This window comes from Rhodoferax sp. BAB1 (assembly GCF_013334205.1).
Taxonomy (GTDB): domain Bacteria; phylum Pseudomonadota; class Gammaproteobacteria; order Burkholderiales; family Burkholderiaceae_C; genus Hylemonella.
In genome coordinates this window covers 742,517-799,405 of the sequence record NZ_CP054424.1, presented here as the reverse complement: position 1 = coordinate 799,405, position 56,889 = coordinate 742,517, and the positions used below count along the sequence as shown (strand labels likewise).

Below are 56,889 nucleotides of genomic sequence, written 5' to 3'. Positions count from 1 at the left end.
TAGACCTCCCAGCTACCGCCCTCCAGCTTCTTGCCTAGGTAGACAAAAGGCAGGGGTGGTGGTGCCGTCGGCACAGGAACGGGCAGCACCACCGGCTGGAGCTTGGGTGCGGGGGGAGTCCAGCTGCGCTGGCTGAACAGATCCCGCACCGGCGCACGCTCCCCGGACTTCACCAATTGATCCCGCGGCACCAACACCTGCACACCAGGCACGAGGGCTGACACGGCCGCCCCGGCCACCGGCAGCCCCGCAGGCACAGCCCTCGGCGCAGGCTGCACACGCGGCGCCACCACATCAACCGCGCCATCGGCAGGCGTCTTGTCTCCAAACACCGCCAGCAGAAACGCCCCCACGAGCAGGGGCCCCAGTATCCACCAGCGCTTGTTCTGCCCTTGGGCGGCCATCAGATGCTCCCCCGCCCGGACTTGGCCGGATTGGTCCAGATCGACAGGCGCAGGCGTATCTCCCCCTGCCGCTGCCCCACGGACTCGCGTTTGAGCAGCATCTGGTCCACGCTCACGCCGGGAAACTCCAGCAACACGGCCTCCACGAACTGCCGCACCTGCGGATACGCCGCCCGCAAAGGCAGCGTCAGCTGCAGACGCCGCAAGCCACCCAGACCCTCGCCCGTGGCCTGGAAATCCGTCTCCGTCAGCGTCAGGCCCTTGCTCTGTGCAATGCGTCCCAGGCGCCGCAGCACCTCGCTGACCTCCTGCTCGGAGAGCGCCACACGGTCCAGCGCCGCCACCAGCACCGCATCCTCTTGCCCGGTCCGCTCCGCCGTGCTGAGCGCCAGCACCAACTGTCCCGACTGCAAACGCTGCAACTCCGCACGGGCCTGCGCCAGCTGTTGCGCACCGCCCGGCAGCAGCACCAGCCAGAGGGCCAGGGCCGCCACCAGCAAAACCAGCACGCCCGGCCAGATCAAACCATGGCGCCACAGCAGGATCTCCAGCCACAGGCGCCCAAGCCCCCTCTTCAGCCAGCCCCGCGTCATCGCGCGCCCTCCTGCAAGGCCGGAACCAGCGTCGCCTGCCGCGTGGGCAGCAACATCAGCTCGAAGGTCAAGCGCATGGGCCGGTTCGCATCCTGGCCATTGGTCTCATGCTTGTTGTAGGTCAGACGTCCCAGCACGCCCTGGCCCTGCAAGGCTGCGGCATATTGCAGCAGGGTGTCGAGCGACTTGGCTTCCGCCTGCAAGCGCACCGTGCCACGCTGCCCGTCCGGCTCCACGCTGACCAGGGCCACCTGCGGCGGCGTCGAGCGCTCCAGCTGCTCGAACAGCTCCTGCCAGGGTATGTTGAGCTGACGGGCCACGGCCCGCAGTCCCTGCCGCTGGTCCGTGCTCAAGGCCTGCCCCGCCACCAAGCCGCCATCACGCCGTGTCGTGGCGGATGCGCGCGGCGCCAACGGCTTCGCTGGCGTGGCGCGCAAGGCCTGCACCTCGGTTTGCACAGTCGCCAGCTCTTGCATCTGCTGCCAGCTGTTCCACGCGCCCCCAGCCAAGGCCAGCAGCGCCACGCTACCCAGGGCCAGGGCCACCGCGCGCATGCGCGGCCTGCTCTGCCGACCCCACAGCGTCCAGCGCGGCGCGAACTCCCAGTTGAAAGCCATGTCAACGGACTCAGGCCGCATGCCAGGCTCCTTCCACCGATTGCCGTGCGCACCAGGCCGCGTGTACCGCCTCCGGTGCGTCCAGCGGCGCAGCCGGCATGCCCGCCTTGCGCCAGGCCACAGGCTTCAGGCCGGCGTTTTCCGTGGCGCGCTCTCCGCCCTCGCACAGGGCCAGCCAATGCAGCTCCTCGGGGCCGCTGCCTGCGCGCAGCATTTCGCGCCGCCCTTCCTGCACAGCCTGGGTCTGCAGCGCTTCCAGAGTGCTCTCGTCCGGCCAACGCACGCTGCGTAAAGATGCCATACGCCCGCCCTCGCGGTGCTGCACGTAGAGGCGCTGCGCCACGGCCACAGCCAGCCAGCCGTTCTGCGGCCAGACCGCCTGCCCCTGCTGCTGCGCCAACAGCAAAGGCGTATGCAACGCAATCTCGCCCCAGCGCTCCCGCATCGCCTTCCAGACCGGCTCCCAGACCGCCGGCACGGCCGTACACAGAAACGCACCCTCAGGCTGCCAGTCGCCCGTCACCATCCAGCCGCCCGGGGTCGGCCCCCAGAGCTGCTGGGCCCGGGCTGCCGCCACCGCATGCAACTCGACCAGAGAGGCCGTCTGCGCCGGCACGCTCTGCACCCAGTGCTGGGCCAGGCTGGGCGCCAGGCACACCTGCACGGGCTGCCCTGTGCCCTCGATTTCCGGCGCCAGCTTCAACACCCAGTCCCGCAAGGCGGCCGGCCCGTCCGCTCCCTCGGGCCAGGCCCAGGTCTGCCAGTTGGACGATGCAGTCCCCGGCACGCACCAGGCCACACCCTGCGCGGACACGCCCAGCACCAGGGGCAGCGTCGACGCTGCTGACTTACTGCGCCAGCGTGACACGTCGCACCTCCTCCAGAGTGGTGGCGCCCGCCCGTACCAGGTCCAGCGCCGCCTCCAGCAGCGTGCGTGTGCCGCGCTGGCGCGCGGCTTCCTTGATCTGGCGCACCGGCAGGCGCTGGATGATCATCTCGCGCAGCTCATCGTCCAGCAGCAGAAACTCTGCAATCGCACGCCGCCCGCGGAAACCCGTGCCGCGGCAGTCGCCGCAGCCCGCGCCTTTCATGAACTTCGCATCCGTCCACTGCCCGGCATCCAGGCCCAGCTTCTCGAACTCCTGAGCCTCGGGCAGGTAGGGCTGGCGGCAATGCGTGCAGTTCACCCGTACCAGGCGCTGAGCCCAGATGCCGTTGAGTGCCGACACCAGGGTGTAGGGGTCCAGGCCCATGTGCGTGAAGCGCCCGAACACGTCGAACACATTGTTCGCGTGCACCGTGGTGAGCACCAGGTGGCCCGTCAGCGCCGACTGCACCGCAATCTCGGCCGTCTCACGGTCGCGGATTTCGCCCACCATGATCTTGTCGGGGTCGTGCCGCAGGATGGAGCGCAGGCCGCGCGCAAAGGACAGGCCCTTCTTCTCGTTCACCGGTATCTGCAGAACCCCAGGCAACTGATATTCCACCGGATCTTCGATGGTGATGATCTTGTCCCGCCCGGTATAGGTCTCGGCCAGCGCGGCATAGAGCGTGGTGGTCTTGCCGGAACCCGTGGGCCCGGTCACCAGCAGCATGCCGTAGGCGGCCTCGGTCAGGGCGCGCATGGTCTTGAGCGCGACCGCATCAAAACCCAGCGCTTCCAGGCTCAGCTTGCCATGCGCTTCGATCATGGCCTGTTTGTCCAGAATCCGCACCACCGCATCCTCTCCGTGGATGCTGGGCATGATGGACACACGCAGGTCGATCAGCCGCCCCTGGGCACGCACCTGGAAGCTGCCGTCCTGCGGCACACGCCGCTCGGCGATGTCCAGCTCGGCCAGCACCTTGAGGCGCGAGATGGTCTGCTCCGCCACGGCCCGGTCCTGGATCTCCGTCACATCGTCCAGCACCCCGTCGATGCGGTAGCGCACCGCCAGGCCCATGGGCGTGGACTCCAGATGCACGTCGCTGGCCCCGGCACGCAAGGCGTCGTAGAGCGTGGAATTCACCAGCCGCACCGCTGGACTCCCCGCATCCGTGGCGCTCACCAGTGACAGCACCTCGATGCCCTGTTCCGCCTCCGTCTGGTCCGAACGCATGGCCTCCAGGCTGTCCACCGCGCGCAGAGAAGCCTCCTGCTGCGTCAGATAGGCGTGCAGGTCTTCCGGCGTGCACAGCACCTGCTGCACCGCCTGGCCCGCGGCCTGTTCCAGCTGGGCCAACACATCGCCATCAAAAGGGTCGGTCAGGGCTGCCACCCAGATGCTGGGGTCGTCGGCGCGCTGCAGCAGCACGGCACGCTGGGCCTGCGCCCGGGCCATGGGCCAGAGGTCCAGCCGCGCGGTCTGCGGCTGCAGCGCCTGGTTGTCCCAGAAAGGCAGGTCGAACTGCATCGCCAGCCAGCCCGCGGCTTCGCGCGGGTGCATCTGATGCACCTCGGCCAGCACGTCCACCAGTGGCCGGCCACTGGCCTGGGCACGCGCACGCAAGCCCTGCAGTCCATCCAGGCTGGGCGCCGCCGCCGTATCGCTCATCAGATGCTCCCCGCCAGTTCAAAGATGGGCATGTAAAGCAGCACCACGATCACCCCGATCACCAGGCCGATGGCCGCCATCAGGATGGGCTCAAACGCCTTGCTGAATTGCTCGATCCAGCGCGTGGTCTCGGTGTCGTAAAACGCCGCCGTGCGCCCCAGCATCTGGCCCATCTGCCCCGTCTGTTCGCCCACCCGCAGCATACGCAGCGAGACCGGCGTGGCCAGGCCCTGGCGTTCCAGCGCGCCAGAAAGACTTTCCCCTTGCCCCACGGCCCCGCGCGCGGCCTGCAGGCGGCTCACTGTGTCCTGAGACAGCACGGCCTCACACAACTGCATGGCCCGCATGATGGGTATGCCGCCATCAAGCAGCATGCCCAGCGTGAGGTACAGGCGCGTGAGTGTCAAGATTTCCAGGCGCTGTCGCACACCCGGCAACACCCGCAGCAGGCGGCTCCACTGGCCCGTGCGCAGCAAACGACGCGCACCCCAGACCACGGCCACCACGGCCGCCGCCAGACCGGCCACCAGCCAGAGCGCATAGTTCGCGGCGAACTGCCCCCAGGCCAGCAAGACCTGCGAAGCCCAGGGCAGGCTGCGCCCGCCGCCCTGGTAGACCGAGGCAAAACGCGGCACCACATAACCCAGCAGGAAGAGCGCCACCGCCAGGCCCACACAGAACAGGATGGAAGGATAGATGGCCGCGCTCACCACCTTGTGCTTCAGGGTGCGCAGCCGCGTTTCGTATGACACATAACGCTCCAGCGCCCGTGGCAGATCGCTCGTGCCCTCGGCGGCCTGCACCACGCCCACGAAGAGCGGCGGAAAAACGTCGCCTTGTTGCGCCAGCGCCTGCGAAAGGCGCTGCCCCTGCTGCAGGGCATCACGCAAACGCTGCAGCACGGCCTTCAGATGGCTCTGCGCCGCGCGCTCGAGCAGCGCGTCCAGCGCCTCCACCACGCTCAAGCCCGCGCTCACCAGGGCCAGCAGCTCCTGGGCGAAGAGCAACAGGTCAAAGGGTTTGCTGCGCCGCGCAGGCAGCCAGGCCCTGCCCGCCGCGGCCTTCAGGGACAGCAGTGCCAGGCCACGCGCCTGCACCAGGGTCTGCGCATGGGCAGCGTCCAAGGCCTCCAGTTCGAAGGCCTCAATCTGCTGCTGTGCGCTGAGCGCCCGCACGTCGAACTTCATGGAGGCGCCCCTCGCGCCCCGTCAATGGTTGCTGACGTCGGCCGCATCACCCGTACCTCCGGGCTGGCCGTCCTTGCCGTAGCTCAACAGATCGAAGTCGCCCTTGCTGCCCGGGCTGGTGTAGAGGTAGGGCTTGCCCCAGGGGTCGGGCGGCGCGGCTTTTTCGAGATAAGGGCCGTTCCACTTGGCGGCACGAGCGCTGTCCGCGGGGCGGTTCACCAGGGCTCCCAGGCCTTCTTCAGTGCTGGGGTAGCTACCGGTGTCGATGCGGTAAGCACCGAGGGCACGGCTGAAGGCTTCGATCTGGGACTTGGCGACGGCTTGTTCGGATTTGCCGAGTTGGCCGAAGTATTTGGGGCCGACGTAGGCGGCGAGAAGACCAATGATGGCGACAACGACCAACAACTCTAATAGCGTAAACCCACGCCCAGATCCCAAAGGTTTAAAAAGTTTATCTTCTATCTGTTCTTTCACGCCGAACTCTCCGAACTTACCATTGAAACTTAGGGCATATTTTTGAATATGAATTTCAAAAAATTCTTCATTGTCATGAAAATACCGTCACCTCGTACTAGTGACTTCATAAATATATAAAAACCTATCAACGCAAGAATAAATAAGCCGGCAATCAAAAAAATATTCCAACTTGTCAAAAGTAGATCTTTCATTGATCACCTCTAATCAGATCAAAACTGAGTCCCAATTTCTTTGAATATCTCCCACCAATGCTCAATCTCCTTTGTTGGGAGATTTTTATAGTACTCAATCGCACTAGGTTCATCAGGATCATCGATATGTTGACCAAACGGCGCCAATCCCCAAAGATTTTTTAGGGACGCATCATCGAAGTCTTCGCACAGACTCTCATCCCATTGCTGTTTTGACCTCTTAAGCGAGGAGATCCCAGAGTTAATTCGCCAAAAACCTGCAGCCTTACTGGCTGCGCCACCCTGAAAAATTAACATCGCTCCACCCGAGAGCAGCTGGAAAACGCCTCTTGCTCCGTTAAACATAGAAACACTCCCTTTCATGGGATTCCATAGCCCTAACGGATCTGAATACATTACAGGATTTCCAGAAACATAGGCAAAAGTATTTATGCCTCCATCTAATCCAATTGGATCCGTATTAATAAAAACTTTTGCGACTGGATCGTAATATCGGGCACGATAGAAATACAGCCCCGTCACCCCATCGTTTTCACGAGATGTATATTGATTTTGGCTTGCCGTCGCATCCGGCCCTACTGTATAGCTTTCTCCGTACGGACTATAGGCATAGCTATTTTCCAAGTTGGCGCTATTACTATCTTGCAGCTGCGCAATGACACTATTTAGTGCATCCGTTATGAGGATCCTGCTTTGGGCAGAATTTTTCTGTCCGGTAACGCTTAAAGTCATCCTGGCAATCGTTTCATCCAAACTTAATCCTGTCAGCAAACGATGGCTGAGATTTCCATCCCTTATTTCGCCTAGAGCCTGCAACCCCTCGTAAAGATACTGCACCGTGCTGGTTTGACCGCCTTGGTTCACAGTGTTTTGAACTCTACGGCCAAACGCGTCATAACCATAGCTGGCCGTCAACAGACTGGAACCACCCGCTCCACTCTGCTCAATCCGGATCAGCCTGTTGCTGGCATCCCATACATAAAGCGTCTGCTCACTGGTATCCGCCGCATTCTGCTTCTGCACCAGATTGCCATTGGCGTCATACGTGAGGTTGTAGGTCTTGCTCGTGCCGCCAAGGTTCAGGGTGATGGCCGTCATGCGATTGGCCGCATCGAAGACCGCCGTCATAGGCGTTTCGCCTTGTCCCGTGCCGTTGGCGTTGAGCGTGGTCCGGGCGGTGCGACGGCCATTGGCGTCGTATTCGTAGTCGATCTGCTCGATGAGCTGCTCGCCGGCCGCGCCTGCCGCCTTGAGGTATTTGATCTGGCTCAGGCGTTCCAGGCTGTCGTAGCCATAAGCCTGCGTGATCAGATCCACAGTGTTGCCAGCCTGGACCTTGCGTGCACTCAGGCGGCCCGCCGCGTCATAGCTGTAGTTGGTGCTGTGGTCCTGCCCACCGACGTTGGTGGTGTGGCCCAGCAGACGGTCGGCATTGTCCCAGCGGTAGGTCGTCACCTCCGGCGCGGCAATGCCCGTGCCACTGAGCGTGCGGCGGGTCATGCGGCCCAGGCTGTCGTACTGGTAGGCCAGGGTGTGGCTGCCAGCGGCCGTGGTGCTGGTGGTCTGGACGATACGGTCGATGGCGTCGTAGACATAGCTGTTGACGCTGCTCGCGTCACGCACTTCGCTAAGGCGGCCCGTGGCGTCGTACTGGTAGCTGACCGTGCGGTCCGGCAGCTCCAGGCTGGCGAGCTGGCCGCGCTCGTTGTAGACCAGGGCACTGAGCTGGCCCTTGCGGTTGGTCACCTTGCTCAGGCGGCCTGCGGCGTCGTACTCATAGGTCTCGCTCTGGTTGAGCGCGTCGGTCTTGCTGGTCAAGCGGCCCTTGGCGTCATAGCCATAGCGTTCGATCTGAACTCCCGCGGCGTTGCTCACGGCCGTGACCCGCCCAACGCTGTCGTAGCTCAGACTGGTGTTCTGTTGCAACGGATCAGTGGCCTGGGTGGCCTGGTCCAGCGTGTTGTACTGCAGGCTGCTGCTGTAGCCCAGGGCATCGGTGCTGCCCGTCATGCGGCCCAGCGTGTCCGTTCCCATGCGGGTCTCGTTGCCCTGGGCATCGGTGATCTGCGCCAGATCACCAGCAATGGTGTAGCCCAGGCTGACCTTGCGCTGGTTGGGCGCGATGCTGCTGGCCACACCGGACTGCACCACGGGGATGCTGCCCACATTGACCTGGGCCGGCGCCACCGCCTGGCTGACCAGGCCCTGGGCGTTGTAACTCAAGCTGCCTTGCAGGCCCACCGGGTTGGTCACATTGGTCAGGCGGCCCGCGTTGTCATAAGCGCCACTGGTGAAGACCGGCGTGTAACTCAGCTCCACCCCGCCCTGGGTGCTGGGCACACCCAGCAGGAAGCGCGTGACCTGCACGGGCTTGTTGAAGGTGGGGTCGTACATGGCCTCGATGCGCTGGCCCAGGGCGTCCACCACGGCCGTGAGGTTGCCCACGGTGTCGTATTCGTACTTGGTCTCGCGGCCCAACGGGTCGATGGACTTGGTCTTCTGCTGCTTGGCGTCGTAGACGAACTGGGTGCGCTGACCCAGGGGGTCGATGGCCTCGGTGGCCAGGCCGCGGGCGTTGAACTTGCTGCGGCGCACCTGCCCATCGGGCTGGGTGACGATGACTTCCTGCACCGTGCCGCCAAAGAAACGCCAGCCGGCGGCGCGGGTTTCTTCCGACTCCACGTCCGGGCAGGTGCCCGCCAGGGGTAGGCTGATGGTGTTGCCGCCGCTGGGCGCCAGGGTGCGCGTGGACAGGGACTGGCCGGCGCGGCAGGTGTAGTCCCAGACCCGGCCGCTGCCGCCACCGACTGGCTCCAGACCGCCCTCACCGCCCAGAACCTTGACCACACAGGCGCCGGTGCGGCGGTAGGCGAACTTCCAGGTTTCGCCGGTGGAAGTCACCTGCTTGACGACACGGTCCGTGCCATAAGTGTTGACCGTGGGCGTGTCTGAATCCGGGTAGAGGATGGAACTGAGCAGACGCATGCTGGGCGGCACGAGGTCCGCAGAACAGGCTGTCTGCGGCACCCCAGTGTCCGTGTTGACATAGAGTGGCACGGACTGGTAGGTGTATTGCGTGACGCGGTTGGCCGCGTCCGTCACCTTGTTGATGCGGCCTTCGCTGGTGTACTCATAGTCCACACGCCGTCCCGTGTGGTCTGTGACACGCGACACAAAACCGTTGGAGCCATAGCTCACGCTCAGGCCGCGGTTGGCCAGGCCGGAGACGGACAGGATGCGGCCGTTGCTCTGGCGGTTGATCAGCGTGGTGTTGCCGCTGGTGTCGATGACCTTGGTCACGAACTGCGGCGGGCCACCGCGGATCACCCCCGGGATGCCGGCAAAAGGCTCGAAGTACCAGCGTGTACCGTCCTTGAGCACGAATTCCCAGTGACCACCGGACGCAGCGCGAGCATAGCCGCCGGCATAGCGGGTGTCGTCCACCGGGCGGTACTTGCCCGTGCCGTCGTCGACCAGGTTGACGTAGATGCCACCGGGCATGACCAGGCGCTTCTGCACGCCCTCCATGGGCCAGAAGCTGATGTCGTAGCTGGACGTCCAGCCATAACCGAAGCTGGTGATGGTGCCGGCCTTGTTGTCGAAGGCGTCCATCGGGTTGTAGCGCAAGCCCATGTCGATGGGCGTCACGCCGCCGATGGACAGGCCGCTGTTGTTACGTGCCATTTCCTGGCCGGTGAACAGGTCCACCGGGTTGCCGGCGGTACCCGCAGCCTGGGCTTGGCCATCACAGGTCGGGCAAGGTTGCGGCGGCTTGGGTACCGGCGGGCAGCTCAGACTGAACAGACCGCACACACCGCAAAAGCGCGGGATACCCACGCCGGGGTCGCTGCTGACGGTCTTGCCATCCGCACTCACCGTGCCCAGGCCGGCCATCTTCCAGTCGCCCGTGCCGCCCATGGGGGAGCCGTCAAACCACCAGATCTCGACCTTCTCGCCCGGGTCCTTGTCGGCCACATTGGGCAGGGTCACGGGGATGGGCGTGCTGGGGATGCCGCCCATGGGGGTGCCGAAGTAGAGCTGGTAGGCCTCTTTCATGGGGAAGGGCGGCGCGCCCACGGGCAGCTTGTCGGGGTCGATCTTCTGCACGGCGATGCGCGTTTTCTTCACACCGTCCCAGCCGGTGATGGTGGCACCTGCGGGCAGGGTGATGGCAAAACCGGGGTAGCGCTCGTCGCTGATCTGCTGGTCTTGCGTGGCGTTGTCAATTTGCTTGAACAGCGCATCGGCCGGCGGTGGCTGGAGGATCCAGTCCGACATGGTGAGCAGCTCATTGGCCGCCAGGGTGATGTTGTAGGGCCAGATGGGGTAGAGGCTGTTAGCCGGGGTGGCGTCAAAACGCAGGGTGGTGACCCCGCTGGACAGGCCCGTGAGCGTGAAGTTGCCGCCGGCGTCGGTCACCACCTGGTTGGTGCTGGTGTCCTGGCGCACGATGATGCCGGCGATGCCGGCCCCCGTGGGGGTTACGAAGCGGCCCTTGACGCCGGTGACGTTGTCCTTGGTGACGACACGCACAGCCACCTGGCTCTCGCGCACCCAGGGCAGGCCGTTGAGTGTGGCTTCGGCACGCACGGTGATGGTGGCCTGGTTCAGGGCGGCCGCGCTGTCAGCCAGCAGGGTGAGCTTGCCGGTCTGGTAGGCACTGAGCGCGGGCGGATCGAACTGGGCCGTCACGCCTGTGGGCAGGCCGCTGGCGCTGAGCCTGGCCAGGCCCTGGTAGGCGTTGGTGCCGGTGTTGCTCATGTTCAGGACCAGGCTGGCGCTGGATCCCTGGATCACGTCCACGGTGGACGGGCTGACCTGGAAGCTGAAGTCCTGTTCGCGAATCACCGTGAAGACCGGGCTCTGGGCTGAGCCCAGGCTGTTGCTCACGGTGATGGGGCCGCTTTGCGCCGTTTCGGGCACCAGGACCTTGAGTTCAATGGCCGTGCCGGACTGCACGATGGCCGGCACATTGCCGGCAAAGGCCACGGTGTTGGCGCTGGCCGGCGAGACAAAACCCTCACCGATAAGCGTGACCACGCTGCCCACGGTGCCGCTGGTGGGCGCCAAGCCGCTGATGACGATGGCCGTGGGTATGGGCGGCGTGGCGGTGAAGCTGAGCTGGCCCGGCGCAAAGGGCACGGCCGAGGCGCTGAGCGCCACGGTACCGGCGCTGGCGGCCTGGACATTGAAGGTGACGCTGGTCAGGCCGGGGTTGATGGTGACGCTGGACGGGTACTGCAGCGTGGCCGTGCCGCTGCTGCTGAGGTTGACGGTGTAGGGCGTGGCACCCGCGGCATAAGGCGCGGTGATGCTGACGGCCACCGTCTCACCCACCACCAGAGCCGTCTTGGCGGCCGACATGGCCAGCGGTGCCGGGCTGCCGACCGTCACACTGGCCTGGTCGACGACAGCACTGGGTGTGGGATTGCCGTAGGTGGGTGCCACGGTCTGGCTGGCGCTGAGCACGGTCTCGCCCTGCTGCAGGGCCGTCACGCGGCCTTGGGCGCTGACGCTGGCCAGTGCCGCATCGGCCACCGCCCAGCTGGTGTTGGGATCGTTGCTGATGTTGCGGGTGCTGCCGTCGGAATAGGTGCCCGTGGCCTGCACTTCGGTGCTCTGGCCGGGCGTGAGGCTGACACTGGACGGTGTGAGCGTGATGCCCATGATTTCGGGGGCCACCACATTGACCACCACCTGGGCCGTGCTGCCGTTGAGGCTGGCCACCACGGTAGACTGCCCTAGCGTCAACGCGGTCATGGGTACGTCGATGGCGAGCACACCCGCAGGCACCGTCACCTGGGCCGGCAGGCCCAGCGCCCCGGTGTTGCTGTTGCTCAGACTGACGAGGGCTGGTTCCTGCGCCGCACGGTCCAGCGTGAGGCGCAGCTGCCCCAGCTTGCCCTTGGGCAGATCCTGGGTGGCCGGCAGCAGGCTGGCCAATACCGGCGGTGGCGGTGTGATGGTGACCGGCACCGTCGTGCTCGCGCCGTTGAGGGTGACCGTGAACTGGGTGCTGCCCTCGGCCAGCGCCTGCACGCTGACTTCTGCCTCGATCTGGCCGGCAGAGATCAACAAGGTCTCGGGCACCTGCAACAGGGCCGGGTGGGCGGCGGCCAGGTCGACCGTGACGTCTTCGTTCTGTACGGCGTTCAGGCGCACCGTGACGGCACCGCTGGCACCCTGCTGCAAGCCCAGGGGACTGGGCAGCACCGAGGCCAGGGCTGCAGGTTGCGGGGTCACGACGACCGTGGCACTCTGGCTCGTGCCGTTGAGGCTGGCCATCACCTGCGCCTGCCCCACGGCTAAAGCGCTGACCTGGAACTCGACCTGATTCTGTCCGGCCGGCACGTTGACGGTGGCCGGCACCTGCACCGTACCGGCAGGCTGGGCAGAAAGTGCCACGGTGGTGACTGTGCTTTGCGCGCTGTTGAGCTGGACCGTCAGCGTGCCGCTGGCACCGACGATGAGTGTGCTGCTGGCGGGCGTGAGCGCCGCGACGGCCGCGGGCACGGGCGTGACCTGCACGGCCGCCTCCACGGTGCTGCCACCCAGCGTCGCGGCCACCAAGGTGTTGCCCACCTCCAGCGCAGTGACATTGAAGCTGGCCTGCATGGCGCCAGCCGGGACGGTGAGGCTGGCGAGCATGCTGACGATGCCGCCGGTACGTGCTTGCAGGGCAACCACCGTATCGGCGCTCTGCGCTGCCGAGAGCTGCACGGTCAGCTGGGCCGTGCTGCCCTTGGTCAGCACACTGGTGGCGGGCAGCAGGGATGTGACCGACACCGTGGCCGGCACCACACGGACGATGGCCGATGCACGAGAAGGACGGTGCGTGCCCGGCAAGGTGGCCGTGACATAGGCCAGGCCCGTGGCCTGGCCCTGCACGGCAAAGTTGGCAGTGGTCTGCCCGGCCGGGACGATGACGTTGGCAGGCACGCCGAGCTTGGCCGCATCCGAACTGGCCAGGGGAACCGTGGTGTCCTGCTCCTGGCTGGGCGCAATGCGCACCTGGAGCTGGCCGCTGGCGCCTTGCTGCACAGCGCTGTAGATGGGGCGCAGCGACACGACGCGCGGCGGCACCGGCGACACGTTGACAGCGACGCTGCGCGCGCTGCCGTTGAGGCTGGCCGTGAGCGTGGTCTGACCGACCCCTTTGCCCTGCACCGGAATGGCCACCTGGGATTGCCCCGCTCCATAGGCCACGCTGCCGGGCACGCCGGCGACATTCGTATCCGCGCTGCTGAGCGTCACCGCACCGGCCACGGAAGGCGTGGGGCTGAGCGTGGCACTCAGCACCCCGCTCTTGCCATTGGTCAACGCCAGCGGATTGGGCGCCAGGCCGCTGAGCGTGGAAGGTACGACGGGAATCTGGCCCGCCTGGATCTGGTAATTGATGCGGACCGGCGCCGTGCCGTTGACCTTCACAAGGATGAGGTTGGGCGCGCCCGTGCGCAGGCGTACGCTTCTCTGAAAAGTGGGAATGGGCGCCCCTTGCGCCGTGAAAACGTTGCCGGTGCTGACGACTTTCTCGAAGTTGACCCAGATCTCGACCGAGGCGCTCTTGTCATGGGGCCACTGCGTCGAGTTGTTGTTGACGGAAATATAGAAGGGACCGTTGACGTGGCGACCGACCAGGAAGCCGTCGATGTCGGCATACGAAGCGGCACCACGCCCCGTGGGCGTGATGGACGCGCTCTGCGGGCCGTAGATCGTGGTCTGCGCCGCAACCTGGGCAGCCCCCAGAAGGAGCAGCACCGCCCCCCAGCCCTGCAGCCGACGCAGCAGCGCCCGCACCTTACTGCTTGTGATCCACGACATATCGCGCCTATCCCTGAGTGTGAAGATCGCAGGTCCAGCGCACGCGTACCGCGGCTTGCTTGGCACACGGCATACGAGGCAGGCCTCCCAGCCCGCCCCGGTCAAGCGCTTAGACCATGCTCACTTTCTGTTCTGATACCAAATGCCTGTAATTGCCCGAGCGCCGCGGCTTAGCCCGCGAAGCCCACTTGCTGCAACACGGACATGGGCACCATGTATTCCTTGCCGCTGACCGTGATGAGCTTGGCCTGGCCCGGGCCACCCAGGGTGGCAATGAGCTGAACCTTTTCGACCCGTTCGTTCTGGGCGAAGACCGACAGCGCATCCCCCATGGCGACGACCACGGTGTAGGTGGTGGTGGCTTGAAGGGTGCTGGGGCCTTGGGGCAACGTCAACGTCACACTGGCCGTGCCTGCGGCCGTAGTGCCAGAAATGGCGGCAGTCCGGTCACCCGAAGGTATCCCATAGGCCGGGATCAGCTTCCAGTCAATCGTATTTCCTGTCGGCACATTGACGGTTTCAAACGTCACTGTGACCGGGTTGACCACATCTGCCGGCAAAACCACGTCAGCATTACCCGTAGGATTGGCCGGAACAGCCACACCCGCAATCGTGGCAATGCGCAGCGAAGGCATGTTGGCCAGGAAGACGGGACCGGGTACGTCTGTTGTGTATGCCGGGGTTGTGGTGCCGCTGTAGGTCAGTGCTTCGGCTTCAATACGGATGCGACCGACTGAACTGCGGAAATAGTTGCAGTTCATGTTGCTGTTGATAGAACCGGTAACGGCTTGCGGACAACCGAAGTTCGCGGTGATCGAGCCGGCACCAGTCACACTGGTCGCAACGATGCGTACAGCACCGCCCGAACCGCCGCCACCAGAACCACCCGAATTGGTACCCGCAACGGCACCCCCATATCCAGCCGAAGCGCCGATACTGCCAGTCAGTGTAACGGTGCCTGAACTGGCAATCAGCAAGGCGCCACCACCACCGCCGCCGCCAGACCCAGGGAAATTGGCGCCGCCACGGCCGCCGCCGCCGCCAGAACCGCCGATCAAAGGCTGCAATATGGCTGAACCGTATGCCTTGCCGGAAGCAGGCGACGCCGCACTACACCAGGAATACCCACCATATTGGTAGCTGTACTGCTCAAGACCGGCTTGTGCATATCCAGCAGACCCGCCGATATAACGGTAATGACGAGCATCAGGGCTACAACCATCAGGCCCTTCAATCCCACCCAAGCCCCCACCAGGCCCCAGACCTGCACCACCTCGGATGACAGCCGGTGTCTGCACCAGATCATCACGCCCACCTCGACCACCGTCGTATCCGCCTGGACCACCCTCACCCGGCACACCGTCATCGGCGACCACCCCATCCCCTGCCGTGCCCGTAGCAGCAGCAGTTTTCCCGTTAATGTCAATTGCGCCAGCAATCGTCACATTACCGCTGGCCAGCAGATACACCGGCGTATTCAGCGCGTTACGCCTGAACTTGACCGTCACACCTGTCGGAATATTGATCGTGGTGTAGTTCAGCACACCGGAAGGCGGAAGCTGGATCTCGGTATTGACCGTCGGAGACAGCGCCCCATCGGCACCGGTGCTGCCGCTGTTGAAAGCGTGCGCCCCAAAGGCGGTGAACGCGAGAGTCAGCGCCGCCATGAGAGCCTGCGGACGCAAACCGAACCCGGTGCGGGTGCGGGTGGAAGTGGACTTAAACATGGCGATCCTCCTGAGCGAATTGGAAAAAGCAATGGGTAAAACAGAGATGGGTGCAGCGCCGGTTGCAAGAGGCACGTGCGCGTCGTTGGAAATAGGTGTCTTCATGGTGTTGCCCTCGTCATTGCGGCGAAACGATGGTGATGGTGTTGGCCGGGACGGCCTCGGAACCGGTCAGCCCGCCAGGCACGCGCAGACGCACCACACGGCTACCGATAGCTGCGGTCGCATCAATGCGAACACTGACAGAGAGCAATTCACCGAACGCGTCTGAACCCCACTGCACCGAGCCAAACTGGACACCTGCACCAGGTTCGGTAAACAGCTCATAGACATCCTTGAGCCCTTCACCACGCGCGGTGAAGGTATAGCTCTTGCCCTGCTCCAGCACGATGGGCGAAACCGATTCAAGCAAAGTCGGCAAGGCACCCACATTGAATTGCAGCGGTGCAGCAGGAACGGTGGTGAACCGGCTCGTGACGCCATTGACCGTCTGACTCAAGGCCACGCCATAGCGCCCGGCAGGCACGCCACTTGCGACCGTGACGGGAACTGTCAACAGCGTCCCTTGCGAATTGACCGTCCAGGTGCCGAAGGTAATGCCGGCATGGCCCAGTGAAGTGATGGCGCTGGTCTTGTCCAGGCCCACACCCTGCACTGTGAGCGTCGAAGTGGTGCCGATGAGGAAGCCGTCAGGCGTGGCCGGTGCAGTACCCGTCACAAACCCGCCCACTGACACGCCCACATGGGCCCCATCTACGATCCGGCTATCCGTGACGGGGACGAGCGGTGCCTCGACGACCACACCGACCAGCGAGGCCGACACCAGCAAGCTGCTGGCCGCAGGTTCCGTCGTGCCCGAACCCACCAGCAAGCCCACAGCCGGTGCGCTGATGTCCGCATAGGTGGCACCCACCTGCTGGGCCACCTGCACGGTGTTGGCAGCCATGGCCACATTGCTGGACTCACCTCCAGCAGCCACCACGATCACGGTACGCGGACCGGTCGTCGCCGAAGCCGTGGCCGTCACAGGCACCGTGAGCAATGTACCGTCTGCATTGGCGGTGATGGTGGCATTGGCGGTGACAGCCAAGCCTTCGGCCGGTTCGAAACGTACACCCAGCACATCGCGGAAGTTTTTGCCGCGCAGGGTCAGCGTGGCACTCGTGCCAGCCTTGATGACCTGGGGCGCCGTGGCAATGATTTCCGGTGCAGGCGCAGCCACCAGGAAGCTGTTCTCGGCGTCGCGCACGAAGGGGATCCGACCCGTTGCCGTCTGCAGCACGAGCTTGCGCGCAACCTTGGCCGCTGTGGCATCCACCGTGATGGGCAGGGTCAGCACCGTCCCTTCCGGGTTCACGCTAAAAGCGGAAGCGGTGATGCCATCGGGCGTCAGCAGACTGACCGACTGCACGGCCTGCAAGCCGACACCTGTGACCGTCAGGTTGAGCGAGGTGCCCACCACGGCCACCTTGGGCGTGACGCTGTAAGCCGCACCACCAACCACCACTCCCAGGGAGGGCGAGGCGACCGGACCAATGGACTGATTGGGCGTGGCCGTCGATCCATCACCCACCATGATGCCCACGACCGGCGCGAAGACAGGGCCCAGCGTGCCGTTGATCTGGCTCACTATGTTGAACTGGTTGGCCGCGTTGAACTCGGCACTGCTTTGACCGGACGGCGTGGTGATCTGAACCACACGCGGGCCCAGGGCAGCCAGGGGATACAGCTGAACCGTAGCCGTGAGTTCTGTCCCGGTCGCGTTGATCACCGGCTGCGGATCGATGGCCACATCAATGCCGGGCAGCAAAGCCAGACGACCGTTCTGCAGATGACGACCGCGGACCTTGAGCTGCAGCAAAGTACCGGCCTTGGCGTACAGCGGTTCAATGGAGAAAATTTCGGGCTGGCCGGAGGTCAGCATCAATTGGGATGCAGCTGCCGGAACGAATGGCAGCACCCTACCGCTCGCATCCTTGACCACGACACCACGCCCACCAGGTGTGGCATTGGCGGCAACATCCAGCGTTGCGGAAATCTGCGAACCATCCGATGCAATGACCGGGGTACCCAAAGTCAGCCCCGTCGACGGCAATACCGACAGAGTGGCGCCAGCAGGTATGCCGCGGCCACTCACCACCAGGTTCTGCACTTGCCCCACAGGCATGCCGGCCGGGGTGATGCCGGTCAGCACCGGACCTACGGCAACACCGACAAGCGGCGCACTAAACAAGGCTGAAGTCGTGTTGGACGGCGGCTGCGTCGCCGAACCCACGACCAGGCCAACTGGCATCGCCTGACTGGTGTTGACGCCCCTGAAATCAGCCGTGATGAACACCGGCACGGTCGTCGACACCAGGGTGGAGGATGTGAGCTGCAGCGAAGTAAAGCCTGCGACCTTGGGCGTTACGCTGACCTGCACGGACGACTGCCCCGGGGTTATCGTGACCGAGGCAGGAGAAATCGTCGCCTTGCTCGTGTCGCTCATGGCCAGGTTGATGATGTGCGACACCACATCGGAGCTCGACAGGCGCAAGGTGATGTTGCGTGTCGTGTTGTCTGGCGGCAAAGCCAGAGGGGAAGGCTCCACCGAAAGTACAGGCAGTACTGGCGCCACCGTGATGGCGATGGATGCAGTGCCCTGCGCATTGCTGAAGCTCAGGGTCTGCGCACCAACAGGAACCGCCTGATCGGCAATGAGATCGGCCTGGATCTGGGTCGCAGCCTGCCGGACGTTGAGCAGATCCAAACCTGGATCCGATGAGCGCAAACTGCCGACCTGCAGACGCTGGCCGGTGATCAGCAGGCTCTTGCTCTCACCGCGTCGGATGATGCTGGGGGCCACCGTGCTCAGGACGGGAACCAGTCCCGATGCTGCGCCGGCACCCGTTACGGAAATGAGGTTGCCCGCCGCGTCGTAAGTGTATTCGGTGACCAAGCCTGCGCTGTCGACGTACTGAACGAGACGCCCCAGCGGGTCGTAGCTGTACCGTTCAACAACGGCATGTGCAGGGAAAGAATAGACGCTGGCTGCAATGCAAACGAAGAGAGCCAGTAGGCTCCATGCGCTGGACAGCAACAACGTTTGCAATCTGGCAAAAAGCCGCAGCAAAATACATCCTCCCGTTTTAACGCTCTAATTTTTTATGAGCGCTTTTGATTGGGCGAGTTTTTAACACACATTTTTTAAGCTGTCACACATGTACCGAGCAAGCAAACAACAAAACCCTCACATCACCATATCCAGAAATAAGCGGTCACTGATCAAGATCCTCGCGGCGTCAGGATTCACTCCTCTTCTGATGCGCATGCTGCCACCAGCGCACGCCGAGACCAAAGCCGACCCACTTGAATTAGTACACGGAATCATCAAGCACCCGTGGTTCATTGAGGTGCCTTCCGGCCATTCCTTGGTGGCTTTTTCGCGGCCCACAGCAGCCGCCCAAGACAACACCCAGACCATTCAGCGCGCAGTTCATTGGACAAAACAATGGCTGCGCCTGGTCGTGAAATATCAGCAGAACCCTCTGCGGGCATCACGTTGCATCGCGCACGCCCAGGTTGCCATGCATGACGCGTGGCTGCTCGCAGCGACACAGGGCGCATCAGCAGAGACGCGGGAACTCAGCGCGCATAGGGCCGCATCTCTGGTGCTGCAGCATCTCTTCCCCAATGAGACACCCGGTTTTTTTGAGGCGCAATATGCCTGGCTTGCAGCGCAGCTTCCGGCGAGCAACATCAATCAGGACCTGGCCGAAGCGACAGGAACGCGTGTGGGACAAGCCATCATCAATCGCAGCCTGCGTGATGGCGCTGGCAGGACTTGGCCTGTCCGCGACCGCCCCAAGGACTTCCCCGGCATATGGCAAGCCGCGCACCCGATCTATGCGGTCAACCCCACAGAACCCTATGCGGGCGAGTGGCGCTCCTGGCTGAAGCCGAGCCCGCAGCGTTACCAACCTCCCACCGCGCCACGCCCTGGCTCGGAACAGCATCGCCGCGAGGCGCTGGAAGTTCTGAACGTCATTCGGAATCTGACACCCAAGCAACTCGAAGTTGCCGAACGCTGGAATCTGGATGCAGGCTCGGTCACCCCTGCTGGCGTCTGGATGCAACACGCCATCGATCTACTGCTGCGCTCGCAAATTCCAGGCGATAGATTTGAGGCCAGCGTGGCCGTCCTGGCCGCAACCTCTGTCGCCATGGAGGACTCTTTCATCGCGTGCTGGCGCATCAAGTTCCGTGACTGGAGTGAACGCCCCATCACTGCGATCCGACGCGATCTTGCCCCAGGATTCACGACACCCCTGGTGACACCTGGCTTCCCGGGTTATGTATCCGGGCACTCCACACTCTCTGGAGCGACATCCATCGTCTTGGCGTACTTCTGGCCTACGGAAGCACCGGAGCTGAATGCCATGGCTGATGAAGCCGCCATATCACGACTTTGGGGCGGCATTCACTTTCGAAGCGACAACGACGAGGGGCTGCGTGTGGGACGAGGCATTGGTGCGGAAGTCTTAGCGGCACTCTAAGCTCACCCCCTCTCATCGCGGAACACACCAAGCGCAGAAAACCACCGGATGTACCACCCCGACGCCGATCCGGCTCGCCCCCAGAAAACAGCCGCAGGCCGCCTGCATTCTGTAAGATGGCCATGCCCTATCAGCAAGGACCGGCATGGCCAATTTTGCAAATCTCTTGAAATCGGAAATCTCGCGCATCGCACGCAAGGAGATCCGCGCTGAAACCCAGCTCCTGAAAAAAGCCTCCGCGCAGTACCGCAGCGAAATTGCTGCCCTCAAGCGCCGCCTCGCCGACCAGGAACGCCTGCTCTCCCGGCTGCGCAAGAACAACCGCTCGACCGCGCCCCCCGCCCCTGCCGCGGACAGTCCCAAGCTGCGCTTCCGCTCCGAGGGGTTTGCCAGCCTGCGCAAGAAGCTGGGTGTTTCCGCCGCCGAGATGGGGCAGCTGGTAGGCGTCTCGGCGCAAACCATCTACCACTGGGAAAAAGGTGTCTCCAAGCCCAGGAGCAGCCAGCTGGCAGAGATTGCCGCCGTGCGCAAACTGGGCAAGCGCGAGGTCAGTGCGCGCCTGTCCCAGGCTTGAGCGCCAGGGGCTGACAGCACTCGCCCTTCCTACGACAACTCAGGCAGCCCCGATGCCTCCCACGGCCTGGAACAGAGCCTTGATCTTGTCGGCGTCGATGTTGCGCGTGATAAAGACGATCCGTGTTCCCTGATCCTCGCTGGGCCAGCGGTCCAGCGTGACCGGCGGATGGAACACATGGCCTACCCCCTGCACGACGACGGGCCGGCCTTCGACATTCACGATGCCCTTGATGCGCAGCATGTCCTGGCCTCGCAGGGAGATCAACAACTCCATGGCCGCCGAGAAGGCGGGCCAGGTGAACGGCGTCTCGAACCTCAAGGACAGATTGCGCACCGAGGGGTGATGCCGCCCGGGCAGGCGACCGGCCAGGTAAGCGCCATCTTCTGAAGCTGCACCTTCGCGCGAAACGGCCTCGCCCAGGAAGCGCAGGGTGTCGAGGCTGGCGCGCTCGCTCTGCAGGCCCAGCCCGATCAGGTCCCGGGGATGGAGTTCACCATTGATGCAAGGGCGGATGTCGGCGCGCGTGTTGACCGCGGCGATCTCGGCCATGAGCTTATCCACGCTCGCGGCAGGCACCAGGTCACTCTTGGTGATGAAGATGCGGTCCGCCAGCGCGATCTGCTGCTGGCTCTCGGGCTGCTGCGCCAGCTGGTCACGCGCGTTGACCGCGTCCACCAGCGTCACCACGCCGTCCAGGCGGTAATGCGCGCCCAGCATGGTGTCGCTGGACAGGGTCTGGATCACCGGGCCGGGATCGGCCAGGCCGGTGGTTTCGATGATGACGCGGTCGAAGTCGGGGATCAGGCCGGCGCGGCGCTCGCCGAAGAGTTCACGCAGGGTGTCCTGCAGGTCGGTGCGCACGCTGCAGCACAGGCAGCCATTGGCCAGCAGGCTGACGTTCTCGGTCGACATCTTGACCAGGTCGTTGTCGATCCCGATCTCGCCGATCTCGTTGATGACCACCGCCACCCGGTCCATGTCCGGGTGGCGGATGAGCCGGCTGATCAGTGTGGTCTTGCCCGCGCCGAGGAAACCGGTGACCAGCGTGACCGGGATCTTGCCGGCCAGCGTGTCACGCCCGCCGGAGCTCGTGGTCCACTCAGACATTCATTTCGAGGATGTAGAGGCCGCCGCTGAAACGGTCGACCGTGTAGACCAGCTTGCGGTCGTCGACGTAGACGTCGTTGAGCTGCACCGCACCGCGCGGGGACAGCGCCGGCGTCGGCGGCACGTAGTAGGCCACTTCCTGCACCTGGTAGGGGTTGCTGGTGTCGTAGACGCGCACGCCGGCATTGAAGAAGGTGCCGATGAACAGCGTCTCCGAGCGGAAGGAACAGGGCACGGGCAGGTTCTCGTGCAGGTTGTGCGCGCCGAAACGACCGCCGCGTTTGGCGAAGGTGTCGTAGGGCGGCGCCGGGAAGGTGCCGATGGGCAGGGGGTTGGCGTCGACGCGCGAGTCCACCACCCAGACCAGCTTGGGCCAGTCCTTGCCGTCGTCCTGTACGCACTCGTCGGACACGATCCACAGATTGCGCTCGAACAGCGGCAGCACCGTGTGGGTGAAGCCGTTGAAGGGCGGCGAATGGTTCCAGTGCGACACCATCTTGATGTCAGCCGGATTGCTGATGTCGAGCACGATGGCGCCGCCGTCGATGTAACCCACATAGGCGCGGTCCGGGCGCTGCGGGAAGACATTGGTGTTGTGGGCGCGGAAGCCCGTGTCGAACTGGGCCGGCAGGCGCGGCGGCGGGGGCGCCACATCGCCTTCACGCGTACCGGGGTACCACCAGCGGCCCTTTTCGTAAGGTTTCGTCGGATCGGAGATGTCGATGATGCGGTAGATCTGGTCGTCCTTGGGGTTACGCGGCTGGAAGTCCGGCGCGCCCGAGGAGATGTGCACGGTCTTGCCGTCCACGAACCAGACCGCGTGCACACCGCGCGAATACGGGCCCGAGCAGTCGAAGTGCGAGAGCAAACGCGGCTCTTCAGGTTTGCTGATGTCGTAGATGTTGAGGCCGGCCGGTTTGGCACCGAGTTCCTTGACCTGGCTGGCCACCACCATGATGTTGCCCACCACGTCCAGCGAGTTGGAACGCACCTTCATGTGCGGCAGTTCGGTCTGCACGATCACGCGCGGGTTCTTCGGATCGGTGACGTCGACGCCGGTGAAGTTCTTGGGCGCGGACTCGTGCGCCATCCACAGGATGCGCCGGCCGTCGTCGGCGATCTGCATGGCGATGCCCTCGCCCATACCGCCGAAACCCTGCAGCTCGTTGTGCGAGATCAGCTTCATGTTCAGCGCCATCGGCTGGTCGGCGCGCGAACGGGGGGTCGTCAAATCAGGTGTAGTCATGAAAACTCGGAAAGAAAAATCACTGAAAAATCTTAGCCTGTGCGCACCCGTCCAGGGATGCACACAGGCCCGGCGCCGGGATCAGTCGGCGGTGATGCCCTTGTCCTTGATCAGCTTGCCGAACTTGGTGTACTCGGTGCGCGTGAAGCTGGCGAAGGCGGCGGGCGTGTTGCCACCGGCCATCGCACCCTCCTTGGCAAAACGCTCCTGCACATCGGCCAGCTTGAGCACCTTGGCGGTTTCACGCTGCAGCTTCTCGACGATGGCCGCCGGCGTGCTGGACGGCACGAAAAGGCCGAACCAGGAGGTGATCTCGAAACCTGTCAGGCCCGACTCTGCCAGGGTGGGCAGTTCGGGCGCGCCCGCCGAGCGGGTGGCCGAGGTGACGGCCAGCGCACGAACCCGGCCGGAGCGCACCTGCGGCATCACGGCAACGGCCGGGCCGAACATCAGCTGCACTTCACCGGCCAGCAGGGCGTTGGTGGCCGGGCCCGCGCCGCGGTAGGGCACGTGGACGATCTTGGCGCCGGTGGCGATCTCGAACATCTCGCCCGCCAGGTGGGTGGGCGCGCCCTTGCCGGAGGAGCTGTAGTTCAGGGTGCCGGGTTTGGCCTTGGCCAGGGCGATCAGCTCCTGCACCGTGTTGGCCGGCAGGCTGGGGTGCACGACCAGCACGTTGGGGATCTCGGCCACCAGGGTCACCGGCGTGAGGTCCTTCTGCGTGTCGTAGTTCAGCTTGGCGTACATGTGCGGGGCCACCACCATGCTGGTGGACTGGCCGATCAGCACGGTGTAGCCGTCACCGGCGGCCTTGGCCGTCATGTCGGCGGCGATGGTGCCGGAGGCGCCCGCGCGGTTCTCGATCACCACGGGCTGGCCCAGGGCCTCGCCGAGCTTGGGGCCGATCAGGCGGGCAAAGAAGTCCGCGGCGCCACCGGGTGCGGCGGGCACGACCAGCTTGATCGGCTTGCTGGGGTAGTTGTCCTGGGCCTGGGCCAGGCCCAGCAGGGACAGCAGGGCCACACCACTGAGCAGGCGCAGGCAGTTTCTACGGAACATCATCTTTGTCTCCTTTTGCTATAGAACTCAAACGAAACCGGCCCGCGTGCGGCACCGGCACACCACCACATTACTTCTGATGCTCTACCGCGACCATGCGGGTTTCACCGGTTTCGGTCAGGGTGCGCGTCGCATTCGGGGAGGCGTAGATCCAGAGGATCTTCATGGGCTCGGTATCCGAGACATTGCGAAAGCGGTGCGACACGTTCGGGGGGATCCAGGTGGTGTCCAGTGGCTTGAGGGTGTGCGATACCTGGCCGGCCACGTCCATGATGGCGTTGCCCGACAGCAGCATCACGCTCTCTTCGCAGTTGTGGCTGTGGAAAGGGATGGCCGTGCCCGGGGCGAACTCGGTGATGCCGTTGATGAAACTCTGCGCGCCGACGGCCGGCGTCACCAGCGGGGTGGTGCGGGCGCCGCCGCCACGGTCGTGGCTCTTGATCTCGTCAGGCTTGAGCACGGTCGGGGCGCGTGCAGCTGTTGTGTTGCTCATCTCGGGTTCTCCTTTCAGGTTCTGGCCGGGCCGGTCCAGACAGTCTTGATGTTCATGAATTCATGCAGTCCCAGGTGGCCGAGCTCACGCCCGTAGCCGGACTGCTTGGTGCCGCCAAACGGCAGGCGCGGATCGGAGGCCACCATGCCATTGACAAACACCGCACCGGCGTCGATGCGCCGCGTCAGCTGGCGTGCGCGGTCCAGGTCACGCGTCCACAGCGCCGCACCCAGGCCGAAGGGTGAGTCGTTGGCCACGGCAATCGCCTGGTCCACCGAGCTCACGCGCAGGATGGCGGCGGCCGGGCCGAAAGTCTCCTCACGCGCGGCCGTCATGTCCGGCGTAACCTGGTCCAGGATGGTGGGCGGGTAGAAGGCCCCCGGCCCTTCCTGCGGCTGGCCGCCGATCAGGACCCGTGCCCCTTCCCGCACGGAGGCCACGACCTGGGCATGCAGTTCGTCGCGCAGTTTCCGGCGGGCCATGGCACCGATGGTGGTGCCGGCCTGCAGCGGGTCCCCCACCACCAGCTTGCGGGCCCCTGCCACGAAGGCTTCGGTGAAACGATCTGCCGCAGCCGCCTCGACGATGAAACGCTTGGACGAGATGCAGCTCTGGCCGGTGTTGGAAAAACGCGCCTTGACGGCGACCGCCGCTGCCGCCTCGATGTCGGCATCGGCCAGCACGATGAAGGGGTCCGAGCCGCCGAGTTCGAGCACCTGCTTCTTCAGGGCCTGGCCCGCCTGCGCGGCGATGCTTCGCCCCACGGGGGTGGAGCCGGTGAAGGTCACCGCGGCGATGCGATCGTCCTCGATCAGCCCGCGCACGGCGGAGGACTCGACCAGCAGGGTGGTGAACAGGCCCTCGGGCAGGCCGGCTTCCTTGAAGACCTGCTCGAGCGCCAGCGCGCACTGCGGCACGTTGCTGGCGTGCTTGAGCACCATGCCGTTGCCGCCCACCAGCACGGGTGCGGCCGCCCGCATGACCTGCCAGAAGGGGTAGTTCCAGGGCATGACGGCCAGCACCAGGCCCAGCGGGTCGTAGACGATGCGGCTGTCCGTGGCGGCGCTGGCCACCACCTGGTCGGCCAGGAAGGTCTCGCCCTGCTGGGCGTAGTACTCGAAATTCCAGGCGCATTTCTCGATCTCGCCCAGCGACTCGGCCAGGGGCTTGCCCATCTCGAGAGTCATGGTGCGGGCCAGCTCGTCCTTCCTGCGGCGCAGCACGGCGGCGACCTGCAGCAGGTAGGGCGTGCGCTGGCACACTTCCAGGCGGGCCCAGGCTTGCTGGGACCCGGCGGCGGTGCGCAGACGGTGCTCAATGGTGCCGGCATCGCAGATGGGGAACTCGCCCAGGACGGTGTCCGTGGCGGGATTGAAGGACTGCATCATGCGGCAGCTCCCTGCAGCAGCGGGGTGATGCCCAGATCCCCGGCCAGCGCCTCCAGCTCCTTGATCAGGCTGTTGGCAATCGGGATGCCCGCGGCCTGGTAAGCCTGGCGGCGCTCATGGCTCTGTTCGCCCGGCAGCCAGATGCGGTCCACCCCGGGCAGACGGTCGCTGTTGCGGATGTCCTTGACCAGGGTATCGACCGCGCCCTTGAAGTGGGAGACCTCGCCAAAGGCGCTGAGGTCGATCACCAGGATGGCCTGGCCGGTGTTGGTCACGCTGACGTGGTCGGCATTGAAATCGATCACCTCCTTGCCCATGGCCGCGCCGCCCAGGGTGCCGGCCAGCAGGCCGACCACCAGTGCCAGGCCGTAGCCCTTGTAGTCGCCGATGGGCAGCAGGAAACCCTCGCTGGCGCGGTTCGGGTCGGTCAGGGGCTTGCCCTGGCGGTCGATCATCCAGCCCTCGGGCATCATCTCGCCGCGTTTGGCCTTGGCCTTGACCTTTCCATAGGCGGCCACCGTCGTGGCCATGTCCAGCACCACGGGCGGCTCGCTCCCGGCGGGGATGCCGGCGGCGATCGGGTTGGTGGACAGCAGCATGTCGGTGCCGCCCCATGGCGGCAGGTGGTTGGCATTGCCCACGGCAAAGTACAGGCCCAGCATGTCGTGCTGCAGGGGCTTGCGTGCATACAGCGAAGCCGGTCCGGCGTGGTTGCTGTAGCGTGTGCTGACCCAGGCCACGCCGCACTGGCGGGCTTTCTCGATCGCCAGGTCCACGGCACGCGACACCACCAGGTGCCCCATGCCGTTGTCGCCGTCGACCACCGCCATGGCGGCCCGCTCGTGCACCACGCGGATGTCCGGGTGCTTGTTGATGCCCCCGGCGCGGATGCGCTTCATGTACTGCGGCAGGCGGATGACACCGTGGCCATCCGAGCCCTGCAGATCGGCTTCGGCCATGAGCGTGGCGATGGTACGGGCATCGTCCTGCGCAAACCCCTGGCTGACAAAGGCGGCCTGGATGAAGTCGCGCAGGGCGGCGGGATCGATGGACGTGAAATTCGGGTTGGGCGCTTTCAAGGGAGTCTTTCTTTGTATCGTGTGGATCACACCATCCATGCCGCCGCCGGCTTGCGGGCCCTGGGTCGACATGGCCTGCCGCAGGCCATGGCATCTCAATGGCTGATCGCTGTGTGGCTCTCGCCCTGTCGCCTGTGATGCCCCGGCGCAGGGACGTTTTCCGTTCTGCAAGACGTCCCGCAGTTTAGGGAGGCGGCAGGGGCACGTCCAATACTCATTTCAGGCAATGCCATATCATTCCGATATCGATCGATCGTGCCGAGCCCATGAACCTGAAAACCCTGCGCTACTTCGTGGCGATTGCCGATGCCGGCAGCCTGACCGCCGCCGCCGCCGCCATCTCGATCGCCCAGCCGGCCCTGACACGACAGCTCCGGGAACTGGAGGCCGATCTCGGCGTGCCCCTGTTCCACCGCATGCCGCGCGGGGTGCGGCTGACCCAGGCCGGCGTCACCCTGTACGAGGCGGCGCAGCGCATCCTGGGCGAAGCCCAGCGCGTGCGCCAGCGCCTGGCCAGCAAGACCAGCGACAGCAAGACCACCGTGGTGCTGGGCGTCTCCCCCACGCTGGCGCGCGTGCTGCTGCCGGGCTTGTTCGAGCACTGCCTGCGCACCCTGCCGGAGGTGGAGTTGCGCTCGCGCGAGGCGTTCACGCCGGAGCTGCTGGACTGGCTGGAGCGCGGCATGATCGACATGGCGGTCGTCACCAACCCGGGTGTGGGCCGTTCCGTCTCGCTGCACCCCCTGCTCGGGGAACCGTTTGCCCTGATCACGCACGCCTCCATGGGCATGGGCCCCATCGTGTCGGTGGCCCAGCTGGCCCGCATTCCCCTGCTCATGACCAGCCTGCACCGCGACCTGGTCGAGCGGCAACTGCTGCCGCTGGGCAAGACGCTGAACGTGCAGGCGGTGCTGGATTCGGTGGACACCATCCGCGCGCTGGTGCAGAAGGGGCCGTGGGCCACCATCATGCCGGTCTCCGTGTACAAGGAAGCCGGCACCTCGTCCGAGGTCGTCATGTCCCAGATCACGGGGATCCAGCTCAACCGCCTGCTGGTGCTGGCGACCCGGCTGGAACCCGAGGGCAAGCTGGCCATCCCGGTCGTCCAGGAAATGATCGAGGCCGAATTCTCGCGACTCATGCGCGAGGGCGTTTTCACCTTCACGGCGGCCACATGAAGGCCCCGCCGTCGCGCCGGACCGCTGCCGCCCGGCCCTGAGGCGCAGCGCAACAGGCCTGTGGCGGCTGGGGGCATCCCCGTTGGCGCCATCAGCGCTCCACAGGCGCGGCATGATGTCGCCATGACCGAGACGACGACACCCGCCGCCTTGACCGTCTACTTCGACGGCAGCTGTCCCTTGTGCTCACGCGAGATCGCGTTCTACCGGCGCTCGCCCGCCGCACACAGGCTGGTCTGGATCGACGTGAGCCGCACGACCGAGCTCGGCCCCGGCCTCGATTGCCAGGCCGCGCTGCGCCGCTTCCATGTGCGCGATGCGCAGGGCCGGCTGCACCACGGCGCGGCGGGCTTCGCGCGGCTCTGGCGCGAACTGCCGGGCTGGCGCTGGCTGGGCCGCCTGTGCACTGTGCCGCCGCTGTCCTGGCTGGCCGAGGCCGCCTACCGGCTCTTCCTGCCGCTGCGCCCCCGCTTGCAGCGGGCCCTGCAGCGCTGGCTGGACCGGCGCGCCCGCGCCTCATGAAGCGCCGCTGGCTGGCCTGGCTGTGCCTCTGGGGCGCCGCAGCGTCGGCCCAGGAGCGCGTGAGTTTCGGCACGTGGGCGCTCGACCGGACCGAAGTCACGATCACGCAGTTCGCGCGCCATGCCGCAGCGACAGGCGTGGTGACGCAGGCCGAGCGCGAAGGGGGTGGTTTCGAATACGTGGCTGGCTGGCAACGCCGCGCTGGCTGGAACTGGCGCCAACCCGACGGCACGCCCCCGACGAGTGATGCCCTGCCCGCCGTGCACCTGACACACGCTGAAGCCGCCGCCTATTGCCGCTGGGCAGGCGGCCGCCTGCCCACGGCATCCGAATGGATCAGCGCGGCGTATACCGAGCAGCGCCGCGCGCCGCCTGTGCCCTGGGTGCGCGGCCGCAGCTATGCCTGGCCCACGGGCGACAGCCCCGCCGGCGCCAATACCAGCGGGCCCGATCCATGGCCGCGCGCCGCGGCGGCGGGCCAGACCCGCGCCGGTGTCAACGGCCTGTACGACATGGGCGCCAATGTCTGGGAATGGGTGGCCGATGCGCAGGGCGAGGACCGTCGCACCATGGGCGGCTCCTGGTGGTACGACGCCGACCAGATGCGCGCCGGGGTGACCGCCTGGAAACCGGCCGGCTTCTACGCGGTCTACATCGGCCTGCGCTGTGCCTACGACCAGCCCTCGCGCCCGCACTGAACACCTAGCCGCAAACCGCACAAGCAGCGTGCGTCGCACCACCCCGGTGCGCACCGTTTAGGGTTTATCTGAATATCTGGGGCCCGAAACGACCAGACAATCTGTATACAGCTGTGTTTTCAATCTCGGGTCCGCAGAAGCTGGAACTGGCACCCTTTTTGCTCGTACACATCTACCGTGATGGCACCCATCGCTTTTCTCACCGCCTGCAGGCAGGCTAACCCCAAGGAGATCCCCATGTCCAAGCGCCACCTTCTCCAGACCGTCGTCGCCCTCGCGCTGACGGCCACCTTCGCCTCCGCCCAGGCCCAGACCAAGCCCCTCAAGTTCCAGCTGGACTGGCGCTTCGAAGGCCCGGCCGCCTTCTTCACCCTGCCCGCCGCCAAGGGCCATTTCAAGGAAGCCGGCCTGGACGTGACCGTGGACAGCGGCAACGGATCGGGTGGCACCGTCACGCGCGTGGCCTCGGGCACCTATGACATGGGCTTCGCCGACATGGCCGCCCTGATGGAATTCCACGCCAACAACCCGGACGCCCCCAACAAGCCGGTGGCCGTCATGATGGTCTACAACAACACGCCGGCGGCGGTGATGGCGCTCAAGAAGTCGGGCATCAAGACCCCGGCCGACCTCAGCGGCAAGAAACTCGGCGCGCCGGTCTTCGACGCCGGTCGCAAGGCCTTCCCCATCTTCGAGAAGGCCAATGGCGTGAAGAACGTGGCCTGGACCGCCATGGACCCGCCGCTGCGCGAGACCATGCTGGTGCGCGGTGACATCGACGCCATCACGGGTTTCTCCTTCACCTCGCTGCTCAACCTGGAAGCGCGTGGTGTCAAGGCGGCGGATGTGGTCGTCATGCCCTATGCCGATTTCGGCGTGAAGCTCTACGGCAACGCCATCATCGCCAGCCCCAAGCTGATCAAGGAGAACCCCGAGCTGATCAAGGCCTTCCTCAAGGCCTTCGCCAAGGGCGCCAAGGAAGTGATGGCCAACCCGGCCGCCGGCATCGAGACCGTCAAGGCACGCGACGGCATCATCAACGTGGAACTGGAGACCCGTCGCCTGCAGATGGCCATCGACGCGGTGGTCGCCAGCCCCGACGCCCGCAAGGAAGGCTTCGGCCAGATCGTCCCGGGCCGCCTGTCCCTGATGGCTTCGCAGGTGTCCGACGCCTTCGCCACCAAGACCCGCGTCGATCCCGCCGCCATCTGGAACGGCTCCATGCTGCCGACCACGGCCGAGCTGAACATCCTGCCGCCGGCCAGGAAGTGAGCGGCATGCTTGCCTGAATCAACTGGCCAGCATCGTCTGGCCATTTTTTTGCCGCAATGACCATGAGCACCGACACCCCCTCCCCCCCCTTCGTCCAGTTCGACGACGTCTGGCTGGCCTACAACGACGAGTTGCTGGCCCAGAACGTCTTCGCGGTCGAGGCCATCAACCTGAACGTGCGCCAGGGCGAGTTCATCGCCATCGTCGGGCCCTCGGGCTGCGGCAAGTCCACCTTCATGAAACTGACCACCGGCCTGAAGATGCCCAGCATGGGCCGCATCCGCGTCGACGGCCAGCCCGTGACCGGTCCACTCAAGGTCTCGGGCATGGCCTTCCAGGCGCCTTCGCTGCTGCCCTGGCGGACCACGCTGGACAACGTGCTGCTGCCACTGGAGATCGTCGAGCCCTACCGTTCGCAGTTCAAGGACCGCCGCAAAGAATTTGAGGAACGCGCGCTCAAGCTGCTCGAGACCGTGGGCCTGGGTGGTTACGCCAAAAAATTTCCCTGGGAACTCTCGGGCGGCATGCAGCAACGTGCCAGCATCTGCCGCGCCCTGATCCACGAGCCCAAGATGCTGCTGCTGGACGAGCCCTTCGGCGCGCTTGACGCCTTCACGCGCGAGGAACTCTGGTGCACCCTGCGCGACCTGCATGCAGCGCAGAAGTTCAACGTCATCCTGGTCACGCACGACCTGCGCGAATCGGTCTTCCTGGCCGACACGGTCTACGTCATGAGCAAGGGCCCGGGCCGCTTCGTCGTGCAGCGCGAGATCGACCTGCCGCGCCCGCGCGACCTGGAAATCACCTATACCCCCGAGTTCACCAGCATCGTGCACGAGCTGCGCGGCCACATCGGCGCCATGCGCAAGCCCGGTGCCACGATCAACCAGTGAGGCCCTGTCCATGAAACACCGCAAAGAACTCGAACGCTGGTCCCCCCTGCTCTTGCTGGTGGCCATCGTCATCCTCTGGCAGATCATCACCTCGGCCTTCAACGTCTCGGAGTTCATCTTCCCCAGCCCGCTGCGCATCTGGGAACAGACGCTGGAGTACAAGGCCGTCATCGCCGGCCATGCCTGGCGCACCTTCTGGGTCACCATGGCGGGCTTCGGCATCGCCATCGTGGTGGGTGTGCTGCTGGGTTTCCTGATCGGCAGCTCGCGCCTGGCCTACGCCGCGGTCTACCCGCTGATGACGGCCTTCAACGCCCTGCCCAAGGCAGCCTTCGTGCCCATCCTGGTGGTGTGGTTCGGCATCGGCATCGGCCCGGCCATCCTCACGGCCTTCCTGATCAGCTTCTTCCCCATCACGGTCAACATCGCCACCGGCCTGGCCACGCTGGAGCCGGAGCTGGAGGACGTGCTGCGTGTGCTGGGCGCCAAACGCTGGGACGTGCTGATCAAGGTGGGACTGCCGCGCTCCATGCCCTACTTCTTCGGTTCGCTCAAGGTGGCCATCACCCTGGCCTTCGTGGGCACCACGGTGTCCGAGATGACCGCCGCCAACGAAGGCATCGGCTACCTGCTCATCAGTGCCGGTTCGGCCATGCAGATGGGCCTGGCCTTCAGCGGCCTGCTGGTGGTGGGCGCCATGGCCATGGCCATGTACGAACTCTTCAGCTTCATCGAGAAACACACCACGGGCTGGGCCCACCGCGGTTCACAAAACACGTGACGCCTGAACAGGTCCTGCGCCACCTGCGGCGTGCCAATGCCGTGGCGCGCCGGGCCCGTGATGAACTGGGGCGCCATCCTTTCGGCGCCATCCTGGTGGCGCCCGATGGCGAGACCGTGCTGGCCGAGCAGGGCAATGTGGACACGGTCAACCACGCGGAGGCGGTGCTGGCGCGTACCGCCGCGCAGAACTACGCCCCCGACTACCTCTGGGGCTGCACCCTGGTCACCACGGTGGAGCCCTGTGCCATGTGCGCGGCTACCCAGTATTGGGCGAATATCGGGCGCCTGGTCTACGGCCTGAGCGAACGCCGCCTGCTCGAACTGACGGGCAGCCACGAGGAGAACCCCACCATGGACCTGCCCTGCCGCTCGGTGTTTGCGGCCGGACAGAAACAGGTGGAGGTCATCGGCCCCGTGGCCGAGGCCGAAGAAGACATCGCGGCACTGCACCGCGATTTCTGGAAACGCTGAGGCCGAGCAGACCGCTCACTCGACGGGGGCACCCGCGCGAAACCACTGCGCCACCAGGGCACGCTCTTCTTCCGTCATCCCCGTCGCATTGTTCATCGGCATCACACGGCTCATGACCGCCTGCTGGTAAATCAGCGGCGCATGCTGCTTCAGGGCGTCCGCGCTGTCCAGCCGCACGCCCTTGGACTGCAAGGCCTCGCCATGGCACATGACACAGCGCTGCGCCATCACCGCCTGCACCTGGGCCAGGCTCACGGCCTGCGGTGCAGCGGCAGCAGGCACCGGTGCCGGCCGCAACCAGACGATCAGCCCCAGCAACACCACCACACCCGCCGCCGCATAAGGCCAGGGATGCGCATTGCGCCCGAGCTTGTAGCCATGGCGCAGCACGAAGAACTGGCGGATGGCCGCGCCCGCGAACATGATGAGAACCAGGAACACCCAGTTGTACGCCGACGCGTAGGTGAAGCTGTAGTGGTTGCTGAGCATGGCAAACAGCACCGGCAGCGTGAAATAGGTGTTGTGCACGCTGCGCTGCTTGCCGCGCTGGCCGTGGATGGGGTCCACCGGCAGGCCGGCCTTGAGCGCGGCCACCACCTTGCGCTGGCCCGGGATGATCCACATGGCCACGTTGGCGCTCATGGTGGTGGCCAGCATGGCCCCGACCAGCAGGAAGGCCGCACGCCCGGCAAACAGCTGGCAGGCCAGCCAGGACGCCAGCACCACGAGCAGGGCCACGGCGATACCGACCTTGCTGTCGCCTCTCTCGCCCTGCCCCAGGAAGCGGCAGGCCAGGTCATACAGCAGCCAGAACACCACGAGGAAAGCCAGCGCCGTTGTCACCGCCGCCCAGGGCGCCCAGTCCATCACCCGCGGGTCGATCAGGTAGACGCTGGGGCTCCAGAGGTAGGAGATGAGGAAAAGGGCGAAGCCGCTGAGCCAGGTGCTGTAACTCTCCCAGTAGAACCAGTGCAGGTGCGGCGGCAGCACGGGCGGGGACACCGCGTACTTGACCGGGTGGTAGAAGCCGCCGCCGTGCACGGCCCAGAGTTCGCCGGTGGCGCCATCCTTGCGCAGCTTGCCGTCCTCGGGGGGTGTGAGGCTGCTGTCGAGGAAGACGAAATAGAAGGAGGAGCCGATCCAGGCGATGGCGACGATCACGTGCAGCCAGCGCAGCAGGAGGTTGGCCCAGTCCAGCAGGTATGCATCCATCGTTCAACTCCCCCGGTAGGTCGAATAACTCCAGGGGCTCACCAGCAGGGGCACGTGGTAATGCTGCATGGCGTCGGCCACGCCGAAGTCGATGGACACCTGGTCCAGGAAGGCCGGCTCGGGCAGCGCCACACCGCGCGATCGGAAGTAGCCCTTCACATCGAAGCTCAGGCGGTAGGTGCCGGCCTTGAGACTGGCACTGTCGTAAAGCTGGCCCTCGGGGTTGCGGCCGTTGCCGTCGAGCGTGAAGCGCCGCACCAGTTCGACGCGCCCGTCTTGCGTGGTGTAGAGCGCGACCTGCATGCCGGCGGCAGGGCAGCCGTGCATGGTGTCGAGTACGTGGGTGCTGAGTCCCATGGTCTGCCTTCTCCAAAGTCATGCGCACGCTGGATGCCTGCACGCGGAATTTCCGAAGTCGATCCATGACGGCAACCGTCACGGTCCACTAAAAGTGTATACAGTTTTTGAAAATCCGGCTATTATTTATTGCATGGAATCGTCCAGCACCCGTCAGATCGTCGAATCGCTCACGCGCGCCATCGTCGAACACCGGCTCCATCCCGGCACCAAGCTGGCCGAGCAGAAGCTGGCCGACCACTTTGGCGTCTCACGCACCCTGGTGCGCCAGGCCCTGTTCCAGCTGGCCAGGAACCGGCTCATCCGCCTTGAACCCGCGCGCGGCGCCTTTGTCGCCACGCCCTCGGTAGACGAGGCCCGCCAGGTTTTCGAGGTCCGCCGCATGCTGGAGCTGGAAATGGTGCGCACCTTCGTGCGCCAGGCCACGCCGGCCAAGATCAAGGCCCTGCGCGCCCATGTCGCCGAGGAGAAAAAAGCCGTGGCCAACAACGACGTGCCGGGTCGCAACGAGCTGCTCGGCGACTTCCACGTGCGCATGGCCGAACTCACGGGCAACCAGGTCCTGGCCGAGCTGCTGGAGGAACTGACCTCGCGCTGCGCGCTGATCACCCTGGTCTACCAGTCCAAGAGCGCTGCCGAGCATTCGAACGAAGAACACGTGGAACTCGTCAAGGCCGTGGCCGCCAGGGACGAAGACCTGGCCGTGCGGCTGATGGACGAGCACCTGAGCAATGTCATGGCCAACCTGACCTTCGACCGCAAACCCCCGACCAGCGACATCGCCGTGGCCCTGGCATGACCTACGACAGCACCGCCCCCTACCCGCGCGACCTCGGCGGCTACGGCCGCACGCCCCCGCATGCCCGCTGGCCGGGCGGTGCGCGCATCGCCGTGCAGTTCGTACTCAATTACGAAGAGGGCGGCGAGAACTGCGTGCTGCATGGTGACGCGGCCTCCGAGACCTTTCTCTCCGAGATGTTCAGCCCCGCGGCCTTCTCCGCGCGACACATCAGCATGGAGGGCATTTACGAGTACGGCGCGCGCCAGGGTGTCTGGCGCATCCTGCGAGAGTTCGAGCAGCGCGGCCTGCCGCTCACCGTCTTCGGCGTGGCCACCGCGCTGCAACGCAGCCCCGAGGTCTGCGCCGCCTTCCAGGAGCTGGGCCACGAGATCGCCTGCCACGGCCTCAAGTGGATCCACTACCAGAACCTCGACGAAGCCACCGAACGGACTCACATGGCCGAGGCCATGGCGATCATCCGCCAACTGACAGGCGAACGCCCCCTGGGCTGGTACACCGGCCGTGACAGCCCCAACACGCGCCGCCTCGTGGCCGACTACGGTGGCTTCGAATACGACAGCGACTACTACGGTGACGACCTGCCCTTCTGGATGAAGGTGCGCAAGAGCGACGGCCGCGACGCGCACCAGCTCATCGTGCCCTACACGCTCGACTGCAACGACATGCGCTTCTCGCTGCCGCAGGGCTTTTCCCACGCCGAGCCGTTTTTCGCCTACCTGAAGGACAGCTTCGACGCGCTCTACGCCGAGGGCGATCCCGCCGGCCTGGACCGGCCCAAGATGATGAGCATCGGCATGCACTGCCGCCTGCTCGGCCGTCCGGGCCGCATTGCGGCGCTGCAGCGTTTCCTCGACCACATCCAGTCGCACGACAAGGTGTGGGTCGCGCGTCGGCTCGACATCGCGCGGCACTGGAAAGCCACGCACCCCGTGCCCGCCTGAGGCCATTCGCAAGGATCGCCATGCCCCTCATCCTGGACCAACTCAACGTCGCGCCCCTGACCGGGGCCCTGCAGATGCTCGATGGCCTGTATGAGCATACGCCCTGGATCGCCGAGCGCGCGCTCGGCCGGCGGCCCTTCGCTTCCCTGGCGCAGCTCAAGCACGCCATGACGCGCGTGCTCGATGACGCCGGTCGCGAGGCACAGATCGGCCTGATCCGCGCCCACCCGGAACTGGCTGGCAAGGCCATGGTGAGCAAGTCGCTGACGGCCGAATCGACCAACGAGCAGACCAGGGCCGGGCTCACCAACTGCACGCCCGACGAGTTCGCCCGTATCCAGCAACTCAACGCCGACTACAACGCGAAGTTCGGCTGGCCCTTCATCCTCGCGGTGCGCGGCCCCCGCGGCACGGGCCTGAACAAGGCGCAGATCATGGAGGCCTTCGAGCGCCGCCTGCACGGCCACCCGGATTTCGAACTGCAGGAATGCCTGCGCAACATCCACCGCATCGCCGAGATCCGGCTCAACGACAAGTTCGGTTTCGAGCCGGTGGACGGCCAGCGCGTCTGGGACTGGCAGGAAGCCCTGGCCCGGCACAGCGACCCGGGCTACGCCGAGAAGGGGCAGCTTACGGTGACCTACCTCACCGACGCACACCGCGCCTGCGCCCAGCGTATCAGCCACTGGATGAAGGACTGCGGTTTCGACGAGGTCGGTATCGACGCGGTGGGCAATGTGGTCGGGCGCTATCACCCGGCGGATGCAGGCGCCAGATACCTGATGACGGGATCGCACTACGACACCGTGCGCAACGGTGGCAAGTACGACGGGCGGCTGGGCATCTTCGTGCCCATGGCCTGCGTTCAGAAGCTGCACGCCGCCGGCAAGCGCCTGCCCTTCGGCATCGAGGTTGTGGGCTTTGCCGAAGAGGAAGGCCAGCGCTACAAGGCCACCTTCCTCGGCTCGGGCGCGCTCACCGGCCACTTCGACCCTAGCTGGCTGGACCAGAAGGACGCCGACGGCATCACCATGCGCGAGGCGATGCAGCAGGCCGGCCTTGTTATCGACGACATCCCGAAGCTGCAGCGCGATCCCGCGCGCTACCTGGGCTTCATCGAGGTGCACATCGAGCAGGGCCCGGTGCTCAACGAACTGAACCTGCCGCTGGGCATCGTCACCAGCATCAACGGCAGCGTGCGCTATGTGGGCGAGGTCATCGGCATGGCCAGCCACGCGGGCACCACGCCGATGAACCGCCGGCGCGATGCCGCCGCGGCAGTGGCCGAGCTCATCTTGTACGCCGAGCGGCGCGCGGCACAGGACGGCGACTCGGTCGCCACCGTGGGCATGCTGCAGGTGCCCAACGGCTCCATCAACGTGGTGCCGGGCGCGTGCCGCTTCAGCCTGGACATGCGCGCGCCCACCAACGAACAGCGCGATGCGATGGCCCGGGACGTGCTGGCTACGCTTGGTGAGATCTGCGAACGCCGGGGCCTGCGCCATACGCTGGAAGAAACCATGCGTGCCGCCGCGGCCCCCAGCGCCTCCGCCTGGCAGGCGCGCTGGGAACGCGCCTGCACCGCCCTGGGCGTTCCGCTGCACCGCATGCCCAGTGGCGCCGGCCACGACGCCATGAAGCTGCATGAAATCCTGCCGCAGGCCATGCTGTTCGTGCGTGGTGAGAACAGCGGCATCAGCCACAACCCGCTGGAGTCGAGCACCGCCGACGACATGGACCTGGCCGTCAAGGCTTTCGACCATGTGCTCCATCAATTGACGCAGGACAACTGACCCTGTTCCATCCGGGCCGAGCCTGGCGAGGCCCACATACACCTATCACCATGACCACACCGCAACAGCAACTCGACGCCTGGATCGACGCCCACTTCGACGAAGAAGTGAAGTTCCTGCAGGAACTCATCCGCGTGCCCACCGACACCCCGCCGGGCAACAACGCGCCGCATGCCGAGCGCACGGCCGAGCTGCTGGGCGGCATGGGCCTGGCGGCCGAAAAGCACGCCGTGCCCAAGGCCGAGGTGCAAGCTGCCGGCCTGGAAACCATTACCAACCTGATCGTGCGCCGACGCTACGGCGCCGGCGGCAGGACCATCGCGCTCAACGCCCACGGCGACGTGGTACCACCCGGCGAAGGCTGGACGCACGACCCCTATGGCGGCGAGATCGAAGGCGGCAAGATCTACGGTCGCGCGGCCGCGGTGAGCAAGTGCGACATCGCCAGCTTCACCTACGCGATCCGCGCCCTCGAATCGCTGGGTGCGCCGCTCAAGGGTGGCGTGGAACTGCACGTGACCTACGACGAGGAGTACGGAGGCGAGGTCGGCCCCGGCTGGCTGCTGGAGAAGGGCCTGACCAAGCCGGACCTGATGATCGCCGCCGGCTTCAGCTACCAAGTGGTGGTCGCGCACAACGGCTGCCTGCAGCTGGAGGTGACGGTGCACGGCGACATGGCACACGCGGCCATCCCCGACAGCGGCACCGATGCGCTGCAGGGCGCCACCCACATCCTCAACGCCCTCTACCGGCTCAACGCCGACTACCTCAAGGTCCGCTCGAACGTCGAAGGCATCACCCACCCCTACCTCAACGTGGGCCTGATCCAGGGTGGCACCAACACCAACGTGATCCCGGGCAAGGTGGTGCTCAAGCTTGACCGCCGCATGATCCCCGAGGAAGATCCGGCCGAGGTCGAGGCGAGCCTGCGCCGCACGATCGAACAGGCTGCGGCCAGCTTCAACCCGCCGCGCGGCGGCAAGGTGATCCGGGTCGAGGTCAAGCGCATGCTGCTGTGCCGGGCCATGAAACCGCTGGCCGGCAATGCCCCGCTCGTGCAGGCGATCCAGAAGCACGGCCAGGAGCTGTTCGGCCAAGCCATCCCGGCCTTGGGCACCCCGCTGTACACCGATGTGCGCCTGTATGTCGAGCGCGGCATTCCCGGCGTCATCTACGGCGCCGGCCCGCGCACCGTGCGTGAATCCAATGCCAAACGCGCCGACGAGCATCTGGTCCTCGACGACCTTCGCCGCGCAACCAAGGTGGTGGCCCGCACACTGCTGGATCTGCTCGGAGCCTGAGCCTGCGCCCGGCAGGAAAGCCGGTCCTCCCGCGTCCTCGGCAGCCTGCGCCACGGGTAAACCCCAAGCATCGTGGCGCTTCTTGTACACATAATGTGTATACCGTTCTGCATACGATATGTACCCGAGACACCCCAAAGGAGACTGCCATGACCACTGCCGTCCATCCCGTCGACGAGCGCCTGCCCACCGGCAGACTCACCGCACTGGGCCTGCAACATGTGCTGGTGATGTACGCTGGCGCCGTCGCCGTACCGCTGATCGTCGGCCGGGCGCTCAAGCTCAGCCCCGAGCAGGTGACCATGCTGATCCAGGCAGACCTGTTCTGCTGCGGCCTGGTGACCCTGATTCAGGCGTTTGGCGCGACCCAGTGGTTCGGCATACGCCTGCCCGTCATGATGGGTGTGACTTTTGCCGCCGTGGCGCCCATGGTGGCGATGGCCAACGCCAAGCCCGGGGTCGAAGGGGCGGGCCTCATCTTCGGGGCCATCATCGGCGCAGGGTTGATATCCATCCTGCTGGCGCCCGTGGTCAGTCGCATGCTGCGCTTCTTTCCGCCCGTGGTCACCGGCACGATCATCGCGGTGATCGGCATCAGCCTGATGCGGGTGGGCATCAACTGGATCTTCGGTGTCCCGGTCGGCCCGACGGCGCCGCAGATCGTCAACCCCGAGCACGCGCAGTGGCTGGCCACGGTCAAGAGCATGGCCGGCGCGGCAGTGGCGCCCGGCGCTGCCGCCAGCGCACCGGCAATGGTGCCGGCGGTTCCGCAGGGCCTGGCGCTGGTCGGCACCGTTGCGAACCCGAAGTACGCGCAACTGCCGCACATTGCCATCGCCGCCGTCTCGCTGGCCTCCATCCTTGTAATCGCCAGGTTTGCCCGTGGCTTCATCGCCAACATCTCCGTGCTGCTAGGCATCATCATCGCCGCCGTCATCGCAACGGTCATGGGCCTGATGAACTTCGACAAGGTGGCCAAGGCCAACTGGGTCGATTTTGTGCTGCCGTTCGAGATCGCAACACCGGTGTTCGACCCGATCCTGATCGTGACGATGAGCCTGGTCATGATCGTCGTCATGATCGAGTCCACCGGCATGTTCCTGGCCTTGTCCGACATCACGGGCAAGAAGATCGACCAGAAGCAGCTATCCGCCGGCCTGCGGGTCGACGGCCTCGGCACCCTGATCGGTGGCGTCTTCAACACCTTCCCATACACCAGCTTCTCGCAGAACGTCGGTCTGGTGGGTGTCACGGGTGTGAAGAGCCGCTACGTTTGCGTGGCAGCCGGCGTCATCCTGGTCCTGCTTGGCATGCTGCCCAAAATGGCGGCCCTCGTGGAGTCGCTGCCCACCTTCGTCCTGGGCGGTGCAGGCCTGGTCATGTTCGGCATGGTCGCGGCCACAGGCATCCGGATCCTGGCGTCGGTGGACTACAAGAGCAACCGCAACAACCTCTTCATCGTCGCCGTGTCCATCGGCATAGGCATGATTCCGCTAATCGCACCACGCTACCTGCAGTGGATGCCCCATGACATCCACCCGCTGATCGAGTCGGGCATCTTGCTGGCGTCCATCAGCGCCGTGCTGCTGAACCTGTTCTTCAACGGAGCCAGCGGCGATTCGCGTGAGGCCGTGGAAGCCGCAAAGTCAGCAGACGCCCACTGAGCGTCCGTCGCATTCCAGTTCATCCCAGGGCCCCGGGAGGCCGGCCGCTCAAATGAGCCAGAGGCCAAGCCCCAGGGCCAGCACGGCCGAGGCGAAGATCAGCCGGTAAAGCAGGATGCGGCCCGGGTTGCGCTTCGCATCTTCCTGCAGGGTGCCCGGCATGGTGAGCAGGCCGGGCATGGTGGTTTCGTTATCCATACGACGTCTTTTGTTTCGGAGAACCAGCCGGGTCTTGTGCCCGCTGGCCGGTATTCTATGATGGCCCCACCATGAAATTCCATGCCTATCTCCGTCCGGTCCTGCTGCTGGCAGGGGCTTTGCTGCTGGGCGGTTGCGCCGCCATCAACGATGCGACCATGCGCGCGCTGGCCTCGCCCGCCTCCGCCCTGGCCGTGATCGGCGAGCGCGTCCTCACGGGCGACATGCTGCTTTACACCGATCGCAGCGGCAAGCTGCAGTTGCGCAGCGAGGTCGAGCCCGCGCTCAGCTGCATGGGCAGCCTGCGCTACACCGCCACGGCCAGCGGCAGCATGAACCTGAGTTGCAGCGATGGCACGCAGGCCCGCTTGCCCTTCACCGCCCTGGGTGAAACCAGCGGTTACGGCGGCACGCCGGGCGGGTCCATCAGCTTCACCTACGGCCTGGCGCCCGAGCCGGCACGCGCCTGGCTCACCCCCCCACCCGGCAAGCGCCTGGTGGTCAGCGGAGACAGTCTGCGTCTCGAATAGGCAAGAAAAAACCCGCCAGCATCACTGCGGGCGGGTTTGCATCAGGTCGCTGGCTGATCAGCGGGCCGGACGCGGGGAGCGCTTGGCTGCATCACGCGGCACGAAGACCTTGCCGGTGCCGGGCTTGGCGTACGAAGGCTTGCTGCCGAAGGCCGGTTTGCGCGCTGCGAAATCGCCGCGCGGTGCGGCACCTTCACGACGGCCGTCGCCGGCGAAGCGGTCGTTGAAACCGCCCTTGCGCTCGTAGCTGCGGCCTTCGGGCGCACCCTCATGGCCACGGTTCTGATAACCGCCGTCACGGGCCTGGTACGGGCTGCGGGCATCACGGTCGCCGAAACCGGCACGGGGGGCGCCGAAATCTCCACGCGGCGCAGCGAAGTCGCCACCGCGGGGGGCACCACCAAAATCACCACGGTTGTTGCCGCCGCCGAAGCCACCACGGGGAGCACCACCGCCACCGAACTTGCGGTCGCGCGAGAAGTTGTCATTGCCACCACGGCTGTTGCGGCCACCGAAGTTGGAGCCGGGACGCGACTCGGGCATGCGCTGCTTGGGCTCCATGCCAGGAATGACTTCCGCCTTGATGGGCTGCTTGCTGTAGGCCTCGATGTCGAAAATCTTGCGACGGTCGCGGAACTCGGCAAAGGTGATGGCCAGGCCGTCGCGACCAGCGCGGCCAGTGCGGCCGATACGGTGCGTGTAGTCCTCGGCCTTCATCGGCAGGCCGAAGTTGAAGACGTGGGTGATGGTGGGCACGTCGATGCCGCGTGCGGCAACGTCGGTGGCCACCAGGATCTGCACCTGGCCCTGGCGCAGCGCCATCAGGCGGCGGTTGCGCAGGCCCTGGCTCAGGGCGCCGTGCAGCGCGACGGCGGAGAAGCCATCCTGCTGCAGGTCGTTGGCCAGGCCGTCGCACTCCACCTGGGTGCTGGCGAACACGATGGCCTGGTCGATCGAGGCGTCACGCAACCAGTGGTCGAGCAGTTGGCGCTTGTGCTGGGCGTTGTCGGCCCAGAACAGGGTCTGCTTGATGTTGGCGTGTTTTTCCTGCGGCGAGTCGATCTGCACCTTCTTCACGCCGGAGCCGTTGTCGTGCATCACGCGCATGGCCAGTTGTTGAATGCGCGGCGCAAAGGTGGCGCTGAACATCATGGTCTGGCGGCGCTGGGCGGTCAGCTGGTTGACTTCGGCGAGGTCGTCGGAGAAGCCGAGGTCGAGCATACGGTCGGCCTCGTCCACCACCAGGAACTGGACCTGGTCGAGCTTGATCTGCATGGAGCGCTGCAGGTCCAGCAGACGGCCGGGCGTGGCCACCACCAGGTTGGCGTTCTGCAGCTTGGCGATCTGGAGCTGGTAGGGCATGCCACCCACCACATTGGCGATGCGCAGGCCACGGCAATGCTTGACCAGTTCGATGGCGTCGTGCGCCACCTGCTGGGCCAGCTCGCGCGTCGGGCACAGGATCAGGGCGCCGGGTGCAGCGGCCTTGAAATGGCGCGGGTTGGTCGGGTCCTGGCGCTTGGGGCGCTTCGGAGCTGGCTCGCCCTTGGCGGCGGCTTCGGCAGCAGCGCGTTCGTAAGCGGCACGCTCTTGCTCGGCGGCCTGGGCCTGCTGCTGGAGCAGGGTGTGCAGCACGGGCAGCAGGAAGGCGGCGGTCTTGCCGCTGCCGGTCTGGCTGGAGACCATCAGGTCGATATAGCGCTGGGCGTCGCCCGCGGCACCGGTGGGCATGGCCAGGGGAATGGCACGTTCCTGCACGGTGGTGGGCTGGGTGTAGCCGAGATCGGCCACGGCCTGCACCAGCTCGGGCGCCAGGCCCAGCTGCACGAAGCCATTGGGAGCAGAGCTCACTTCGGCCTCGACCGCCACGGCGGTGTCGGTGGAAAGAATGGATTCGACAGGCGACAGCTCGCCCGTCGCTTGAATAGCGTCGGTCATTTAGATTTTTCTCACACGCGAACGCCGCAGGGACTGCGGGTGTTTCGCTGATGGTTAAAAGACATCAACCATCAAACAAAACCTGCACCGGTTAAGGACCGGGACCGGGGACTCATTCAGGTAAACGATCATGAAGATCGAAACCGGAGTCCGGTGTGTGAGGGGAGATGCACGAAAAGCGCTGCGTTTTGCAGCGCAAGGCGAATTATGGCACAGATCAGGGTTTTCACCTAATCGCGTGCTCCCGACCTGTTTCAGGCCAGCTTGAGGAAGTGCTCGCGGTAGTGCAGCAGTTCGTCGATGGACTCGTGCACATCGGCCAGGGCCGTGTGTTTCTGCGCCTTCTTGAAGCCGCTGTAGACCTCGGGCCGCCAGCGGCGCGCCAGCTCCTTGAAGGTGCTCACGTCCACATTGCGGTAGTGAAAAAAGGCTTCCAGCTTGGGCATGTACTTGACCAGGAAACGCCGGTCCTGGCCGATGCTGTTGCCGCACATGGGCGAAACGCCCTTGGGTACGTACTTGGCCAGGAAGGCGATCAGCAAGGCTTCGGCCTCGGCTTCGGTCATGGTCGAGGCCTTGACCTTGTCGATCAGGCCGCTGCGGCCGTGGGTGCCCTTGTTCCAGGCGTCCATCTTGCCCAGGATCTCGTCGCCCTGGTGGATCACCAGCACCGGGCCTTCGATACGGGGTTCCAGGTTCGGGCCGGTCACGATGACGGCGATTTCAATCAGGCGTTCTTTTTCAGGGTCCAGGCCGGTCATCTCGCAATCGAGCCAGACCAGGTTGAGATCGGATTTGCCAAGTGGGGTCACGTTGTCGCTCATGGGCCCGATTGTCGCCGATGACCTAAACTCCTCGCCCATGAACGCTGTCTCTGCTCCCGCCTTCAATCCCAGCCTGGCTCTGACCCTGGTCTTTGCCGCTGCCCTGCTGCTGGGCCTGGCCCTCAAGTTCTGGCTGGCCACGCGCCAGGTGCGTCATGTGGCGCAGCACCGTGCCACCGTGCCCACGGCCTTTGCCCATACCCTGTCGCTGGCTGCGCACCAGAAGGCCGCCGACTACACGGTGGCCAAGGTTCGCTTCGGCCTGCTGGAGACCGCGGTGGGCGCGGCCCTGCTGCTGGGCTGGACACTGCTGGGCGGCCTGGACGCCCTGAACCAGGCCCTGCTGCAGGCGCTGGGCGGCGGCATGTGGCAACAGCTGGCGCTGATCGCCGGTTTTGTGCTGATCGGTGGCCTGATCGAGTTGCCGCTCACCCTGTACCAGACCTTCGTGATCGAACAGCGTTTCGGCTTCAACAAGATGACCCTCAATCTCTGGCTGGCCGACCTCGTGAAATCCACCGTGCTGGGCACGCTGATCGGCCTGCCCATCGCGGCCCTCATCCTCTGGCTCATGGGTGCAGCCGGCCCCGGCTGGTGGCTCTGGGCCTGGTGCGTTTGGATGGGTTTCAACCTGCTGTTGCTGCTGATCTACCCGACCTTCATCGCCCCGCTGTTCAACAAGTTCCAGCCGCTGGAAGACGAGACCCTGAAGGCGCGCGTGACCGCGCTGATGCAACGCTGCGGTTTTTCCGCCAAGGGCCTGTACGTGATGGACGGCAGCCGGCGCAGCGCCCACGCCAACGCCTACTTCACCGGCTTCGGTGCCGCCAAGCGCGTGGTCTTCTTCGACACCCTGCTCAACAAGCTGACCCCCGACGAGGTCGATGCCGTGCTCGCGCACGAACTGGGCCACTTCAAGCACAAGCACATCCTCAAGCGCATCGTGAGCCTGTTCGCCCTCAGCCTGGCCGGTTTCACCCTGCTGGGCTGGCTGGCCACGCAGGCCTGGTTCTACACCGGCCTGGGTGTAACACCCAGCCTGCAGCTGCTGGTGCCCGCGCTGGATGCGGCGACCGCCGTGCCCAACGATGCCCTGGCCCTGCTGCTGTTCGTGCTGGTGTCCCCGGTGTTCAGCTTTTTCATTGCACCGATCATGGCGCTGTCCTCGCGCAAGCACGAGTTCGAAGCCGATGCCTACGCCGCCACGCAGACCCAGGGCTCGGCGCTGGCCAGTGCCCTGCTCAAGCTCTACGAAGACAACGCCTCGACCCTGACACCGGACCCGCTCTACGTGGCCTTCTACTACTCGCACCCACCGGCCAGCCAGCGCCTGGCGCGACTGGGCCTCGCATGAGCAGCGCGCCGCAGGGCAATGCACGCCGCCCCCTGGGCCCGACCGAGCTCGTGACCCAACTGGCCCAGCACCCAGGCTGGACGCTGCAGGGCGACGGCGCGGACCTGGCCATCGCCCGGCGCTACGAATTCGCCAGCTACGCCGAAGTCATGGCCTTCGCCAATGCCGTGGCCTGGATCGCGCAAGGGCGGGATCACCATCCCGACATGCAACTGGGCTACCGGCACTGCACAGTGGCCTGGCGCACGCACGATGCCGGCGGCATCACGCGCATCGACTTTGAATGTGCGGCCCAGATTGATGCCCTGCGAGGCAGCGTTTGAGCAAGACACCCGAACTCGAACGAGGCCTGGTCGTGGCCAGCCATGGCCGCCACGTGGTGGTGGAAACACCGGAAGGCCGGCAACTGATCTGCCACCCGCGCGGCAAGAAAAGCCAGGCCGTGGTCGGCGACCGCGTGCTCTGGCTGGCCAGCACCGACGAAGGCAGCATCGAGAAGGTGGAGCCGCGGCGCAATCTCTTCTACCGCCAGGACGAGATCCGCACCAAGAGCTTCGCCGCGAACCTGGACCAGGTGCTGATCCTGATCGCTGCAGAACCCGAATTTTCCGAGAGCCAGCTGGCCCGCGCGCTGATAGCCGCCGAGGCCGAACGCATCCGACCGCTGATCGTGCTCAACAAGAGCGACCTGCCCGAGCTGTTTGCACGCGCCTGGGCCCGGCTGGAGCCTTACCGGCGCATGGGCTACACCGTGCTGCCCCTGAGCCTGAAGGCACAGGGCGCCGGCAGCGACGACACCCTGGCCGCCCTGCAACAGGAACTCGACGGACGCGCAACGCTGGTGCTGGGTCCTTCGGGCGCGGGTAAAAGTACGCTGATCAACCGGCTGGTGCCGGGCGCCCAGGCCCCGACGGGTGAGATTTCCACCGCGCTCAACTCGGGCAAGCACACCACCACCAGCACCCGCTGGTACTGGGTCGATGCGGCCCATCGCACGGCCCTGCTCGATTCACCGGGTTTCCAGGAGTTCGGCCTGCAGCATATCGGGGCCGCGCAACTGGCAGGCCTGATGCCGGACCTGCGCGAGCACGCGGGTGAATGCCGCTTTTACAACTGCAGCCACCTGCACGAGCCGGGCTGCGGCGTGATCGCCGCGGTGGATGAAAAGGCCGGGGGAACGGGCATCAGCCCGTCGCGCTACAGAATTTATAGCGAGCTGCACGCCGAGCTGTCGCAGGCGCCGCGCTACTGAATCAGCCTAGCCGATCAGGCGCGCCAGGGTGAGCAGCGCCAGCAGCAGCATCCACAACACGACCGAACGCCAGACCAGGCCCACGATGCTACGCAGGTGGGCGAGTTGCGGTTCGTGTCGGGCCGAGGCGGCCGGCATGTCGGCCTGGGCCTGGGTCTCGCCCTGGGCCATGGCCGGGGTGCCCAGGCGCACGTTGATGGCGCCGGCCGTGGCCGCCACGATCAGGCCGTCGTTGCTCCCCGGACCTTCGCTTCCGGACAGGGATTCGTAACGGCGCCAGTTATCGACCGCATCCTCGAAACTGCCTACCACGGCAAAACCCAGCGCGGTGATGCGCGCGGGCAGCCAGTCCACCCACCACCAGGCGCGCGCGGCGGCGGCACAGGCCGCTGCGCTGACCGTGGGGGCCTGGCGCCGCGAGACGTGCGGCCAGTAGCGTGTGACGAACTCTGACAGGCGATAGAGCACGGCCCCCGCCGGCCCCAGGCCCAGGGCCGCCAGCACGATGTACCAGCTCAGCACACCAAAGACATGGCGGTGCGCAGCCAGCACGGAGAACTCGATGGCATGGCGCAGGATCTCCCGCTGGGGCAGTTCGCTGGCATCAATCTGCCGCCACTCGGCGAGCAGACGGCGGGCTTCTTCCTCCTGGCCGGCCTCCAGCGCATCGCGTATGCCGGTGAAGTGGTGGCTGAACTGGCGAAAGCCCAGGGTGGCGTACAGCACGGCCACGCTCCACAGCATGGCCACCGGCCAGCCGACGAATTCGCACAGCAGCCAGTAGACCAGCACCGTGATCCCGCTGGGCAGGAGCACCGCAAAACTCCAGGCCAGCCAGCCATGCGTCGGCTCACCGGCGTCAATCTTGCGCACCACCCTGCGCAGCCAGCTGCGCATGCCCGCGTGCACCGGGTTGCCGCGGGCCAGCGGACGCGCCTGTTCGATCAGCAAGGCCAGCAGGAGGGAGAAGAAACTCATGCCCTGATCATAACGACGGGCGCCGAAGCAAGGGCCCCGGCAGGTGTTCAGGCTGCCATGAAGCGGTAAAAATTCCGCAACATGCCGGCCGTCGCGCCCCAGATATAGCGTTCGGTGCCGGCATCCTGCCAGGGCATGGAAAACCATTCGCGCCGCACCCCCTCGAACTCGAAGGCGTGGCGCCGGTGGTTGGCCGGATCGAGCAGGAAGGACAGCGGCACCTCGAACACATCGGCCACCTCGCCCGCGTTGGGCGTGAGCGTGAAACCCGGCCGCACCAGGGCCACGACCGGGGTGATGATAAAAGCCGTTCCGGTGGTGTAGATGGGCAGCGTGCCCAGCACCTGGACGAAGTCACGCGCCAGCCCCACCTCCTCCTCGGCCTCGCGCAGCGCGGCATCCACCACATCGGCATCGGTCGGATCGACCTTGCCGCCGGGAAAGGCGATCTGCCCGGAATGGTGGGCCAGGTGGCTGGTGCGCAGGGTCAGCAGCAGGGTGGGCTCGGCACGGGCCACCAGGGGCAGCAGGACGGCGGCCTGGGCCGGCTGGCGCAGCGTGAAGCGCGGTTCAGCCCGCACCTCGGGCTCCCAGGCTGGCGGGCTTTCAAAGCGCTGGCGCAGCGCCCCCGCTTGCAGACGCTCGGCCGGCACCGCCGGCAGATGCGCGTCGACCCCGATCACCGGTACGGCGCGGGGGTCGAAGTTGGGCAGCTTGGACAGGGGGGTGATGTGGTCGGCGGAAGACACGCTACAAGTATCTGATGAAGGTCACAACCCGCCTTTTACGGGTTGCGTCGCAGGCTCACTTCGCGCAGCGGGCCGAAGACAAAAACAGGAAAGCCGCCCGGGCGTACACGCGAGGGCGGCTTGTGCAGGCAGTGGCCCGGCGATTTACTCGGCGGCGGCAACAGCCTTGCTGACCAGCTTTTCCTTGATACGGGCCGACTTGCCGCTGCGGTCGCGCAGGTAATACAGCTTGGCACGGCGCACGTCACCGCGACGCTTGACTTCGATGCTGGCGATCAGCGGGCTGTAGGTCTGGAAGGTACGCTCCACGCCTTCGCCGCTGGAGATCTTGCGCACGGTGAAGCCGCTGTTGAGGCCACGGTTGCGCTTGGCGATCACCACGCCTTCGTAGGCCTGCACGCGCTTGCGGGTGCCTTCGACCACGTTGACGCTCACGATGACGGTGTCACCGGGGGCGAATTCAGGGATCTTCTTGCCCAGGCGGGCGATTTCCTCTTGTTCGAGGGTCTGGATCAGGTTCATGTTTACCTCTAAGGATCTTGTCCGCGCTAGTGTTTCGAGCGCATCGGCTTGATGCGCCATGCCAACTCCACCATGGAGCCAGCAGCCGGCCAGAGGATCGGAAAGCCTGCAATTATAGCAGGAAGCGCCTGCCTCAGGCCCCCGGGCGGGGGAGCCCGGCCAGGAAGGCCTCGTCCAGGCGGCTCAGACGGCCGGCCACCCGCGCCTGCGTGATCAGCTCCGGCCGCAGCCGCTGCGTCAGCGCCAGCCGCTGCTCGCGGCGCCAGCGCTCGATCTGGCCATGATGGCCGGAGAGGAGCACGTCGGGCACGGCCCGCCCTTCCCAGGACTCGGGTCGGGTGTAGTGCGGGTTGTCCAGCAGGCCGTCCAGGGCCGGGTTGAAGCTGTCCAGGGCATGGCTGTCGGCATCGCCCAGCACACCGGGCTGCAGGCGGGCCACGGCGTCCAGCAGGGCCATGGCGGCGATCTCGCCACCCGAAAGCACAAAATCCCCCAGGCTGATCTGCTCATCCACGTGGGCGTCGATGAAACGCTGGTCGATGCCCTCGTAGCGGCCACAGACGAGTACCGCGCCCTCGCTGGCGGCCCAGCGTTCGACCATGCGGTGGTTCAGGGGCTGGCCCAGGGGGGAAAACAGCAGGACCGGCCCGGGGGACTGGCGCTGCGCCTGGGCCTGCTGCAGGCAACGCGCCAGCGGCTCGGCCATCATCAGCATGCCGGGGCCGCCGCCGAAGGGCCGGTCGTCGACCCGTCGATAGTTGCCCTCCGCATGGTCGCGCGGGTTGTGCAGTTGCACCTCGACCTGTCCGGATTCGTAGGCACGGCGCGTGATGCCGCTGCTCAGCAGCGGTGCAAACAGCTCGGGAAACAGGGTGAGAACGTCGAAGCGCATGGGCTGATCCTCGCGCTCAGTCGCCGCCGGGCCGCCCCAAGGCGACTACGGCCCCCTCAGGGGGCAGCGCAGTACACGCAGTGACAAGCGTGGGGGCCATTAATAGTCTGGCTGCCAGTCGACGCGAATACGGCGCGCCTTCAGGTCCACCTCGTCGACATATGAGGCCACAAAAGGAATCATGCGCTCGGCAGGTTTGCCGTCCTGCTCATGGGCGATGACCAGCACGGTCTGCGGACCAGTGGACAGCAGCTCCTGCACCGTCCCCAGAGGCACCTCTTCCCGGTTGACCACGTCCAGGCCGATCAGGTCGACCCAGTAGTACTCGTCCGCATCGGGCGTGGGAAAGCTGGAGCGGGCCACAAAGATGCGGGCACCGCGCAATGCTTCGGCGCTATCGCGGTCGGGCACCTGAGGTGAAGTGGCGACCACCGAGTCCGAATGTTCTTTTGCTTCCTGGATGGCCAGCTTGACCGGTCCGGTGAAGGTCTTGGCACCTCGCTCGGACGGCAGCAGAAACCAGCGCCGGGAAGAAAACAGCGCCTCCGGGGAGGCGCTGTAGGGCAGGACCTTGAACCAGCCCTTGATGCCCCAGGCATCAAGGATGCGCCCGACTTCGATGGCGTCCGCTGGCAGTTCAGCGGCTTCGAGTTCGAGCGCCATGGAACGAAGTTTTAGGCAGCCTTCTTGGCCGCCTGATTGATCAGGCGCTCCACGGTGGGAGAAGCCTGGGCACCGACGCCCAGCCAGTAGCTCAGGCGGTCCTGGGCAATACGGATGCTTTCCTCGCTGGCGGTGGCGATCGGGTTGTAGAAACCGATGCGCTCGATGAAGCGGCCGTCACGACGGGTACGCTTGTCGGCGACGACGATATTGAAAAACGGACGGGCCTTGGCGCCGCCGCGGGAGAGTCGGATCACGACCATGATTTGTCCTTTGGATGGTGCAGCCTGCCTAGATAAGCAGCAGACCACGATTCCTCCAGTGTTTGAGACACGCGACTGACCACCAAGCCAGCGACACACCGAAGAGCCTGCGATTATAGCCTGCCCCGCTCCGCCCGTCCCCGGGATCTGTGGCCCGGCACGCAAACCGCCCCGTTCCCGGCACAATAAGCGCATGCTGAAAAACAAGACCCTGGCCACCTGGCTGACCCTTCTGGCCGGCCCCCTGGGCCTGCACCGCTTCTACCTGCGCGGTTTTTACGACCTGATCGGCTGGCTGCTGCCCATCCCGACCGCACTGGGCCTGTATGGCATCGAACGCGTGCTGGCGTACGGGCTGGACGACCCCTGGAGCTGGATGCTGATCCCGCTGCTGGGCTTCACCATCGCCGCCTGCGCCCTCAATGCCATCGTCTACGGCCTGATGACCCCCGACAAGTGGAACGCCCGCTACAACCCGCAGGCTCCCGGCGACGCGCCCGCGGGCCGGACCGGCTGGCTGACCATCGGTGCGGTGGTCTGCGCCCTGTTGATGGGCACCACGGTGCTGATGTCCAGCATCGCCTTCAGCTTCCAGCGTTATTTCGAGTACCAGGTCGAGGAAGCACGCAAGATAAGTCAGTGATGCACCCCTGAGCGGCTGACGCCGCTTCCCCTCAAGGGGACCCCGGCCGAGCCGGTTCCACGGCGTTCACCGCATCAAACCCTTCGCCCCGGAGCCTCGAATCAGAACAGTCCGAGACTGATCCAGTAGGCCACGATGGCAACAAAGGCACTGGCCGGGATCGTGAAGATCCAGGCCCAGACGATGTTGCCGGCCACCCCCCAGCGCACCGCGCTGGCACGGCGGGCCGAGCCCACGCCGACGATGGCACCGGTGATGGTGTGAGTGGTCGACACCGGGATACCCATCGTCGTGGCCAGGAACAGGGTGATGGCGCCACCCGTCTCGGCACAGAAACCGCCGACCGGCTTGAGCTTGGTGATCTTCTGGCCCATGGTCTTGACGATGCGCCAGCCACCGAACATGGTGCCCAGGCCGATGGCCAGATAGCAGCTCACCACCACCCAACCTGGCGGCGCGGTGTCGGTGGAGGTCATGTAACCCGTGGCGACCAGCAGCATCCAGATGATGCCGATGGTCTTCTGCGCGTCGTTGCCGCCGTGGCCCAGGCTGTAGGCACCGGCCGACACCAGTTGCAGGCGGCGGAACCAGCCGTCCACCCGCGAAGGGGTGGTGCGACGAAACAGCCAGGCAACCGCCAGCATCATCAGCGAGCCCAGCAGGAAACCCAGCATGGGCGACACGAAGATGAACACCAGCGTCTTGATGATGCCGGCCGACAGCAGCGCGTCCGTGCCCGCCTTGCCGATCACCGCGCCCACGATGCCGCCGATCAGGGCATGCGAGGAGCTGCTGGGAATGCCGTAGTACCAGGTGATCAGGTTCCAGGTGATGGCGCCGATCAGCGCGCCGAACACCACGTGGGTGTCGACCACCCCCGGCTGCACGATGCCCTTGCCCACCGTGGTCGCGACACTGAGGTGGAAGACGAAAATGGCGACGAAGTTGAAGAAGGCAGCGAACAGCACGGCCTGGCCGGGTCGCAGCACGCCAGTGGACACGACCGTGGCGATGGAGTTGGCCGCATCATGAAACCCGTTCATGAAGTCGAAGGCCAATGCCAGGACCACCAGCATGATGATCACCCAGAGGGCGGTTTGCGGAATGTTTTCCATGGAAGGACAGGCGCTCAGGCGTTTTCGAGGACGATGCCCTCGATCAGGTTGGCCACGTCCTCGCACTTGTCGGTCACGGTTTCCAGCAGTTCGTAGATGGCCTTGAGCTTGATGACCTCGCGCACATCGGGCTCCTCGCGGAACAGCTTGCTCATGGCATTGCGCATCACGCGATCGGCATCGGACTCCAGGCGATCGATCTCCTCGCAGGTCTTGAGCGCGGCCTCGGCGGTCCTGGCATCGCCGATATTGCTCAGCAGGTAGACCGCATCCTTCACGCGTTCACAGCATTTCACGCTGAGCTCGGTCAGGCGCACGATCTCTTCGGTCATGTGACGTACGTCGTACAGCGCCATGGTCTCGGCCGCATCCTGGATCAGGTCGGCCACGTCGTCCATGGTGTTGATCAGCGAGTGGATCTGCTCGCGGTCGATCGGGGTGATGAAGGTCTTGTGCAGCGACTTGTTGACCTCATGCGTGATGCGGTCTGCGGCCTGCTCCGCACTGTCCACATCACGGTTGTACTGCTCGCGAAGATTGGTATCGCCGTAATGGGCCACCAGCTGGGAGAAGGCGCGCGCCGCCTCCACGATGCGATCGGCATGCTGGTTGAACATCTCGAAGAAATTGCCGTCGCGCGGCATCAGTTTTCCAAACAGCATGGGGCACTCCTGATTCTGGTTCGGTCGTTGGACTGGAATGGCGTGGAGTTTAACCGGGGCCCCACCACTCAGCGCCTCATGCGCTGCGGAAGATGAAATACACCGCCCCGACCATGCAAAGCGCCGCCCAGAGGTAGTCCAGCTTGAACGGCTCCTTCAGATAGAGCATGGCAAAAGGCACGAAGACGCTGAGCGTGATGACCTCCTGCACGATCTTGAGCTGGGCCACCGTGAAGCCGGCCTGCTGGAAGCCGATGCGGTTGGCCGGCACCTGCAGCAGGTACTCGAACAGGGCAATGCCCCAGCTGGCCAGGGCGGCCCAGTACCAGGGTGCGGTGGCCAGGTTCTTCAGGTGGCCGTACCAGGCAAAGGTCATGAAGACATTGCTGCCGATCAGCAGCAGCACAGTCTGCAGCGGAAAAGGTAGGTTCTGGAGGGTGTTCATGGCCGAAATTATCGGCGGACTCATGAAAAAAGCCCTGCGGCTCACGCCGCAGGGCCTCGGATCAGCAGGCCGCGTGGATCAGGCCGTGACCTTGTCGGCCACGTCCTTGTACTCGCCGATCTGGTCGAAGTTCAGGTACTTGTAGACCTTGTCGCCATTGGCGGACAGCACACCCATATCGGCCTGGTACTCGGCCTTGGTCGGGATGCGGCCCAGCTTGGAGCAGATGGCGGCCAGTTCGGCCGAGCCCAGGTACACATTGGTGTTCTTGCCCAGGCGGTTGGGGAAGTTGCGGGTGCTGGTGGACATCACGGTCGCGCCCTCCTTCACCTGCGCCTGGTTGCCCATGCACAGGCTGCAGCCCGGCATTTCCATGCGGGCACCGGCGGCACCAAAGGTCGCGTAGTGCCCCTCTTCGTTCAGCTGCTGCGCATCCATCTTGGTGGGCGGAGCCATCCACAGCTTGACCGGGATGTCCCGCTTGCCTTCGAGCAGCTTGGAGGCGGCACGGAAGTGGCCGATATTGGTCATGCAGGAGCCGATGAAGACTTCGTCGATCTTGGCGCCGGCCACGTCGGACAGGGTCTTGGCGTCGTCCGGATCGTTGGGGCAGCAGACGATGGGTTCGGTGATCTCGGCCAGGTCGATCTCGATCACATGGGCGTACTCGGCGTCCTTGTCGGCCTTGAGCAGGTCCGGCTTGGCCAGCCAGGCTTCCATGGCCTTGATGCGGCGGGCGATGGTGCGCTCATCGTGGTAACCATTGGCAATCAGGTTCTTCAGCAGCACGATATTGCTGTTGATGTACTCGATGATCGGCTCCTTGTTCAGCGCCACCGTGCAACCGGCGGCGGAACGCTCGGCCGAGGCATCGGCCAGCTCGAAGGCCTGTTCCACCTTCAGGTCGGGCAGGCCCTCGATCTCGAGGATGCGACCGGAGAAAGCGTTCTTCTTGCCCTTCTTCTCGACCGTCAACAGGCCCTGCTTGATGCCGTAGAGCGGAATGGCGTGCACCAGGTCACGCAGGGTGACGCCGGGCTGCATCTTGCCCTTGAAACGCACCAGCACCGACTCGGGCATGTCCAGCGGCATGACACCGGTCGCAGCGGCAAAAGCCACCAGGCCGGAACCGGCCGGGAAGGAGATGCCGATAGGGAAACGGGTGTGGCTGTCGCCGCCGGTGCCCACGGTATCGGGCAAGAGCATGCGGTTGAGCCAGCTGTGGATGATGCCGTCACCGGGCTTGAGCGAGATGCCACCACGGTTGCTCATGAACTCGGGCAGTTCGTGGTGCATCTTCACGTCCACCGGCTTGGGGTAAGCGGCGGTGTGGCAGAAGGACTGCATCACGAGGTCGGAGCTGAAGCCCAGGCAGGCCAGGTCCTTGAGCTCGTCGCGCGTCATCGTGCCCGTGGTGTCCTGTGAGCCGACCGAGGTCATCTTGGGCTCGCAATAGGTGCCAGGCAGCACACCCTGGCCTTCGGGCAGACCGCAGGCGCGACCGACCATCTTCTGGGCCAGCGTGAAACCCTTGCCCGTGGCCTTGGGCACTTGCGGCAGGCGGAACAGTGTGCTCGGGGGCAGGCCCAGGGCCTCGCGCGCCTTGCCGGTCAGGCCGCGGCCGATGATCAGCGGAATGCGACCGCCGGCGCGCACTTCGTCGAACAGCACGTCGCTGCGGACCGTGAACTCGGCGATGACCTTGCCGTCCTTGAGGGCCTTGCCTTCATAGGGGCGCAGTTCGATCACGTCACCCATGTTCATCTGGCTCACGTCCAGCTCGATCGGCAGGGCGCCGGCGTCTTCCATGGTGTTGTAGAAGATCGGGGCGATCTTGGAGCCCAGGCAGACGCCGCCGTAGCGCTTGTTCGGCACGAAGGGGATGTCCTCGCCGGTGAACCACAGCACGGAGTTGGTGGCGGACTTGCGGGAAGAACCCGTGCCCACCACGTCGCCCACATAGGCCACCAGGTTGCCGCGGGCGCGCAGGTCTTCGATGAACTTGATCGGGCCGCGCTTGCCGTCTTCCTCGGGGGTGATGCCGTCGCGCTTGTTCTTCAGCATGGCCAGGGCATGCAGCGGGATGTCGGGGCGGCTCCAGGCGTCGGGCGCGGGCGACAGGTCGTCGGTGTTGGTCTCGCCGGTCACCTTGAGCACGGTCAGCGTGATGCTCTTGGGCACTTCGGGGCGGCTGGTGAACCACTCGGCATCGGCCCAGCTCTGCAGCACGGCCTTGGCATAGGCGTTGCCCTTGTCGGCCTTGTCCTTGACGTCGTGGAACTGGTCGAACATCAGCAGGGTCTTCTTCAGGCCTTCGGCCGCGACCTTGCCCACCTGGGCGTCGTCCAGCAAGTCGATCAGCGGGGTCAGGTTGTAGCCGCCCAGCATGGTGCCCAGCAGCTCGGTCGCCTTCTCGCGCGAGATCAGCGTGCATTTTTCGGTGCCGTGCGCCACGGCGGCCAGGTAGCTGGCCTTGACCTTGGCGGCATCGTCCACGCCGGCCGGCACGCGGTGCGTGATCAGCTCGACCAGGGTGCTCTCCTCGCCCTTGGGCGGGTTCTTCAGCAGTTCGATCAGCTCGCCGGTTTGTTTGGCCGTCAGCGGCAGCGGGGGGATGCCGAGTGCGGCGCGTTCAGCGACGTGGGCGCGATAGGCTTGCAACATGATGACTCCTTCTTGGCAATTTCAAAAATGCGCTCCCGCCTCAGGCGGGAACCGCGGGGGTTTTCAGGATGGCAGGGCTCGCAAAATAAGCCTGCATGACGGCAGGCAGGGCGCGCCCGGTCTGGTGGGCGCGCTCCAGCACCTGCCAGAAATATCGGTAACTGGCGCGATCGTGCAATTGCCCCTCGTAGCTCACGGGAGCCCACTGCGCCGATTCGGCTGCTGCAATGATGGCAGCCGCACGTTCGATGTCGGCACCACTGGGGGCCAGCGCC

At 65.4% G+C, this 56,889-nt stretch carries 52 protein-coding genes (2 of these 52 only partly in view); 20 read left to right on the top strand and 32 right to left on the bottom strand.

The window, feature by feature from the left end:
- The 10 genes from HTY51_RS03905 to HTY51_RS03860 form a co-directional block, all read right to left on the bottom strand.
- Positions 1 to 404 carry the 5' portion of a hypothetical protein gene (locus HTY51_RS03905; protein ID WP_174251501.1) on the bottom strand. 151 nt of this gene lie to the left of the window's left edge, so the window shows 404 of its 555 coding nt (coding positions 1-404); its start codon is at positions 402 to 404; its stop codon lies beyond the left edge, outside the window.
- Positions 404 to 997 (bottom strand): GspMb/PilO family protein, encoded by a 594-nt coding sequence (locus HTY51_RS03900; RefSeq protein ID WP_174251500.1) that lies wholly within the window; start codon positions 995 to 997, stop codon positions 404 to 406. The genes HTY51_RS03905 and HTY51_RS03900 overlap by 1 nt, the downstream gene beginning before the upstream one ends.
- Positions 994 to 1,614 carry a hypothetical protein gene (locus tag HTY51_RS03895; protein WP_174251499.1) on the bottom strand — a complete coding sequence of 207 codons (621 nt, stop codon included), beginning with the start codon at positions 1,612 to 1,614 and terminating at the stop codon, positions 994 to 996. The genes HTY51_RS03900 and HTY51_RS03895 overlap by 4 nt, the downstream gene beginning before the upstream one ends.
- 10 nt (positions 1,615 to 1,624) lie before the next feature.
- Positions 1,625 to 2,482 (bottom strand): hypothetical protein, encoded by an 858-nt coding sequence (locus HTY51_RS03890; RefSeq protein WP_174251498.1) that lies wholly within the window; start codon positions 2,480 to 2,482, stop codon positions 1,625 to 1,627.
- Complete coding sequence (locus HTY51_RS03885; protein WP_174251497.1) at positions 2,463 to 4,148, bottom strand: GspE/PulE family protein; 1,686 nt, start codon at positions 4,146 to 4,148, stop codon at positions 2,463 to 2,465. Before HTY51_RS03885 ends, HTY51_RS03890 begins: the two co-directional genes overlap by 20 nt.
- On the bottom strand, positions 4,148 to 5,335 hold the full coding sequence (locus tag HTY51_RS03880) for a type II secretion system F family protein (RefSeq protein ID WP_174251496.1): 1,188 nt from the start codon (positions 5,333 to 5,335) through the stop codon (positions 4,148 to 4,150). The genes HTY51_RS03885 and HTY51_RS03880 overlap by 1 nt, the downstream gene beginning before the upstream one ends.
- A gap of 21 nt (positions 5,336 to 5,356) precedes the next feature.
- Positions 5,357 to 5,740 carry a type II secretion system major pseudopilin GspG gene (gene gspG / locus HTY51_RS03875; protein WP_371733855.1) on the bottom strand — a complete coding sequence of 128 codons (384 nt, stop codon included), beginning with the start codon at positions 5,738 to 5,740 and terminating at the stop codon, positions 5,357 to 5,359.
- A gap of 281 nt (positions 5,741 to 6,021) precedes the next feature.
- On the bottom strand, positions 6,022 to 13,824 hold the full coding sequence (locus HTY51_RS03870) for an RHS repeat-associated core domain-containing protein (protein WP_174251495.1): 7,803 nt from the start codon (positions 13,822 to 13,824) through the stop codon (positions 6,022 to 6,024).
- Between the two features lie 170 nt (positions 13,825 to 13,994).
- Positions 13,995 to 15,656 carry a hypothetical protein gene (locus HTY51_RS03865; RefSeq protein WP_174251494.1) on the bottom strand — a complete coding sequence of 554 codons (1,662 nt, stop codon included), beginning with the start codon at positions 15,654 to 15,656 and terminating at the stop codon, positions 13,995 to 13,997.
- A gap of 13 nt (positions 15,657 to 15,669) precedes the next feature.
- A complete protein-coding gene (locus HTY51_RS03860) occupies positions 15,670 to 18,663 on the bottom strand; it encodes an RHS repeat domain-containing protein (RefSeq protein ID WP_174251493.1) in 2,994 nt (997 codons plus the stop codon).
- A gap of 88 nt (positions 18,664 to 18,751) precedes the next feature.
- Here HTY51_RS03860 and HTY51_RS03855 point away from each other — a divergent pair, with 88 nt between their 5' ends.
- Positions 18,752 to 20,086 carry a vanadium-dependent haloperoxidase gene (locus HTY51_RS03855; protein WP_174251492.1) on the top strand — a complete coding sequence of 445 codons (1,335 nt, stop codon included), beginning with the start codon at positions 18,752 to 18,754 and terminating at the stop codon, positions 20,084 to 20,086.
- A 145-nt stretch (positions 20,087 to 20,231) separates the two neighbouring features.
- Positions 20,232 to 20,660, top strand: coding sequence for a DNA-binding transcriptional regulator (locus tag HTY51_RS03850; RefSeq protein ID WP_174251491.1), 429 nt, complete (start codon positions 20,232 to 20,234; stop codon positions 20,658 to 20,660).
- A gap of 39 nt (positions 20,661 to 20,699) precedes the next feature.
- Here the strand turns inward: HTY51_RS03850 and HTY51_RS03845 are convergent, their stop codons facing one another.
- The 6 genes from HTY51_RS03845 to HTY51_RS03820 form a co-directional block, all read right to left on the bottom strand.
- Entirely contained in the window at positions 20,700 to 21,770 is a 1,071-nt protein-coding gene (locus tag HTY51_RS03845) for a GTP-binding protein (protein WP_174251490.1), read from the bottom strand.
- On the bottom strand, positions 21,763 to 23,001 hold the full coding sequence (locus HTY51_RS03840) for an LVIVD repeat-containing protein (RefSeq protein ID WP_217448238.1): 1,239 nt from the start codon (positions 22,999 to 23,001) through the stop codon (positions 21,763 to 21,765). Before HTY51_RS03840 ends, HTY51_RS03845 begins: the two co-directional genes overlap by 8 nt.
- Positions 23,002 to 23,097: 96 nt before the next feature.
- Entirely contained in the window at positions 23,098 to 24,078 is a 981-nt protein-coding gene (locus HTY51_RS03835; protein ID WP_254606979.1) for a tripartite tricarboxylate transporter substrate binding protein, read from the bottom strand.
- A gap of 67 nt (positions 24,079 to 24,145) precedes the next feature.
- Complete coding sequence (locus HTY51_RS03830; RefSeq protein ID WP_174251489.1) at positions 24,146 to 24,568, bottom strand: cupin domain-containing protein; 423 nt, start codon at positions 24,566 to 24,568, stop codon at positions 24,146 to 24,148.
- A 14-nt stretch (positions 24,569 to 24,582) separates the two neighbouring features.
- A complete protein-coding gene (locus HTY51_RS03825) occupies positions 24,583 to 25,956 on the bottom strand; it encodes an NAD-dependent succinate-semialdehyde dehydrogenase (RefSeq protein ID WP_174251488.1) in 1,374 nt (457 codons plus the stop codon).
- A complete protein-coding gene (locus tag HTY51_RS03820) occupies positions 25,953 to 27,035 on the bottom strand; it encodes an Ldh family oxidoreductase (RefSeq protein WP_254606978.1) in 1,083 nt (360 codons plus the stop codon). The genes HTY51_RS03825 and HTY51_RS03820 overlap by 4 nt, the downstream gene beginning before the upstream one ends.
- A gap of 12 nt (positions 27,036 to 27,047) precedes the next feature.
- Here HTY51_RS03820 and HTY51_RS18725 point away from each other — a divergent pair, with 12 nt between their 5' ends.
- From HTY51_RS18725 to HTY51_RS03785, 8 genes are all read left to right on the top strand, one after another.
- A complete protein-coding gene (locus HTY51_RS18725; RefSeq protein WP_256406907.1) occupies positions 27,048 to 27,173 on the top strand; it encodes a hypothetical protein in 126 nt (41 codons plus the stop codon).
- A 128-nt stretch (positions 27,174 to 27,301) separates the two neighbouring features.
- Positions 27,302 to 28,213: a LysR family transcriptional regulator gene (locus HTY51_RS03815; RefSeq protein WP_174251487.1), complete on the top strand. Its 912-nt coding sequence runs from the start codon at positions 27,302 to 27,304 to the stop codon at positions 28,211 to 28,213.
- A 123-nt stretch (positions 28,214 to 28,336) separates the two neighbouring features.
- Positions 28,337 to 28,735 (top strand): thiol-disulfide oxidoreductase DCC family protein, encoded by a 399-nt coding sequence (locus HTY51_RS03810; RefSeq protein WP_174251486.1) that lies wholly within the window; start codon positions 28,337 to 28,339, stop codon positions 28,733 to 28,735.
- On the top strand, positions 28,732 to 29,433 hold the full coding sequence (locus HTY51_RS03805) for a formylglycine-generating enzyme family protein (RefSeq protein WP_174251485.1): 702 nt from the start codon (positions 28,732 to 28,734) through the stop codon (positions 29,431 to 29,433). The genes HTY51_RS03810 and HTY51_RS03805 overlap by 4 nt, the downstream gene beginning before the upstream one ends.
- A 237-nt stretch (positions 29,434 to 29,670) precedes the next feature.
- Positions 29,671 to 30,705 (top strand): ABC transporter substrate-binding protein, encoded by a 1,035-nt coding sequence (locus HTY51_RS03800; protein WP_174251484.1) that lies wholly within the window; start codon positions 29,671 to 29,673, stop codon positions 30,703 to 30,705.
- 62 nt (positions 30,706 to 30,767) lie between these two features.
- A complete protein-coding gene (locus tag HTY51_RS03795; RefSeq protein WP_174251483.1) occupies positions 30,768 to 31,598 on the top strand; it encodes an ABC transporter ATP-binding protein in 831 nt (276 codons plus the stop codon).
- 10 nt (positions 31,599 to 31,608) lie between these two features.
- A complete protein-coding gene (locus tag HTY51_RS03790) occupies positions 31,609 to 32,379 on the top strand; it encodes an ABC transporter permease (protein ID WP_174251482.1) in 771 nt (256 codons plus the stop codon).
- Positions 32,376 to 32,852 carry a nucleoside deaminase gene (locus HTY51_RS03785; RefSeq protein ID WP_174251481.1) on the top strand — a complete coding sequence of 159 codons (477 nt, stop codon included), beginning with the start codon at positions 32,376 to 32,378 and terminating at the stop codon, positions 32,850 to 32,852. Before HTY51_RS03790 ends, HTY51_RS03785 begins: the two co-directional genes overlap by 4 nt.
- Before the next feature lie 15 nt (positions 32,853 to 32,867).
- Here HTY51_RS03785 and HTY51_RS03780 read toward each other — a convergent pair whose 3' ends face one another.
- Both HTY51_RS03780 and uraH read right to left on the bottom strand, forming a co-directional pair.
- Complete coding sequence (locus tag HTY51_RS03780) at positions 32,868 to 34,064, bottom strand: urate hydroxylase PuuD (RefSeq protein ID WP_174251480.1); 1,197 nt, start codon at positions 34,062 to 34,064, stop codon at positions 32,868 to 32,870.
- A 3-nt stretch (positions 34,065 to 34,067) separates the two neighbouring features.
- Positions 34,068 to 34,421, bottom strand: a complete 354-nt coding sequence (gene uraH / locus HTY51_RS03775; RefSeq protein WP_174251479.1) for a hydroxyisourate hydrolase — start codon at positions 34,419 to 34,421, stop codon at positions 34,068 to 34,070.
- A gap of 133 nt (positions 34,422 to 34,554) precedes the next feature.
- Here uraH and HTY51_RS03770 point away from each other — a divergent pair, with 133 nt between their 5' ends.
- From HTY51_RS03770 to HTY51_RS03750, 5 genes are all read left to right on the top strand, one after another.
- Positions 34,555 to 35,220: a GntR family transcriptional regulator gene (locus tag HTY51_RS03770; RefSeq protein ID WP_174251478.1), complete on the top strand. Its 666-nt coding sequence runs from the start codon at positions 34,555 to 34,557 to the stop codon at positions 35,218 to 35,220.
- Complete coding sequence (puuE, locus tag HTY51_RS03765) at positions 35,217 to 36,164, top strand: allantoinase PuuE (RefSeq protein WP_174251477.1); 948 nt, start codon at positions 35,217 to 35,219, stop codon at positions 36,162 to 36,164. Before HTY51_RS03770 ends, puuE begins: the two co-directional genes overlap by 4 nt.
- Before the next feature lie 20 nt (positions 36,165 to 36,184).
- Positions 36,185 to 37,957, top strand: coding sequence for a 2-oxo-4-hydroxy-4-carboxy-5-ureidoimidazoline decarboxylase (gene uraD / locus HTY51_RS03760; RefSeq protein ID WP_174251476.1), 1,773 nt, complete (start codon positions 36,185 to 36,187; stop codon positions 37,955 to 37,957).
- A gap of 50 nt (positions 37,958 to 38,007) precedes the next feature.
- On the top strand, positions 38,008 to 39,258 hold the full coding sequence (locus HTY51_RS03755) for a M20/M25/M40 family metallo-hydrolase (protein WP_174251475.1): 1,251 nt from the start codon (positions 38,008 to 38,010) through the stop codon (positions 39,256 to 39,258).
- A gap of 149 nt (positions 39,259 to 39,407) precedes the next feature.
- Complete coding sequence (locus tag HTY51_RS03750) at positions 39,408 to 40,922, top strand: nucleobase:cation symporter-2 family protein (protein WP_174251474.1); 1,515 nt, start codon at positions 39,408 to 39,410, stop codon at positions 40,920 to 40,922.
- Positions 40,923 to 40,970: 48 nt separating this feature from the next.
- Here HTY51_RS03750 and HTY51_RS03745 read toward each other — a convergent pair whose 3' ends face one another.
- Entirely contained in the window at positions 40,971 to 41,120 is a 150-nt protein-coding gene (locus tag HTY51_RS03745) for a hypothetical protein (RefSeq protein WP_174251473.1), read from the bottom strand.
- A gap of 71 nt (positions 41,121 to 41,191) precedes the next feature.
- On the opposite strand from HTY51_RS03745, the gene HTY51_RS03740 reads away from it, so the two are divergent.
- Entirely contained in the window at positions 41,192 to 41,650 is a 459-nt protein-coding gene (locus tag HTY51_RS03740; RefSeq protein ID WP_174251472.1) for a hypothetical protein, read from the top strand.
- A 57-nt stretch (positions 41,651 to 41,707) separates the two neighbouring features.
- Here the strand turns inward: HTY51_RS03740 and HTY51_RS03735 are convergent, their stop codons facing one another.
- Complete coding sequence (locus tag HTY51_RS03735) at positions 41,708 to 43,588, bottom strand: DEAD/DEAH box helicase (protein WP_174251471.1); 1,881 nt, start codon at positions 43,586 to 43,588, stop codon at positions 41,708 to 41,710.
- Between the two features lie 254 nt (positions 43,589 to 43,842).
- On the bottom strand, positions 43,843 to 44,412 hold the full coding sequence (gene orn, locus HTY51_RS03730; RefSeq protein WP_174251470.1) for an oligoribonuclease: 570 nt from the start codon (positions 44,410 to 44,412) through the stop codon (positions 43,843 to 43,845).
- 37 nt (positions 44,413 to 44,449) lie between these two features.
- Between orn and HTY51_RS03725 the strand changes: the two genes are divergently transcribed.
- The 3 genes from HTY51_RS03725 to rsgA are packed head-to-tail and all read left to right on the top strand — an operon-like array spanning position 44,450 to position 47,018.
- Entirely contained in the window at positions 44,450 to 45,766 is a 1,317-nt protein-coding gene (locus tag HTY51_RS03725) for a M48 family metallopeptidase (protein ID WP_254606977.1), read from the top strand.
- Complete coding sequence (locus HTY51_RS03720) at positions 45,763 to 46,089, top strand: 4a-hydroxytetrahydrobiopterin dehydratase (RefSeq protein ID WP_174251468.1); 327 nt, start codon at positions 45,763 to 45,765, stop codon at positions 46,087 to 46,089. The genes HTY51_RS03725 and HTY51_RS03720 overlap by 4 nt, the downstream gene beginning before the upstream one ends.
- Positions 46,086 to 47,018: a ribosome small subunit-dependent GTPase A gene (gene rsgA / locus HTY51_RS03715; protein ID WP_174251467.1), complete on the top strand. Its 933-nt coding sequence runs from the start codon at positions 46,086 to 46,088 to the stop codon at positions 47,016 to 47,018. The genes HTY51_RS03720 and rsgA overlap by 4 nt, the downstream gene beginning before the upstream one ends.
- Before the next feature lie 6 nt (positions 47,019 to 47,024).
- Here rsgA and HTY51_RS03710 read toward each other — a convergent pair whose 3' ends face one another.
- The 6 genes from HTY51_RS03710 to rpsP all read right to left on the bottom strand — a co-directional run bounded on the left by HTY51_RS03710 (position 47,025) and on the right by rpsP (position 51,085).
- A complete protein-coding gene (locus tag HTY51_RS03710; protein ID WP_174251466.1) occupies positions 47,025 to 47,996 on the bottom strand; it encodes a CobD/CbiB family protein in 972 nt (323 codons plus the stop codon).
- A 47-nt stretch (positions 47,997 to 48,043) separates the two neighbouring features.
- Entirely contained in the window at positions 48,044 to 48,745 is a 702-nt protein-coding gene (locus HTY51_RS03705; protein ID WP_254606976.1) for a CoA pyrophosphatase, read from the bottom strand.
- Positions 48,746 to 48,889: 144 nt separating this feature from the next.
- On the bottom strand, positions 48,890 to 49,267 hold the full coding sequence (gene rplS, locus HTY51_RS03700; RefSeq protein WP_174251465.1) for a 50S ribosomal protein L19: 378 nt from the start codon (positions 49,265 to 49,267) through the stop codon (positions 48,890 to 48,892).
- A gap of 133 nt (positions 49,268 to 49,400) precedes the next feature.
- Complete coding sequence (gene trmD / locus HTY51_RS03695) at positions 49,401 to 50,159, bottom strand: tRNA (guanosine(37)-N1)-methyltransferase TrmD (protein ID WP_174251464.1); 759 nt, start codon at positions 50,157 to 50,159, stop codon at positions 49,401 to 49,403.
- Between the two features lie 99 nt (positions 50,160 to 50,258).
- A complete protein-coding gene (gene rimM, locus HTY51_RS03690) occupies positions 50,259 to 50,822 on the bottom strand; it encodes a ribosome maturation factor RimM (RefSeq protein WP_174251463.1) in 564 nt (187 codons plus the stop codon).
- 11 nt (positions 50,823 to 50,833) lie between these two features.
- On the bottom strand, positions 50,834 to 51,085 hold the full coding sequence (gene rpsP, locus HTY51_RS03685) for a 30S ribosomal protein S16 (RefSeq protein WP_174251462.1): 252 nt from the start codon (positions 51,083 to 51,085) through the stop codon (positions 50,834 to 50,836).
- A 196-nt stretch (positions 51,086 to 51,281) separates the two neighbouring features.
- Here rpsP and HTY51_RS03680 point away from each other — a divergent pair, with 196 nt between their 5' ends.
- Positions 51,282 to 51,728: a hypothetical protein gene (locus HTY51_RS03680; protein ID WP_174254154.1), complete on the top strand. Its 447-nt coding sequence runs from the start codon at positions 51,282 to 51,284 to the stop codon at positions 51,726 to 51,728.
- A 101-nt stretch (positions 51,729 to 51,829) separates the two neighbouring features.
- Here the strand turns inward: HTY51_RS03680 and HTY51_RS03675 are convergent, their stop codons facing one another.
- The 5 genes from HTY51_RS03675 to HTY51_RS03655 all read right to left on the bottom strand — a co-directional run.
- Positions 51,830 to 52,843: an inorganic phosphate transporter gene (locus HTY51_RS03675; protein ID WP_174251461.1), complete on the bottom strand. Its 1,014-nt coding sequence runs from the start codon at positions 52,841 to 52,843 to the stop codon at positions 51,830 to 51,832.
- 14 nt (positions 52,844 to 52,857) lie between these two features.
- Complete coding sequence (locus HTY51_RS03670) at positions 52,858 to 53,505, bottom strand: DUF47 domain-containing protein (protein WP_174251460.1); 648 nt, start codon at positions 53,503 to 53,505, stop codon at positions 52,858 to 52,860.
- Between the two features lie 76 nt (positions 53,506 to 53,581).
- Entirely contained in the window at positions 53,582 to 53,950 is a 369-nt protein-coding gene (locus tag HTY51_RS03665; RefSeq protein WP_174251459.1) for a DMT family protein, read from the bottom strand.
- A 78-nt stretch (positions 53,951 to 54,028) separates the two neighbouring features.
- Complete coding sequence (acnB, locus tag HTY51_RS03660; RefSeq protein ID WP_174251458.1) at positions 54,029 to 56,614, bottom strand: bifunctional aconitate hydratase 2/2-methylisocitrate dehydratase; 2,586 nt, start codon at positions 56,612 to 56,614, stop codon at positions 54,029 to 54,031.
- Positions 56,615 to 56,654: 40 nt separating this feature from the next.
- On the bottom strand, positions 56,655 to 56,889 hold the final stretch of the coding sequence (locus HTY51_RS03655) for a CoA ester lyase (protein ID WP_174251457.1). It continues 845 nt past the right edge of the window; 235 of the gene's 1,080 nt are visible here — the last part of the coding sequence; the start codon falls outside the window, past its right edge; its stop codon occupies positions 56,655 to 56,657.

Excerpts from the sequence above, each read along its gene's own strand:
- HTY51_RS03780 (WP_174251480.1), bottom strand. The coding sequence starts at position 34,064 with ATGGATGCATACCTGCTGGACTGGGCCAACCTCCTGCTGCGCTGGCTG.
- HTY51_RS03740 (WP_174251472.1), top strand. The coding sequence starts at position 41,192 with ATGAAATTCCATGCCTATCTCCGTCCGGTCCTGCTGCTGGCAGGGGCT.
- HTY51_RS03805 (WP_174251485.1), top strand. The coding sequence starts at position 28,732 with ATGAAGCGCCGCTGGCTGGCCTGGCTGTGCCTCTGGGGCGCCGCAGCG.
- rpsP (WP_174251462.1), bottom strand. The coding sequence starts at position 51,085 with ATGGTCGTGATCCGACTCTCCCGCGGCGGCGCCAAGGCCCGTCCGTTT.
- HTY51_RS03725 (WP_254606977.1), top strand. The coding sequence starts at position 44,450 with ATGAACGCTGTCTCTGCTCCCGCCTTCAATCCCAGCCTGGCTCTGACC.
- HTY51_RS03675 (WP_174251461.1), bottom strand. The coding sequence starts at position 52,843 with ATGGAAAACATTCCGCAAACCGCCCTCTGGGTGATCATCATGCTGGTG.
- rimM (WP_174251463.1), bottom strand. The coding sequence starts at position 50,822 with ATGGCGCTCGAACTCGAAGCCGCTGAACTGCCAGCGGACGCCATCGAA.
- HTY51_RS03670 (WP_174251460.1), bottom strand. The coding sequence starts at position 53,505 with ATGCTGTTTGGAAAACTGATGCCGCGCGACGGCAATTTCTTCGAGATG.
- HTY51_RS03720 (WP_174251468.1), top strand. The coding sequence starts at position 45,763 with ATGAGCAGCGCGCCGCAGGGCAATGCACGCCGCCCCCTGGGCCCGACC.
- uraD (WP_174251476.1), top strand. The coding sequence starts at position 36,185 with ATGCCCCTCATCCTGGACCAACTCAACGTCGCGCCCCTGACCGGGGCC.
- puuE (WP_174251477.1), top strand. The coding sequence starts at position 35,217 with ATGACCTACGACAGCACCGCCCCCTACCCGCGCGACCTCGGCGGCTAC.
- HTY51_RS03665 (WP_174251459.1), bottom strand. The coding sequence starts at position 53,950 with ATGAACACCCTCCAGAACCTACCTTTTCCGCTGCAGACTGTGCTGCTG.
- HTY51_RS03825 (WP_174251488.1), bottom strand. The coding sequence starts at position 25,956 with ATGATGCAGTCCTTCAATCCCGCCACGGACACCGTCCTGGGCGAGTTC.
- HTY51_RS03745 (WP_174251473.1), bottom strand. The coding sequence starts at position 41,120 with ATGGATAACGAAACCACCATGCCCGGCCTGCTCACCATGCCGGGCACC.
- HTY51_RS03810 (WP_174251486.1), top strand. The coding sequence starts at position 28,337 with ATGACCGAGACGACGACACCCGCCGCCTTGACCGTCTACTTCGACGGC.
- HTY51_RS03795 (WP_174251483.1), top strand. The coding sequence starts at position 30,768 with ATGAGCACCGACACCCCCTCCCCCCCCTTCGTCCAGTTCGACGACGTC.
- HTY51_RS03885 (WP_174251497.1), bottom strand. The coding sequence starts at position 4,148 with ATGAGCGATACGGCGGCGGCGCCCAGCCTGGATGGACTGCAGGGCTTG.
- HTY51_RS03710 (WP_174251466.1), bottom strand. The coding sequence starts at position 47,996 with ATGAGTTTCTTCTCCCTCCTGCTGGCCTTGCTGATCGAACAGGCGCGT.
- orn (WP_174251470.1), bottom strand. The coding sequence starts at position 44,412 with ATGAGCGACAACGTGACCCCACTTGGCAAATCCGATCTCAACCTGGTC.
- HTY51_RS03895 (WP_174251499.1), bottom strand. The coding sequence starts at position 1,614 with ATGGCTTTCAACTGGGAGTTCGCGCCGCGCTGGACGCTGTGGGGTCGG.
- HTY51_RS03770 (WP_174251478.1), top strand. The coding sequence starts at position 34,555 with ATGGAATCGTCCAGCACCCGTCAGATCGTCGAATCGCTCACGCGCGCC.
- HTY51_RS03845 (WP_174251490.1), bottom strand. The coding sequence starts at position 21,770 with ATGTCTGAGTGGACCACGAGCTCCGGCGGGCGTGACACGCTGGCCGGC.
- HTY51_RS03800 (WP_174251484.1), top strand. The coding sequence starts at position 29,671 with ATGTCCAAGCGCCACCTTCTCCAGACCGTCGTCGCCCTCGCGCTGACG.
- acnB (WP_174251458.1), bottom strand. The coding sequence starts at position 56,614 with ATGTTGCAAGCCTATCGCGCCCACGTCGCTGAACGCGCCGCACTCGGC.
- HTY51_RS03880 (WP_174251496.1), bottom strand. The coding sequence starts at position 5,335 with ATGAAGTTCGACGTGCGGGCGCTCAGCGCACAGCAGCAGATTGAGGCC.
- HTY51_RS03900 (WP_174251500.1), bottom strand. The coding sequence starts at position 997 with ATGACGCGGGGCTGGCTGAAGAGGGGGCTTGGGCGCCTGTGGCTGGAG.
- trmD (WP_174251464.1), bottom strand. The coding sequence starts at position 50,159 with ATGCGCTTCGACGTTCTCACCCTGTTTCCCGAGCTGTTTGCACCGCTG.
- rplS (WP_174251465.1), bottom strand. The coding sequence starts at position 49,267 with ATGAACCTGATCCAGACCCTCGAACAAGAGGAAATCGCCCGCCTGGGC.
- HTY51_RS03870 (WP_174251495.1), bottom strand. The coding sequence starts at position 13,824 with ATGTCGTGGATCACAAGCAGTAAGGTGCGGGCGCTGCTGCGTCGGCTG.
- HTY51_RS03755 (WP_174251475.1), top strand. The coding sequence starts at position 38,008 with ATGACCACACCGCAACAGCAACTCGACGCCTGGATCGACGCCCACTTC.
- uraH (WP_174251479.1), bottom strand. The coding sequence starts at position 34,421 with ATGGGACTCAGCACCCACGTACTCGACACCATGCACGGCTGCCCTGCC.
- HTY51_RS03790 (WP_174251482.1), top strand. The coding sequence starts at position 31,609 with ATGAAACACCGCAAAGAACTCGAACGCTGGTCCCCCCTGCTCTTGCTG.
- HTY51_RS03735 (WP_174251471.1), bottom strand. The coding sequence starts at position 43,588 with ATGACCGACGCTATTCAAGCGACGGGCGAGCTGTCGCCTGTCGAATCC.
- HTY51_RS03835 (WP_254606979.1), bottom strand. The coding sequence starts at position 24,078 with ATGATGTTCCGTAGAAACTGCCTGCGCCTGCTCAGTGGTGTGGCCCTG.
- HTY51_RS03815 (WP_174251487.1), top strand. The coding sequence starts at position 27,302 with ATGAACCTGAAAACCCTGCGCTACTTCGTGGCGATTGCCGATGCCGGC.
- HTY51_RS03830 (WP_174251489.1), bottom strand. The coding sequence starts at position 24,568 with ATGAGCAACACAACAGCTGCACGCGCCCCGACCGTGCTCAAGCCTGAC.
- HTY51_RS03855 (WP_174251492.1), top strand. The coding sequence starts at position 18,752 with ATGTACCGAGCAAGCAAACAACAAAACCCTCACATCACCATATCCAGA.
- HTY51_RS03750 (WP_174251474.1), top strand. The coding sequence starts at position 39,408 with ATGACCACTGCCGTCCATCCCGTCGACGAGCGCCTGCCCACCGGCAGA.
- HTY51_RS03865 (WP_174251494.1), bottom strand. The coding sequence starts at position 15,656 with ATGAAGACACCTATTTCCAACGACGCGCACGTGCCTCTTGCAACCGGC.
- HTY51_RS03850 (WP_174251491.1), top strand. The coding sequence starts at position 20,232 with ATGGCCAATTTTGCAAATCTCTTGAAATCGGAAATCTCGCGCATCGCA.